At 71.0% G+C, this 47201-nt stretch carries 30 protein-coding genes, 3 tRNA genes and 1 riboswitch; of the genes, 14 read left to right on the forward strand and 19 right to left on the reverse strand.

Features of this window, described 5'->3' with window-relative positions; translation table 11 throughout:
- Nucleotides 1–319 precede the first annotated feature (319 nt).
- Nucleotides 320–868, reverse strand: coding sequence for a MarR family winged helix-turn-helix transcriptional regulator (locus ACIBLC_RS39655; RefSeq protein ID WP_399216354.1), 549 nt, complete (start codon nucleotides 866–868; stop codon nucleotides 320–322).
- A gap of 156 nt (nucleotides 869–1024) precedes the next feature.
- On the opposite strand from ACIBLC_RS39655, the gene ACIBLC_RS39660 reads away from it, so the two are divergent.
- The gene (locus tag ACIBLC_RS39660; protein ID WP_399216355.1) at nucleotides 1025–2296 is read left to right on the forward strand and encodes an MFS transporter; all 1272 of its coding nucleotides are present in this window, start codon (nucleotides 1025–1027) and stop codon (nucleotides 2294–2296) included.
- A gap of 58 nt (nucleotides 2297–2354) precedes the next feature.
- On the opposite strand, the gene ACIBLC_RS39665 is transcribed toward ACIBLC_RS39660, so the two are convergent.
- From ACIBLC_RS39665 to ACIBLC_RS39675, 3 genes are all read right to left on the reverse strand, one after another.
- Nucleotides 2355–3170: a class I SAM-dependent methyltransferase gene (locus ACIBLC_RS39665; protein ID WP_399216356.1), complete on the reverse strand. Its 816-nt coding sequence runs from the start codon at nucleotides 3168–3170 to the stop codon at nucleotides 2355–2357.
- 141 nt (nucleotides 3171–3311) lie between these two features.
- Nucleotides 3312–4964: a SpoIIE family protein phosphatase gene (locus ACIBLC_RS39670; RefSeq protein ID WP_399216357.1), complete on the reverse strand. Its 1653-nt coding sequence runs from the start codon at nucleotides 4962–4964 to the stop codon at nucleotides 3312–3314.
- Nucleotides 4965–5087: 123 nt separating this feature from the next.
- The gene (locus ACIBLC_RS39675) at nucleotides 5088–6464 is read right to left on the reverse strand and encodes an NAD(P)/FAD-dependent oxidoreductase (RefSeq protein WP_399216382.1); all 1377 of its coding nucleotides are present in this window, start codon (nucleotides 6462–6464) and stop codon (nucleotides 5088–5090) included.
- A gap of 375 nt (nucleotides 6465–6839) precedes the next feature.
- On the opposite strand from ACIBLC_RS39675, the gene ACIBLC_RS39680 reads away from it, so the two are divergent.
- Nucleotides 6840–7607 (forward strand): TetR/AcrR family transcriptional regulator, encoded by a 768-nt coding sequence (locus ACIBLC_RS39680; RefSeq protein ID WP_399216358.1) that lies wholly within the window; start codon nucleotides 6840–6842, stop codon nucleotides 7605–7607.
- Between the two features lie 314 nt (nucleotides 7608–7921).
- Nucleotides 7922–9970 (forward strand): sigma-70 family RNA polymerase sigma factor, encoded by a 2049-nt coding sequence (locus ACIBLC_RS39685; protein WP_399216359.1) that lies wholly within the window; start codon nucleotides 7922–7924, stop codon nucleotides 9968–9970.
- A 137-nt stretch (nucleotides 9971–10107) separates the two neighbouring features.
- Here the strand turns inward: ACIBLC_RS39685 and ACIBLC_RS39690 are convergent, their stop codons facing one another.
- On the reverse strand, nucleotides 10108–13710 hold the full coding sequence (locus ACIBLC_RS39690; RefSeq protein WP_399216360.1) for an AfsR/SARP family transcriptional regulator: 3603 nt from the start codon (nucleotides 13708–13710) through the stop codon (nucleotides 10108–10110).
- A gap of 500 nt (nucleotides 13711–14210) precedes the next feature.
- A complete protein-coding gene (locus ACIBLC_RS39695; protein WP_399216361.1) occupies nucleotides 14211–16307 on the reverse strand; it encodes an asparagine synthase-related protein in 2097 nt (698 codons plus the stop codon).
- A 724-nt stretch (nucleotides 16308–17031) separates the two neighbouring features.
- Between ACIBLC_RS39695 and ACIBLC_RS39700 the strand changes: the two genes are divergently transcribed.
- From ACIBLC_RS39700 to ACIBLC_RS39715, 4 genes are all read left to right on the forward strand, one after another.
- The gene (locus ACIBLC_RS39700; protein WP_399216362.1) at nucleotides 17032–18453 is read left to right on the forward strand and encodes an MFS transporter; all 1422 of its coding nucleotides are present in this window, start codon (nucleotides 17032–17034) and stop codon (nucleotides 18451–18453) included.
- A 178-nt stretch (nucleotides 18454–18631) separates the two neighbouring features.
- On the forward strand, nucleotides 18632–19837 hold the full coding sequence (gene lhgO, locus ACIBLC_RS39705) for an L-2-hydroxyglutarate oxidase (protein WP_399216363.1): 1206 nt from the start codon (nucleotides 18632–18634) through the stop codon (nucleotides 19835–19837).
- Nucleotides 19838–19962: 125 nt separating this feature from the next.
- Complete coding sequence (gene trmB, locus ACIBLC_RS39710) at nucleotides 19963–20832, forward strand: tRNA (guanosine(46)-N7)-methyltransferase TrmB (protein WP_399216364.1); 870 nt, start codon at nucleotides 19963–19965, stop codon at nucleotides 20830–20832.
- Nucleotides 20833–20899: 67 nt separating this feature from the next.
- Nucleotides 20900–22258: a PrsW family intramembrane metalloprotease gene (locus tag ACIBLC_RS39715; protein WP_399216365.1), complete on the forward strand. Its 1359-nt coding sequence runs from the start codon at nucleotides 20900–20902 to the stop codon at nucleotides 22256–22258.
- Nucleotides 22259–22291: 33 nt separating this feature from the next.
- Here ACIBLC_RS39715 and ACIBLC_RS39720 read toward each other — a convergent pair whose 3' ends face one another.
- The 6 genes from ACIBLC_RS39720 to ACIBLC_RS39745 form a co-directional block, all read right to left on the reverse strand.
- Nucleotides 22292–23236, reverse strand: a complete 945-nt coding sequence (locus ACIBLC_RS39720; protein WP_399216366.1) for an aldo/keto reductase — start codon at nucleotides 23234–23236, stop codon at nucleotides 22292–22294.
- 136 nt (nucleotides 23237–23372) lie between these two features.
- The gene (locus ACIBLC_RS39725; protein ID WP_399216367.1) at nucleotides 23373–24401 is read right to left on the reverse strand and encodes a M23 family metallopeptidase; all 1029 of its coding nucleotides are present in this window, start codon (nucleotides 24399–24401) and stop codon (nucleotides 23373–23375) included.
- Nucleotides 24402–24412: 11 nt separating this feature from the next.
- Nucleotides 24413–24570, reverse strand: a riboswitch (cyclic di-AMP (ydaO/yuaA leader).
- A gap of 213 nt (nucleotides 24571–24783) precedes the next feature.
- On the reverse strand, nucleotides 24784–25947 hold the full coding sequence (locus tag ACIBLC_RS39730; protein ID WP_399216368.1) for a PP2C family protein-serine/threonine phosphatase: 1164 nt from the start codon (nucleotides 25945–25947) through the stop codon (nucleotides 24784–24786).
- A 139-nt stretch (nucleotides 25948–26086) separates the two neighbouring features.
- A tRNA-Met gene (locus ACIBLC_RS39735) sits at nucleotides 26087–26160 on the reverse strand.
- Nucleotides 26161–26221: 61 nt separating this feature from the next.
- A complete protein-coding gene (locus ACIBLC_RS39740; protein WP_399216369.1) occupies nucleotides 26222–27436 on the reverse strand; it encodes an alginate lyase family protein in 1215 nt (404 codons plus the stop codon).
- A gap of 222 nt (nucleotides 27437–27658) precedes the next feature.
- The gene (locus tag ACIBLC_RS39745) at nucleotides 27659–28789 is read right to left on the reverse strand and encodes a dihydrofolate reductase family protein (RefSeq protein ID WP_399216370.1); all 1131 of its coding nucleotides are present in this window, start codon (nucleotides 28787–28789) and stop codon (nucleotides 27659–27661) included.
- Nucleotides 28790–28861: 72 nt separating this feature from the next.
- Between ACIBLC_RS39745 and ACIBLC_RS39750 the strand changes: the two genes are divergently transcribed.
- The 3 genes from ACIBLC_RS39750 to ACIBLC_RS39760 all read left to right on the forward strand — a co-directional run bounded on the left by ACIBLC_RS39750 (nucleotide 28862) and on the right by ACIBLC_RS39760 (nucleotide 30660).
- Nucleotides 28862–29371 (forward strand): MarR family winged helix-turn-helix transcriptional regulator, encoded by a 510-nt coding sequence (locus ACIBLC_RS39750; protein WP_399216371.1) that lies wholly within the window; start codon nucleotides 28862–28864, stop codon nucleotides 29369–29371.
- Nucleotides 29372–29515: 144 nt separating this feature from the next.
- Nucleotides 29516–30142: a GTP cyclohydrolase II gene (gene ribA / locus ACIBLC_RS39755; RefSeq protein WP_399216372.1), complete on the forward strand. Its 627-nt coding sequence runs from the start codon at nucleotides 29516–29518 to the stop codon at nucleotides 30140–30142.
- A 293-nt stretch (nucleotides 30143–30435) separates the two neighbouring features.
- Nucleotides 30436–30660 carry a hypothetical protein gene (locus ACIBLC_RS39760; protein ID WP_399216373.1) on the forward strand — a complete coding sequence of 75 codons (225 nt, stop codon included), beginning with the start codon at nucleotides 30436–30438 and terminating at the stop codon, nucleotides 30658–30660.
- Nucleotides 30661–30751: 91 nt separating this feature from the next.
- Here ACIBLC_RS39760 and ACIBLC_RS39765 read toward each other — a convergent pair.
- The 5 genes from ACIBLC_RS39765 to ACIBLC_RS39785 form a co-directional block, all read right to left on the reverse strand.
- Nucleotides 30752–30824, reverse strand: a tRNA-Lys gene (locus ACIBLC_RS39765).
- 121 nt (nucleotides 30825–30945) lie between these two features.
- Nucleotides 30946–32505 carry an amino acid permease gene (locus ACIBLC_RS39770; RefSeq protein WP_399216374.1) on the reverse strand — a complete coding sequence of 520 codons (1560 nt, stop codon included), beginning with the start codon at nucleotides 32503–32505 and terminating at the stop codon, nucleotides 30946–30948.
- Between the two features lie 61 nt (nucleotides 32506–32566).
- Nucleotides 32567–35644 (reverse strand): FG-GAP repeat domain-containing protein, encoded by a 3078-nt coding sequence (locus ACIBLC_RS39775; RefSeq protein ID WP_399216375.1) that lies wholly within the window; start codon nucleotides 35642–35644, stop codon nucleotides 32567–32569.
- Nucleotides 35645–35894: 250 nt separating this feature from the next.
- Nucleotides 35895–38240, reverse strand: coding sequence for a DEAD/DEAH box helicase (locus tag ACIBLC_RS39780; RefSeq protein WP_399216376.1), 2346 nt, complete (start codon nucleotides 38238–38240; stop codon nucleotides 35895–35897).
- Nucleotides 38241–38477: 237 nt separating this feature from the next.
- Entirely contained in the window at nucleotides 38478–39002 is a 525-nt protein-coding gene (locus ACIBLC_RS39785) for a hypothetical protein (protein WP_399216377.1), read from the reverse strand.
- Between the two features lie 334 nt (nucleotides 39003–39336).
- Here ACIBLC_RS39785 and ACIBLC_RS39790 point away from each other — a divergent pair, with 334 nt between their 5' ends.
- From ACIBLC_RS39790 to ACIBLC_RS39800, 3 genes are all read left to right on the forward strand, one after another.
- Nucleotides 39337–39687 (forward strand): metallopeptidase family protein, encoded by a 351-nt coding sequence (locus ACIBLC_RS39790; protein ID WP_399216378.1) that lies wholly within the window; start codon nucleotides 39337–39339, stop codon nucleotides 39685–39687.
- A 256-nt stretch (nucleotides 39688–39943) separates the two neighbouring features.
- The gene (locus tag ACIBLC_RS39795) at nucleotides 39944–41635 is read left to right on the forward strand and encodes a metallophosphoesterase (RefSeq protein ID WP_399216379.1); all 1692 of its coding nucleotides are present in this window, start codon (nucleotides 39944–39946) and stop codon (nucleotides 41633–41635) included.
- Between the two features lie 80 nt (nucleotides 41636–41715).
- Nucleotides 41716–41788 (forward strand) — tRNA-Glu (locus ACIBLC_RS39800).
- 108 nt (nucleotides 41789–41896) lie between these two features.
- Here the strand turns inward: ACIBLC_RS39800 and ACIBLC_RS39805 are convergent.
- Together ACIBLC_RS39805 and ACIBLC_RS39810 are read right to left on the reverse strand one after the other, a co-directional pair.
- Nucleotides 41897–43198: an RICIN domain-containing protein gene (locus tag ACIBLC_RS39805; protein WP_399216383.1), complete on the reverse strand. Its 1302-nt coding sequence runs from the start codon at nucleotides 43196–43198 to the stop codon at nucleotides 41897–41899.
- A gap of 99 nt (nucleotides 43199–43297) precedes the next feature.
- Nucleotides 43298–44728: an endo-1,4-beta-xylanase gene (locus ACIBLC_RS39810; RefSeq protein ID WP_399216380.1), complete on the reverse strand. Its 1431-nt coding sequence runs from the start codon at nucleotides 44726–44728 to the stop codon at nucleotides 43298–43300.
- An 880-nt stretch (nucleotides 44729–45608) separates the two neighbouring features.
- Here ACIBLC_RS39810 and ACIBLC_RS39815 point away from each other — a divergent pair.
- The gene (locus ACIBLC_RS39815; protein WP_399216381.1) at nucleotides 45609–47075 is read left to right on the forward strand and encodes a non-reducing end alpha-L-arabinofuranosidase family hydrolase; all 1467 of its coding nucleotides are present in this window, start codon (nucleotides 45609–45611) and stop codon (nucleotides 47073–47075) included.
- Nucleotides 47076–47201 lie beyond the last annotated feature (126 nt).

Below are 47201 nucleotides of genomic sequence, written 5' to 3' on the forward strand. Positions count from 1 at the left end.
TTTCCCTTTCCGGCGGTTCCGACTCTACCAGATCCTTTCGGGCCTGATTCCCAGTCAGCGGGGCTTGTCTTCCCGGCCCTTCGGCCGTTCCGACGTCCCAGACTTTAGCGGATCCTCTCGGCAGTTCCTAATCGGACCGCCAAGCCCAAATCGAATTGAATTCGAGCACGCCGAATTCAACCCCGATGGGAGATCGTGCTGATGGTTTGGGTGCCGCTTTTGCGGCGGAGGTGCTGTCGAAGAACCGTTACGGCTCCGTGGCAACTCGAAGAACCTTACGTGTCCGACAGGGGGGTGTCAACCCTCCCTGTCAAGATCTTTAATCGAGGTCGGTGAGCCGACCGCCGGCGTCCGGCTGGGCGTGCTCCACGCGACGGAGGAGACGGGTCAGGGCCTCGCCGAGGACCCCGCGCTCATCGGCGGAGAGGTCCTGGAGCAGGTCCTCCTCGAAGCCCGACGCCAGGCGCATGGCCTCCAGCCACTTCTCGCGGCCCTCGTCGGTGAGCTCCACGATCACGCGCACGCGGTTCGACTCGTCGCGGTCCCTGGTGACCAGCCCCTCGGCGACCATGCGGTCGATGCGGTGGGTCATCGCGGCCGGAGTCAGTCCCAGGCGCTTGGCGAGGTCGCTCGGGCCCATGCGGTAGGGGGTACCGGCGAGGACCAGGGCCTTGAGGACCTCCCAGTCGGCGTTGCTGATGCCGAGCGCGGCGGTCTGACGGCCGTAGGCGACGCTCATCCGCCGGTTGAGGCGGGAGAGGGCGGAGACGATCTTCTCGACCTGGGGGTCGAGATCCCGGAATTCGCGCTGGTAGGCAGCGATCTGTTCGTCGAGTGTCGGCTCGCTGACGCCGGGGGTGTCGCCCATGGCCGAAGTATCGCACGGGCCTGCTTGGCGTTGAAGTCCTTCGATGTGTATTGTTTAGATCCTAACTTTAGCTTCGAAGTCTTCAGTCTTGCACTCATGCACTGGCATGCGCTCTGGGGACCTCGCGACCAGGGCAGGTGAAAAGTGACCAGGGCGATGGGCGCAGCGATGCGCCGGATCCACGTGGGCAACGCACTCAGTGCGTTCGGGCTCGGCTTTACCGTCCCCTTCCTCTACGTCTATGTGGCGCAGGTGCGGGGACTCGGCTCCATGACGGCGGGCATCGTGCTCGCCGTCTTCGCCGTGGCCGCTCTCGTCGTACTGCCGTTCGCCGGGCGGGCCATCGTCCGGCGCGGCCCGCTGCCGGTCCTGCTGGTCGCCCTGGTCACGGCATCGCTCGGCGCGCTGAGCCTCGGTCTCGCGAACAGTGCGACGACCGTGGTGCTGTCGGCGGCCGCCCTCGGTGCCGGGCAGGCCGTGATGCAGCCGGCGCTGGCCACTATGATCGTGGACTGCTCGTCGGCGGAGACCCGGTCCCGCGCGTTCGCGACGCAGTTCTTCCTGCAGAACCTGGGACTCGGTGTCGGAGGGCTCATCGGCGGTCACATCGTCGACACTTCACGCGCCAGCTCGTTCACGCTGCTGTTCTCGATCGAGGCGGCGATGTTCCTGCTGCTGGTCGTGATCATGTCGACCGTCCGGCTGCCGCACGCGCCGCAGGTAGAGGGGGCGCCGCGGGCAAAGGGCGGCAGCTGGAAGCAGCTGCTCGGCAACCGGGCCATGGTGCAGCTGTCCGTGCTGGGCTTCGTGCTGTTCTTCGCCTGCTACGGGCAGTTCGAGTCGGGGCTGTCGGCGTACGGCGTGGAGGCGGCCGGGATCTCGACCTCGGCACTCGGCACGGCGATGGCGGCGAACACCGCGATGATCGTGGTCGCGCAGTTCGCGGTGCTCAAGTTCGTGGAGCGCCGGAAGCGGTCGCGGGTGATCGCCGCAGTGGGGCTCATCTGGGCCGTCGCGTGGCTGGCGGCCGGTTACGCGGGCCTCGGGCACGGCAGCCAGACCATGGCCACCGCCGCGTTCGTCTCGACGTACGCCCTCTTCGGGCTCGGTGAGGCGATGTTGTCGCCGACCGTCGCGCCGCTGGTCGCCGATCTGGCACCGGCCGGCCTGGCGGGGCAGTACAACTCGGCCTTCGCCCTGGTGAAGCAGCTCGCCCTGGCGATCGGTCCGGCGGTGGGCGGTCCGATGGGGGCCTCGCTGCACGGGCCGTACGTCGTGACGTTCCTGCTGTTCTCGCTGGGCATCACCTTCCTCGCGATACGGCTGGGACGGCAGCTCACGCCCGTACAGAACCAGCCGTCGCTCGCGCGGAGCCGGGTGGTCGCGCAGGGCGGGGCGACGGCGGCGCCGGTGGGTGCCGAGGCCTGACGGACGTACGACGGCCGCCACCACTTCTCTCAGTGGTGGCGGCCGTTTTCGCTTTTCGTCAGCGGACGCCTGTCACCAGGTTGGCCGTGAAGGGGAGGGTCGCACTGCCGTCGGGGGCGGTGTGGTCCTTGAGGTGGGCGTGGATCGCGCGGCCTGCCTGTGCGAGGGCTTCGTGGCCGCCGTTGTCGATGATCGCCTGGCCCCAGGGCACCGAGGAGAGCTGGGCCGCCCCGTAGTCGGCGAGGGGCGGGAGGGCGATGCCGAAGGTGACCTGGTGGACGGTGACCTCGTGGAAGCCGGCCTCGCCAAGGAGTGTGGTGAGGCGGTCGGGGGTGCCGGAGAAGGCGGCTTCGTAGCTCTGTTCGACTTCTGGGCCCACGTACTCCCTGACCGCGGCGTACTGGGCGACGAAGTACGGGTTGAGCTTCCGGTCCGCCCAGGCGGTGGCCGCGAAGCGGCCCTGGGGGCGGGTGACACGGGCCGTCTCCGCGAGGGCGGCGGGCAGGTCGGGGAAGAACTGGACTCCCTGTTGGCAGACGACGGCGTCGAAGCTGGCGTCCTGGTGCGGGAGTTCGTCCGCGGAGGCCGTCGTGAACTCGATGTCCGGGTACATGCCGGGCGCGCGTGCCTTGGCGACCCTGAGCATGCCCTCGTTGATGTCGGCGCCCGAGACGCGGCCGGTGGGGCCGACCCGGGCGGCTGCCGCGCGGGCCACGAAGCCGGTGCCGCAGGCGAGGTCGAGGACCGTGGCGCCGGGCGACAGGTCCGCGGCGTCCAGGATCGCCGTGACGAAGGGCGCCATGATCGGCGCGACGTACTGCTCGTAACGCTCCGGCGCGCTGCCGCTGAGCTGAAAGCCCGTTTCGTCTGCCATGGATGAGCTAATAGCACCGGGTGGGGCGCGGGGCTAGGTGGCGCGCGGGGGTGGACTCCCTGTGTTCCTGGGCCTCCACGTTCCTGGGTTCCGTGTTCGTGGGTTCCGTGCACCTGGGGTTCCGGCTCGGGAGGCCGGTCCTCAGGTCCGCGGCAGCGCGAACTCGCACCACACCGCCTTACCGCCGCCCGGGGTGCGGCGCGCCCCCCAGCCGGAGGCGATCGTGGCGACGATGGCGATGCCCCGTCCGGCCTCGTCGGCCGGGTCGGCGACGCGCCGGCGCGGCAGGTGGTCGTCGCCGTCCGTCACCTCGATGATCAGGCGGCGGTCGGTACGGCGCAGGCGCAGGCGCATCGGCGGGGTGCCGTGCTGGAGGGAGTTGGCGACGAGTTCGCTGGTCGCCAGGACGCCGAGGTCGTGCAGCTCGGCGGGGAAGCGCCAGCTCGTCAGGACCCCGGAGGCGAAGGCACGCGCGCGTGGAGCCGCTTCCACGCCGCCGAGCAGCTCCAGGGCGGCGTTGCGGAAGAGGTCGGCGTCCGGGCCCGTACGGGCGGGGTGCTGGAGGACCAGGACGGCGACGTCGTCGTCGTGGTCGGCGGTGACGCCCAACGAGCGGACCAGCCGGTCGCAGACGACCTGGGGGGTGCCGGTGGCACCGGAGAGGGCCCGCTCCAGGGAGGCGATTCCCTCGTCGAGGTCCTCGTCGCGGCGCTCCACGAGGCCGTCGGTGTAGAGGACCGCCGTCGAACCGGGGCCGAGCGGGACCGAGCCGGAGGTGTGCAGCCACCCGCCGGTGCCGAGCGGCGGGCCGGTGGGTTCGTCGGCGCGCACCACGGCGCCGCTCTCGTCCCGGACGAGGATCGGCAGATGGCCGGCGGAGGCGTAGATCAGCCGCCCCTCGTTGGGGTCGTGGACGGCGTACACGCAGGTGGCGATCTGGTTGGCGTCGATCTCCGTGGCGAGGCCGTCGAGAAGTTGCAGCACCTCGTGCGGGGGCAGGTCGAGGCGGGCGTACGCGCGTACGGCGGTGCGCAGCTGGCCCATGACCGCCGCGGCGCGGACACCGCGGCCCATGACGTCGCCGATGACGAGCGCGGTGCGGCCGCCGCCGAGGGTGATCACGTCGTACCAGTCGCCGCCGACCGCGGCCTCCGTGCCGCCGGGCTGGTAGGTGGCCGCGATGCGCAGGTCGTCGGGCTCCTCCAGCTCCTGCGGGAGCAGGGAGCGCTGGAGGGTGACGGCGGTCTCGCGCTGGCTGCGCTCGCTGGCGCGCAGCCGCTCGGCGGCCTCGGCGTGGTCGGTGACGTCGGTCGCGAAGATCAGTACGCCGCCGCCCTGGCCCTCCGGTGAGGTGTCCACGGGGGTGCAGGTGAAGGTGTACGAGCGGCCGTCGGACGTCTTGCGGGACTTGACCGTACGGGACTTGGCGCTGCGCAGGACCTGGTCCAGGAGCGGGAGCAGGCCGAGCTCGTCCAGCTCGGGGAGCGCGTCGCAGGCGGGCTCCCCGAGCGGTCGTACGCCGAAGGCCGCCGTGTAGGAGTCGTTGACGTACGCGAGGCGGTGTTCGGGGCCGTGGACGAGGGCGACGAGGGCCGGGACGCGGTCCAGGACGTCGCGTACGGGCAGTTCGTCGACGGCGGGCACGGGCGGCGCGTCGTCGGCCGGCCGCTCGGCGCGGGCCGCCGGCACGGGGGCGCCTTCCGCTCGCCGGTCCGGGGAGACCGTGTGCTCGGTCCGCGCCGCGGTGCGGCGTTGCGTTCCGGGGAGCCGGGCGCTCCAGCGCGTGAAGTTCACTGTGGGGAAGGCCTCGTGGGTTAGAAGGGCGAGCGGTGGGCCCGCCCAAGTCGTGGACCAGTCTGGCCGACCGGACCGACATCCGTCAGACGCGGGCCCGGCCGGTGGAGTTCCTGGGTCCGGTCAGGACGACCCCTTGGGGCCGAGGTTCGGGTCGAGAGGAGGCTTTCCACCGGCCGCGAGTTCGAACTCCGCGCGGGGATGTTCGAGCGAGCCGAGGGACACGATCTCCCTCTTGAAGAGCCCCGACAGAGTCCATTCGGCGAGCACACGGGCCTTGCGGTTGAAGGTGGGCACCCTGCTCAGGTGGTAGACGCGGTGCATGAACCAGGCAGGATAGCCCTTCAGCTTGCGCCCGTAGACGTGCGCGACACCTTTGTGCAGCCCCAGGGACGCGACCGAGCCGACGTACTTGTGGGAGTACGTCTCGAGCTCCTCGCCGCGCAGGGAGTGCGCGATGTTGTCGCCCAGGACCCTGGCCTGGCGTACCGCGTGCTGGGCGTTGGGGGCCGTCTCGGTGCCGGGTTTCCCGGTGACGTCGGGGACGGCGGCGGCGTCTCCCGCGGCCCACGCGTGCGTGACGCCGTCGACGGTCAGCCGGGGGGTGCACCTGAGGCGGCCGCGTTCGTTCAGGGGGAGGTCGCTCGCGGCGAGGATCGGGTGCGGTTTCACCCCTGCGGTCCACACGACCGTGCGGGTCGGGAAGCGGGCGCCGTCGCTGAGGACGGCGATCCGGTCGGTGCAGGAGTCGAGGCGGGTCTTGAGGCGTACGTCGATGTTGCGGCGGCGCAGCTCGGTGACCGTGTACTTGCCCATCTCCTCGCCGACCTCGGGGAGGATGCGGTCCGAGGCCTCCACGAGGATCCACTTCATGTCCTCGGGCTGGATGTTGTGGTAGTAGCGCGCGGTGTAGCGGGCCATGTCCTCCAGCTCGCCGAGTGCCTCCACTCCCGCGTAACCGCCTCCTACGAAGACGAAGGTCAGGGCCGCGTCGCGGATCGCGGGGTCGCGGGTGGAGGAGGCGATGTCCATCTGCTCGATGACGTGGTTGCGCAGGCCGATGGCCTCCTCGACGGTCTTGAAGCCGATGCCGTACTCGGCGAGACCGGGGATCGGGAGGGTGCGCGAGATCGAGCCGGGCGCGAGGACGAGTTCGTCGTACGAGAGGTGTTCGGCGCCCGCGCCCTCTTCCTGGGTGGCGAGGGTCGTGAGGGTCACGGTGCGCTTGGCGTGGTCGATCGACTGGGCCTCGCCGATGACGATCCTGCACCGGTCCAGGACCCGGCGGAGCGGGACGACCACATGGCGCGGCGAGATCGAGCCCGCGGCGGCCTCCGGAAGAAACGGCTGATAAGTCATATAGGGGTCCGGTGAGAGGACCGTGATCTCGACTTCCCCCCGTTTAAGTTCGGCCTTCAACTTCTGTTGGAGACGCAGAGCGGTGTACATCCCGACGTAGCCGCCGCCGACCATGAGAATGCGCGTACGTTCCTTCACCACCCCATGACGCACCGAGCTCTGGAGTTTGTCCACAGCCCCGACAATTTGTGTGACCAGCCGCCGTCAACGCACGGGGGCCGTCGAATTGCCGCAATTCAAGGAAGACGCGCAGGTCAGTCGGGGTGCAGGGGGTAGGGAGAGGGGACCTAACCGGGACGTATACGACCCGTACTCCGATCGGGGGGCGCTCCGTGCGGAACCTGCCCCTTCTGAATTGACCCCCTCTCAACTATGTTCGTGTGTCGACGGGGTGTAGGGGGATGCGCTAGACGAGTCCGTACGACGGGCTCGTGCACACAAGCCTGTTCCGCTCGCTCCGACTGCCGAAGGCGGGGAGAGTCTCCGGGGGGAGACGTCATTACCGGGGGAACGCTTATGCACATTCAGGAATCTCATTGGACCACCGCGTCCGGTGGCATGGCCGGGACTACAGCGGGCGGTGACGGCCGCGGTCCCAGCAAGGGATCGCGTACGACACCGCTACGCGTGGACGCACAGCGCAATCTGGAGCACGTACTGCGCGCGGCGCGCGAGGTCTTCGGCGAGCTGGGATACGGCGCGCCGATGGAGGACGTGGCGCGGCGCGCCCGGGTCGGTGTCGGCACGGTGTACCGGCGCTTTCCGAGCAAGGACGTCCTGGTCCGCCGGATAGCCGAGGAGGAGACCTCCCGGCTGACGGAGCAGGCACGCTCCGCGCTCGGGCAGGAGGACGAGCCGTGGTCGGCGCTCTCGCGCTTCCTGCGCACGTCGGTGGCCTCGGGCGCCGGGCGGCTGCTGCCGCCGCAGGTGCTGCGGGTCGGCGTCGCGGAGGACGGCACGGAGACCGACGACACACGGGTACCGCAGCAGCGGTCCCAACTCGCTCCCGAGCTCCGGCTCGTCGAGCAGCGGTCAGTACCCGCGGAGGAGGTACTGGTCGCGGCTGCGGACGACGCCGGGGCTGCACAACTGCTCGAGGTGGTCGGACGGCTGGTGGAGCGGGCGCGTGCGGCGGGCGAGCTGCGGGCGGACGTGACCGTGGCGGACGTACTGCTGGTGATCGCGACGGCGGCGCCCTCGCTGCCGGACGCGGCGCAGCAGGCAGCCGCTTCGGCCCGGCTGCTCGACATCCTGCTGGAGGGTCTGCGCTCACGCCCGTCGTGAGCTTCTCCACGCACACCGGGCCCTGACCGGAGAGCGGGTGCCGCGTCACCGCGGCACCCGCTCTCCGGCTCTCCGGCTCTCCGGCTCTCCGGCTCTCCGGCTCTCCGGTCACGCTCCGGGCATTTCAGGCGCGGCGCCAACTCCCCACCGGGAGAGGCACATTGACTATTCCCCAAACGAGTGACGACTAGTGCTGTCGTTTGGGAAGTCCCCACGGACGAGTGGTTGGTCCGTACGGGGACGTCGTGCCTCTGAAGCCTGTGGCAGTCTTGCCCGGTATTCGGGTCCAAGTGTGCAGGCGGGGGCTTTCCGCGATGAGCGTTGACGGGCGGGACGAGTCACCCGGTGAGGGTGGCGCGGACGGCGGCACGGAAACCGGCGGGCTGCCGTCCCCACAGGTACCCGGCCAGGCGGTACCCGGTCAGTCGACCTCGCAGGTACCCGATCAGCAGGTACCCGATCAGGCGTCCCCGCAGGTACCCAGCCAGGGCGGGCATCAGGGCGGCGCTCCTGGTGCCGCGCCTTCCGGCGCCGGGCCCTCCGGCGCCGGGCCCGACCCCAGCGTTCCGCCGCAGCGCGACCGGTTCGACCGGCGGGACAACGGCAGTGTCCTGCCTCCTCCGCTCGATTCCCCGCCGTCCGACGCCGATCTGATCGAGCGGATGCGCGCGGGCGACGACACGGCGTACGAGGGGCTGTACCGGCGCCATGCCGAGGCCGTGCGCCGGTACGCCCGCACCTGCTGCCGGGACGCGCACACCGCGGACGACCTCACGGCCGAGGTGTTCGCCCGCATGCTCCAGGCCGTACGCGGCGGCAGCGGTCCCGAGCACGCCGTACGCGCGTATCTGCTCACCACCGTCCGCCGGGTCGCCGCGGGCTGGACGAAGACGGCCAAGCGCGAGCAACTGGTCGACGACTTCGCGGTGTTCGCCGCGCAGGCCGCGCGCGGCTCCGAGGTGTCCGACGACGACACGCTCGACCTCGGCGCGGATGTGCGCGCGATGCACGAGGCCGAACAGTCCATGGCGATGCAGGCCTTCCGGTCGCTGCCGGAGCGCTGGCAGGCCGTGCTGTGGCACACGGAGGTCGAGGACGAGTCGCCGAGCGATGTCGCCACGCTCTTCGGTCTCGACGCCAACGGCACCCGGGTGCTTGCCAGTCGCGCCCGCGAGGGTCTCAAGCAGGCCTATCTCCAGGCGCATGTGAGCGCCACGCTCACCATGGACGAGGAGTGCGCGCGCTACGCCGACCGACTCGGCGCCTACGCCCGCGGCGGGCTGCGTACTCGCGCCGAACGCGGGCTGCGCAAGCACCTGGAGGAGTGCGTCAAGTGCCGCCTGGCGGCGGGCCAGATCAAGGAAGTCGCCAACGGGATCCCGGCGATCGTGCCGGTCGCGGTCATCGGCTGGTTCGGTGCCGCCGGGTACGCGAAGGCCGCCGCGCTCATCGCCGGCGGGACCGGCGTCGGCGCGGCCGGAGCGGCGGGTGCGGCCTCCGCCGCGGGCGGCGGCTCCGGCGGCGCGAGCGCGGGTGGCGGCGCGGCCGCCTCGGAGGGGCTCGGCGCACCGGTCAAGGCCGGTATCGCCGCGGGTGTCGTCGCGGTGGCCGCGGCGGCGTTGGCGCTCGCCCTGGCGGGCAACGAGGTCCCGCCCGAGAAGCCCGAGGCCAAGCCGGCCGCCTCGCCCGCCGCCGAGGTACCACTGCCGTCGCCCAAGCCGCCGAAGAAGGCCCGCGCGCCCAGGCCACCCGCGTTGGCACCCGACCCGGCTCCCACACCGACCCCCACCCCGACGAAGCCCGAGCCCACCCCGAAACCCACCCCCACGCCCAAGCCGACGCCCACCCCGGCGAAGCCGAAGCCCAAGCCCAGGCCGACCCCTACTCCGACACCGACTCCCACCCCGACACCGCCGCCTCCGCCAGCGCCGGTCGTCTACCAGTGGAGCGAGCTGAAATACGGCGTCACCGGCGACGGCACCGAGCCCGAGATGCGGCTCGGCGAGAGCAGTTGGGTGTGGCAGCGCTACGGAGTGTCGATCGCCGACAAGCGGTACACGCACGGAGTGACCGTCCACGGCAGGTCCTCCGTCACCATCGACCTCAACCGCAGCTGCTCGGCGTACGACGCGGTGGTCGGCGTCGACGACATGACGCTGGGCCTGGGGAAGGTGCGCTTCTCCGTGTACGCCGACGGCTCCCGCATGTGGCAGTCGCCACTGGTCGAGGGCGGCGACCAGGCCATCCCCGTCCACGTGAACCTCACCGGCCGCGAGACCATCCGCCTCGTCGTCGAACCCCACTCCGCCTTCGACTCGACGGCCCTGGCGGACTGGGCGGAGTCGAAGTTCCAGTGCGAGTGAGCACGTGAGCGCGTACGGCCCGCGCGCGAACGTGAGCCGGCGGGGCCCTCGCCCGAGTGGCGCGGCTACGCGTCGGCGGGGGTACTCGCCCGAGCGGCGCGTCCACGGGTTGGCCGACGCGCGCCCGAGCGATGCCACTACGCGTCGGCGGGGTGCTCCTTCAGTGCCTCGGCCATGTCCCCCAGGGCGTCGTCCCTGGTGAGGTCCGTGCCCGTGACGCGCTCGGACTCGTAGTCGACGAGGCCGAGGGCGGCGATCGCGGCGGCCTCCGTGCGCTCGGCCACGGCAAGCTCCTGCGCGGGGCGGGGATGGCCGCGACGCCACCGCGTACCGACGGCGAGCAGGCGGGCCGCGCGCCGGTGGTCGCCCAGCCCCGAGAGCAGGCCGGCGATGCCGTCGATGAGGCCCGCCAGCACCACATCGGCGCAGCGTCCGGCCACCGCCGCCAGCAGGGCGTCGGACAGCTTCCGCAGACCGTGCTCCGGGCCGGACTCGGCGGCCGTGATGAGCGCGTCGACCCAGTCAAGCGCCGCCACGAACTGCGGGGGCGGAGTACCGAGGGCACTCGCCACGACTGCCTGCCCGTGCAGCTCACGGGCGTGGGCGAACTCCCCGTCGTCCAGGGCCAACTGGGCACGCAGCAGATGGACGAACGCCCGGGCGTCCGGCACCCCGTACAGATCGGACGCGGCACTCGCCTCGTCCAGAGCCGCCAGCGCCCGGCCCCGCTCACCCACGCGGTACGCGATCTCACCGAGCCGCGCCAGGAGGAAGGGCGCCTCGGCATACGCGCCGACCTCGTAGGCGAGTCGCAGCGACTCCTCGAACTCCTCCTTCGCCTCGTCGAAGAGGCTGCGCGCCAGGGCCGCCTCACCGGCCGCACCGCACACCTGAGCCCGCATCCAGCGGTCCCCCACCCGGAGGCTGAGCACGCGCAGCTCCGCGAGGTCGTCGTCCACGCCCTGCATGCCGCCCGGGGCGTCGACGACCATGTGCGTACGGAACATCAGGAGCAGGCCGATCTCCCACTCGCCGCCGTACTCACGGCAGTTGGCGACCGCCGCGTCCATGGCGGGGCGCAGGTCCTCCGTGCTGCCCATGAAGTAGGCGGCCAGCGGCCAGATGACGCCCGGAATGGACGCGGCCTCCGGTCCACCCTTCTCGAAGACGGACCGAACGCGCCCGATGTACTCCCGCATCGGCCCGTCCTCCTGTCCGGCGAGCGGGTCGGTCTCCACCTTCATGAAGAGGTCCAGCATGCGCAGCCTCATCCGCATGCCGTACAGCGGATGCCGTTCGTCGCGGTCATCGGGGGACGCGGAGGTTTCGAGGTAGGCCGCGACCGGGTCGACGTCGGCCAGATAGGCCAGGGGGTCGCCCTGCCCCGGCTCGTGAGAGGCACCCGCCCAGCCGTCCTCCCCGACGGTGGACGGACCGGCGTCGGTGACCGCGCACAGCCGCAGCACCAGGCCCGTCCATTCCCCGCCCTCGTGGCGGAAGTTGCGCAGCCACCAGAACCAGCCCATGGCGAGGACGAGGGCGCCGGCCTCCTCCTCGTCACGGAGGACGACGGCGCGGTAGGTGGCCGCCCGGATGTTGTCCAGCTCGGTCTCCAGGCGCCGGATCCAGGGCAGTTGCTCGGCGGAACGCAGCCGCGGCTCGGCCTCCTCGACCAGCGCCCGCACCCACGCGCGATGCCGCCGCTCGGCCCCGGCCCGCAGCTCGGGCACCTCGGCGGCCCGCTCGGTGGCGTACTCGTGGATCGTCTCCAACATGCGATAGCGCATACCGCCGCCGACGCCGACGCGCCCGTGGCTCTCCCCACTCACCTCGCTTACCTGGCCTGCGTGACCTGCCTGGCCTGCCTGGCCCGCGCGAATGCCCTCGTCACTCTCGTCGCCGCAGCCCTCGTACGGTGTCGCGACGATCAGGGACTTGTCGACGAGTGCCCCGACGAGTTCGGCGGCGGGACCGGTGCACACGGCCTCGGCGGCCGCCAGGTCCCAGCCGCCCGCGAAGACGGACGCCTCGCGCAGCACGGTCCGCTCCCGTTCGTCGAGCAGGTCCCACGACCAGTCGACGACGGCGCGCAGGGTCTGCTGGCGGGGCAGCACCGTGCGGCTTCCGGAGGTGAGGAGCCGGAAGCGGTCGTCGAGGCGGTCGGCGATCTGCCGGGCCGTGAGCAGCCGCAGCCGCGCGGCGGCCAACTCGATGGCCAGGGGCAGACCGTCGAGCCGTCGGCAGATCTCGTCCACCGCCGCGGAGTCGTGGAGGGCGACATCCGCGTCGGGACGGACGACCGACGCCCGCTCCAGGAAGAGACGGCGCGCCGGGTCGGGCGGCAAGGGCTCGACCGGGCGCACCAACTCGCCGGGCACGCCCAGGGGTTCACGGCTGGTGGCGAGGATCGTGAGCCCGGGGCAGTGCGTCAGGAGGGTTTCGGCGAGTTCGGCCGCGGCGTCTATGACGTGTTCGCAGTTGTCAAAGATCAGGAGCTGGCTGCGCGAGGCGCAGTACTCGACGAGCAGGGCGACCGGGTCGTCCTGCGGTCCTGCCATCTCGTTGGTGATCAGCACGGTTTCGCGCAGACCGAGGGCACTGACCACGGCGCCGGGAACCGCCTCCGGCCGGTCGAGCGGAGCGAGCGCGACCAGCCACGCCTGGGGAAGCCCGGCGGCGGCTTCCTCGGCGAGGCGGGTCTTGCCCGAACCTCCCGGCCCGGTCAGAGTGACCAGTCGTGTCCTCTGCACATCCGAACGGATGGCACCGATTTCGGGTTCCCGCCCCACGAAAGAGTTCAGACGCGGACGAATATTGCCGTTCCGGGCACCACGGGAAAAGTCCGACCCGACGGCCGAATTCTGCCCCGCCCCGCGAACCGTCGCCCCACCAGGCGTCGCCCCCCGACCGGCACTAGCCATCGGCTCACGAGCGGTCAACTTCTGAGCAGCCGCCGCCCCCTGAGTCTTCGAACCCGCACCGACCCTGGACGGCCACCCCTCCCCATCCCTCTCCCCACCCCCCTCTCCACCCAACAACTCCTCGTACAGCGAGCGCAGTTCCGGGCCGGGGTCTGTGCCCAGCCCGTCCATCAGACCGCGCCTGGTTCTCTCGTAGGCGACAAGAGCGTCCGCACCACGACCGGCGTCGCGCAGGGCGCGGATGAGCAGGGCGTGCAGCGCCTCGTCGTACGGGTGGGCCTCGGTCAGCTCTCTCAGTTCCGGTACGACGTCGTCGGCGCGGCCGAGTCGCAGGTCGGCCTCGACACGGGTCCGGGTCGCCTCCACGCGCAGGGCTTCCGGGCGGATCGCGGCGCTGCGGTCGGGAAGGTCCGCGAGGGCCGGCCCGCGCCAGAGGGCGAGCGCGTCGCGCAGGTGGGTGGCGGCGCTCACGGCGTCGTCGCACGCGAGCGCGGACCTGCCCTCTCTCACGAGCCGCTCGAAGACGAACAGGTCCACGTCGTCCTTGGCGGCCCGCAGACGGTAGCCGCCCGCCTCCGAGGCAACCGTGTCCTTCCCGATCGCCCGGCGCAGGCGGCCGACCAAAGCCTGCAACGCGGCGGGGGCGTCCTGTGGGGGCTCGGCCGCCCACACCTCGTCGATCAGCGTCTCCGGCGCGACCGTACGGTCGGGGTGCTGGGCCAGTGCCGCGAGCAGCGCGCGTACCCGGGGGCCGCCCACAGCGATCAGGGCTCCCCGGTCGTCCTCCACCTGGGTGATCCCCAGAATCCCGTACCGCACCCACCCATTCTCACCGCCCCCGCCCCCGCGAGCACCGCCTTTCTCCGGCGAGCCCCACCCCACGCTGCACAGGCAGACTTTTCCTCGCCCCCTCCGCCCCTACCCATCCCGACCTTGAGGGCTCCGCCCCCAAACCCCCCAACACCCAAAGAGCTCGTCCTCAAACGCAGGACGGGTCACCTCCCCGAGTAGGTGGGTGAGCGCCAGCGCCTTGTGCTCAGGCGCCGGGCGGGTTGAAAGAGGCCGACGGCGATCCGGGCCAGCAACACCACTCCGACCCCAACCACCACACAGCCCGGTCGATGCCCACCTGCGGGAGGGGCCGGGGGCCGGTACATCACATGCCCGTCGCGTACGTTCGCGTCACCGGACGGTCCCCATGCTCGCCCGACGTCTGATCCGGCGGCGACGGGCGGATGTACCGGCCCCCGGCCCCGACCCACCCACAACCCGAACCCGGACACCGGCGGCAGCCACCCGGCCCGCCAGGGGACCCGCACCTACCCCCGCCGAGCCGCCCCCGCCCCCAACGCCCGCCCCTGAGGCACAATCCCCGCAGGCACCGCCCGCTGCCGAGCAGGCGTCCCCGTCCAGCACGTCCCGCGCCGGCCCAGCAACCGTCGCAACCACAGCTCTACGGAGACGAGATCGGCCAGCCCGTCCAGGGGCAGCGGTTCCCCCTCCGCCGCCGCCCGCAGGGCCTTGCGGACGACCCGCGCCTCCACCAGCCCCGCCTGCGCCAGCAGGGGCGTGTCGAAGAGGCCGATCAGGGAATCCGCGGCAACCCGCAGCCCCGTACGCGCGGCCGCCGTCGAGGACGCGTGCGACGGCGCCCCCCACCCGGCCGGCAGATCCGCCACCCCGGCCCCCTCGAGGACCGTACGGAGAATCGCCGCACGCGCACCGGGCTGCACCCGCAGCGCCTCCGGAAGGGCACGGCAGGCGCGGACGACCTGGTTGTCGAGGAACGGCGCGTGCAGCCGCTGGAAGCGGATCTCGGCGGCCTGCTCCAGGACGCGCAGATCCGCCGCGTGCCGCGCGAGAGCGGCACGCGCGCGGAAGTCACCGGGCCGCTGCCCGGGGCCGACACCGGGCCGCCCCGACGCGGCCTGCAGGCGAACCGATACTTCAGCGAGCGCCTCACCGGTCAGCCAGCGCGCTGCGGGCCCGGGCCTCGCCCAGGTGAGCGCCGCGAGTGACGCCCCCACCGCACCGCCCGGCTCCTCGAACCGCCGCTGCATCAGCCGGTCGGCGAGCACGTCGACTCCGCTGCGGTACGGCGTACGGGCGAGCTTGCGCGCCGCGCCGTACACGCGCGCGGGGACCATGACGGACCCGTCCGCCTTGGCCAGCGCCGCGACGGGCTTCACCAGGTGCCGGCGTTTGCGGTCCATCAGGAGGTCCGCGAGCCGGGCCGGGTGGGCGTCCAGGACCTGCCGGGCGCCGTACCCGGTGAAGTGGTCCGCGCTTCCCGAGGCCAGCCGCACCCGATGCCGGGCGGCGGTGACCAGCGACGGCCCCGGCTCGTCGGTGAGCGGCCCCTCCAGGTCGGCGTACGGAAGCGTCTCCTCGCCCCCGGTGACCACCACATGGTGGAGCCGGGGATTCGCGGCCAGGGAGCCCGCCCGCTCCAGCTCGGACTCCCGCCCGCCGACGGCGAGGTCGTTGAAAGTGACCGCCAGGAGACGCTCACCGGCGCCCGTGCCGTGCCCCAGGACGGTCCCGGGCGCCCCGGGAAGCCCCGCCGCGAGCAGTGCCAGCGTTCCGGAGGCGGGCCCTCCGGAGAGGTCGGCGCCGATCCCCGGGACGGGCATCCCGCGGGCGGCCCGCCGCTCGGCGGGCCCCATGCCGGGTACGGGCCCGGGGTCCGCGTCGGTCCCCGGCACGTGCCGGGGCGCGGCGAGACGGGTGCGTACGGCCTCCACGAGGGCGTCGCGCACGGCGTCCACCGCGCTGGCGGGATCGGCGGTGGGCGCGGCGACGGCGAGGGAGGCGACCTGCTCGTAGCCGGCGATCTCACGCGCCCCGGCGCGCAGGATCAGCGCATGTCCCGGCGGAATGCGCCGTACGCCGTCGTACGGGGTCGAGTCGTGCACCGCGGCAGGTACGTCGGGCGCGGCGAGCAGCGCCGCGAGGTGCCCGAAGTCGAGGTTGGCCTCGATGAGGTCGGCGAGGGGCAGGGCGGCGGTCGAGTACGCCGTACCGCCCGCCCAGGGGGTGTAGAAAACGGGCCGCGCGCCCGCGAGGTCGCCCGCGACCATGAGCCGGCGGCCGACCTGGACGACGGCGGTGTAGCTGCCGGGCCAGGCGGTGAGATGGCGAAGTGCCCCGCCGCGCGCGGCGAACAGTCCCACCCGCAGCTCTTCGTCGGAGGCTCCGCAGGTGCCCAGTACGGCCATCCGGTTCTGTTCGTCGGCCTTGACGACGCGCACCTCGTCGGGGCGCCAGTCGCCGACCGCCCAGAGCGGATCGGGGTCGCCCCAGAGGAGTTGGGAACCCACCGGGTGAACGGTCTCGCCGTCGCTGCCCGTGGCACCCGCCGAGCCGATCTCAGGCGCTCTGGCGACGGTGCTGCTCCACCCCACCAACCATCGCATCGCCGCCTCCACAGGCTGTGGACAACCAGTGCACCGCACGAACTGGGCACCATGCTGCCACGAAGGAGGCACACGGGAGGGCACCTGGGGCGCTATGCGCTCCCTGAAGTGCGCCCCCGTAGGCACATATGGAGATCATCCGGAGACGGAAGAGCCACGGACCGGCGACAGACGGGCCGCCGACCGGCGAGGGACCGATAACGAACCACCAACAAATCCGCGACCTGAATGCGCCCCCGATACACTCCCCAAAAACACCCCGCGCGCCCTCAAGTGACGTGGTAGGAGCGGTATTTGCCCGCAAAGACCACCGTCGGTTTTCGGCCAAATCGGCTTTTGCCGGTCAGGTCCGCACACGCTCCGTACATGCCTTCCGCACTGCTCGGCCAACGCACAGTCCGGGAGGCGGAGTTCGCCTCCCGGACCGGTCCGCCGCCCGCGGGGATGTAGGCGGCGGTGTCCCCCAGCCCACTGGATCCAGTACAGCGGGCCGACCCACGCATCATCCATCGAAGCGCTCCCCAAGTGGCCGGAGAAGAGCGCACGGACGGGCGCACGGCCACACAACGGGAGCACACCGCAACCGTCCGTACTGTCGTACGGACCACAATCCCGCCATCCGGAACTACGCCCCTTAACGCTTGGGATGCGGCGAACTACGCTGGGTTTACGAATGCCGGGTGGTTATGCCAGCGCGGCAGCCGTCTGTGTCGAGGGGTGGCGCATGTCCAGGGAGCAACGCGGGCCGAACGAAAAACTCGGCACCGTTCTCGCCCTCGCGGGAATCAGCAACGCAGGACTCGCGCGTCGCGTCAACGATCTTGGCGCTCAACGCGGGTTGACTCTTCGCTACGACAAGACGTCGGTGGCGCGCTGGGTGTCGAAGGGAATGGTGCCCCAGGGTGCGGCGCCGCACCTCATCGCGGCCGCGATCGGCCAGAAACTCGGCCGCCCCGTGCCGCTCCACGAGATCGGCCTGGCGGACGCGGATCCCGCGCCGGAGGTCGGCCTGGCGTTCCCGCGTGACGTCGGACAGGCGGTGCGGTCGGCCACGGAGCTGTACCGGCTCGACCTGGCCGGGCGCCGGGCCGGCGGCGGTATCTGGCAGTCACTGGCCGGATCGTTCGCAGTGAGCGCTTACGCGACACCCGCCTCGCGGTGGCTGATAACCCCGGCCGACAGTTCGGTGGCGCGCGAGGTGAGCCCCGGCGAGGGCTCCGGAGCACCGCAGAAAGTCGGCCACAGTGATGTGCTGAAGCTGCGCGAGGCAGCCGAGGACGCCAGGCGCTGGGACTCCAAGTACGGAGGCGGCGACTGGCGTTCGTCCATGGTGCCCGAGTGCCTGCGGGTGGAGGCGGCGCCGCTGCTGCTCGGCTCGTACTCCGACGAGGTCGGGAGGGCCCTCTTCGGGGCCTCGGCCGAACTCACCCGCCTCGCCGGGTGGATGGCCTTCGACACCGGCCAGCAGGAAGCCGCCCAGCGCTACTACATCCAGGCCCTGCGCCTGGCCCGGGCGGCCGCCGACGTCCCCCTCGGGGGCTACGTGCTGGCCTCCATGTCCCTCCAGGCGACCTACCGCGGCTTCGGCGACGAGGGCGTGGACCTCGCCCAGGCCGCCCTGGAGCGCAACCGCGGCCTCGCCACGGCCCGCAACATGAGCTTCTTCCGGCTCGTCGAGGCACGCGCGCACGCGCGCGCCGGTGACGCCCATGCCGCGGGGGCCGCCCTGCGGGCCGCGGAGGGCTGGCTGGAGCGGGCCCGCGACGGTGACAACGATCCCTCCTGGCTCGGCTTCTACTCGTACGACCGTTTCGCCGCCGACGCCGCCGAGTGCTACCGCGACCTGAAGGCGCCGCGCCAGGTGCGCCGCTTCACCGAGCAGGCGCTGTCGCAGCCGACCGAGGAGTTCGTACGTTCCCACGGTCTGCGGCTGGTGGTGTCGGCCGTCGCCGAGCTGGAGTCGGGCAACCTGGACGCGGCCTGCGAGCAGGGCGTCCGGGCGGTGGAGGTCGCCGGGCGGATCTCCTCCGCGCGCACCACGGAGTACGTGAAGGACCTCCTGCACCGGCTGGAGCCGTACGGCGACGAACCGCGCGTGGTGGAACTGCGGGAGCGCGCAAGGCCGCTGCTGATGGCTCCCGCCTAGCCCCGGGTCCCTCCGCGTCGGCCTGACCGGTCCTGCCCGGCCGGTCCTGCCTTCCGGGTACGGGTGACCTGTGGCCGGTCGCGCAGTTCCCCGCGCCCCTACGGGGCACAGCCCGCTTCCGGGGTTTGAAGGCATTGTCAGTGGCGCAGTGCACTCTTGAAGCCGGGAGGTGGTGCGGGTGCGGACCGGGTACGACTGCGATGTGCTGGTGATCGGCGGCGGGATCGTCGGGCTGTCGACGGCGTACGCGATCACGCGCGCCGCGCCGGGCACCCGGGTGACGGTGCTGGAGAAGGAGCGGGCGCCGGCCCGCCATCAGACGGGGCGCAACAGCGGGGTGATCCACAGCGGGATCTACTACCGCCCGGGTTCCCTCAAGGCGAGGTACGCGGTGCGGGGCGCCGCCGAGATGGTCAAGTTCTGCTCGGAGTACGACATCGCGCACGCCGTCACCGGCAAGCTGATCGTCGCCACCGAGAAGTCCGAGCTGCCCCGGTTGCACGGCCTGGTCCAGCGCGGCCGGGAGAACGGCATTCCGGTCCGGGAGCTGGGACCCGCCCAGATAGCGGAGGTCGAGCCCGAGGTGCGCGGTCTCGCCGCGATCCAGGTCGGCACGACCGGCGTCTGCGACTTCGTCGCGGTGGCCCGGCAACTCGCGGAGTCCTCCGGGGCGGAGATCCGCTACGGGGCGGAGGTGGTCCGCGTCGACCGCCGCCCCGCGCTCGGCGCCGCCGTCCGCACGGCCGACGGGACGGTCGTCCGCGGGCGTGTGCTGGTCAACTGCGCGGGGCTGCGCTGCGACGAGATCGCCCGGCTCGCGGGGGACGATCCGGGGATGCGGATCGTGCCCTTCCGCGGCGAGTACTACACGCTGGCGCGGCCCGAGCTCGTCCACGGACTGGTCTATCCCGTGCCCGACCCGGCGTTCCCCTTCCTCGGGGTGCATCTCACCCGGGGCATCGACGGAGGCGTGCACGTCGGGCCGAACGCGGTGCCGGCGCTCGCCCGTGAGGGGTACGGGTGGGGTGTCGTACGTCCGCTGGAGCTGGCCGCGACGCTGGCGTGGCCCGGCAGCTGGCGGACAGCGCGGCGGCACTGGCGGTACGGGGCGGGTGAGCTGCGGCGGTCGGTGTCCAAGCGGGCGTTCACGGCGGCGGTGCGGCGGCTGCTGCCCGCGGTGACTCCGGAGGACCTGGTGCCCGCCCGCGCGGGGGTTCGGGCGCAGGCGGTTCTCCGGGACGGGACCCTGGTGGACGACTTCCTCATCCGGGAGGCGCCGCGGACGGTGCATGTGCTGAACGCGCCTTCGCCTGCGGCGACGGCTTCGCTGCCGATCGGGCGGGAGGTTGCCCGGAGGGCGTTGGCGGCGCTGGCGGGGGCGTGAGGTTTTTCGCCCCCTCCGCCCCTTCCCGTCCCGTACCTGGGGGCTGCGCCCCCAGACCCCCCTTCGCGCTTCGCGCTCGTCCTCAAACGCCGGACGGGCTGGAAGACTCTAAAATCGGCCCCACTGTGTCTGACTTCCATGACTCCCCCGCACCCGAAGCCCGCCGGTCCGGCTCCGTCCCCGCGCTCCGCGCCAAGGGCGAGCCCCGTTTCCCCGACGGGCCGAAACCCGATCCCGCCGGGTCGCACTTCGAGCGGCGGATCCGGAGTTTCCAGCCGCGGCGGAGCCGGGTGACGGCCGGGCAGGCGGACGCCTTGGAGCGGTTGTGGCCCAAGTGGGGGCTGGACATCGACGGACAGCGCACGCTGGACCTCGCGGAACTGTTCGGCGGCGAGCGTCCCGTCGTGCTGGAGATCGGGTTCGGGATGGGTGAGGCGACCGCGCAGATGGCGGCGGAGGACCCGGAGACCGGGATTCTGGCCGTGGACGTGCACACACCCGGCCAGGGCAACCTGCTCAATCTCGCGGACCGGGACGGGCTGTCCAACATCCGGGTGGCCAACGGCGACGCGATCATCCTGCTCAGGGAGATGCTCACGCCGGACTCGCTGAGTGGCCTGCGCGTGTACTTCCCGGACCCCTGGCCCAAGAAGCGGCACCACAAGCGTCGGCTGATCCAGCCGGAGTTCCTCGGCCTCGCCGCGGCCCGTCTCGCGCCGGGCGCCCTCCTGCACTGCGCGACCGACTGGGAACCGTACGCCGAACAGATGCTCGAAGTGCTGAGCGCGCACCCGGACTTCGAGAACACCCGGGCCGACGGCGGTTACGCGCCACGTCCGGACTTCCGGCCGCTGACTCGTTTCGAGGGCCAGGGACTGGACAAGGGTCATGTCGTGAACGACCTGCTGTTCCGGCGCGTACCCCCACACGGAGAACACCAGCACCGGGACCAGAAGCGACAGGACCAGCAGGACCAGCAACCCGTCGGCGACTGACGTCCGAGGACGGCACCTGACAGCACACCGTCGCGGGCGGCGCCCCTCCCTCGTTAGGGTCGATGCCGTGGCCACCAGCCCCCCGTACCCGAAGCACCCCGTCGGCCCCGCCGACGGTGCTCCGCGGCGGCGCGCGCACTGGTGGCGGCGAAAGTGGGTGGGATACGGCGCGCTGGTCACCCTGCTCGCGATCTCCGGGCTGGTGATCCTGGCCCTCGTCCGCGAACAGACCGGCACCGAGGGCTTCCTGGTCGGCCTCGGCCTCGCCGTGCTCCCCGTCCCGCTGCTCGTCGCCGTGTTCCGCTGGCTGGACCGCGTCGATCCCGGCCCCTGGCGGAATCTGCTGTTCGCCTTCGCCTGGGGCGCGTGCGCGGCCGCGCTCATCGCGATCGTCGCCAACAGTTTCGCGACGAGATGGATAGCCACCGCGACCGCCGACCCCACCAACGCCGACACCCTCGGCGCGACCGTCATAGCGCCCGTCGTGGAGGAGTCGGCGAAAGCGGCGGCCGTGCTGCTGGTCTTCCTCTTCCGCAGGCGGGACTTCACCGGGATCGTCGACGGGGTCGTGATAGCCGGGGTCACCGCCACCGGCTTCGCCTTCACCGAGAACATCCTCTACCTGGGCACCGCCTTCGGCACCGACCAGCTCAACGGCGACCACGGGTTCCTGTCCGTCACCGCCGCCACCTTCTTCGTCCGCGTGGTGATGTCACCCTTCGCGCACCCGCTGTTCACGGTCCTGACCGGCATCGGCTTCGGCATCGCGGCCCTGTCCGCCGAACGCCACCACATACGCCGCGTCCTGCTGCCGCTGGCCGGGCTCCTCCTCGCCATGGGCATGCACGCCATGTGGAACGGCTCGTCGACCTTCGGGGAGTTCGGCTTCTTCGCGGTGTACGCGACCCTCATGGTCCCCGCGTTCGCACTGCTGACCTGGCTGGCCGTCCGGACCCGGCAGCGGGAACTGCGCACCGTGCGCGCGGAGTTGCCCGCGTACGCCGCCGCGGGCTGGCTGTCCCTGCCCGAGCCGTATGTGCTCGGCTCGATGCGGGCCCGCCGGATCGCCCGCCAGTACGCCGCCCGCCGCTTCGGCAGGCCCGCCGCCCGCTCCGTCGCCGAGTACGAGGCGTACGCGACCTCGCTGGCGTTCCTGCGGCACCGAGGGCGCGACGGCCGCGCGGGCGCCGACTTCGCCGTACGGGAGCGGGAGTTGCTCCACGAGCTGTGGAGCCGCCGGGAGGTCGCCCGCCCGGCCCTGGGGTACGCGGCGCAGGCTACGGCGCCGGTCCCGGTGGTGCCCGTGGTCCCGGCGCCGTGGCCCGCGTACCCCGCGTACGGATACGCGCAGCCGTACGGCGAGCCCTACCGACAGCCCTACGGAGCCACGGCGCCGTACCCCACGTACAACCCGTACCGCCCGTAGCTTCCGTAGCTTCCGTAGCGCCTCAGCGAGTGGTCAGGCCGACGCCTCCGTCAGCCGCCGCAGCTCCGCGTCCGTGAGGACGAGGTCCGCCACGCCCAGCAGCGCCGGGAGCTGTTCCACGGTCCGCGCCGAGGAGATCGGGGCGGCGACCGTCGGCTGGGCGGCGAGCCAGGCCAGGGCGACCGTGGCGACCGGGACGTCGTGGGCCTGCGCGGCCTCGTCGAGGGCGGCCAGCACGCGCGGGCCCCGCTCGGTCTCCAGGTGCTTCGCGGCGCCCGCCGCACGCGGGGAGTCGACCGTCCTGCCCGGGCGGTACTTGCCGGTGAGGAAACCGGAGGCCAGGGCGTAGTACGGGACGGCCGCCAGGCCCGAGCGGGAGGCGATGTCGTACAGCGGGCCCTCGTAGGTGTCGCGCGAGACCAGGTTGTAGTGCGGCTGGAGGGCGACGTAGCGGGCGAGCCCCTCGCGGTCGGAGAGGTCCAGGGACTCCTGGAGCCGCTCGGGTGTGATGTTGGACGCGGCGATGTAGCGCACCTTGCCCGCCGTCACCAGTTCGTCGAGCGCGCCGATGATCTCCTCGACCGGCACCTCGGTCTTGTCGTAGTGCGTGAAGTACAGGTCGATGTAGTCGGTGCCCAGGCGGCGCAGGGACGCGTCGGCGGCGGCCCTGATGTTGGCGGCTGACAGCCCCGGGTACTCGGGGTGCTGGCTGACCTTGGTGGCGATCACGAGGTCGGAGCGGTTGCCGCGCGCCTTCAGCCACCTGCCGATGATGGTCTCGGACTCGCCGCCGTGGTTGCCCTCGATCCACGCGGAGTACGAGTCGGCGGTGTCGAGGAAGTTGCCGCCCGCGGCCGTGTACGCGTCGAGCACGGCGAAGGACTGGGCCTCGTCGGCGGTCCAGCCGAACACGTTGCCGCCGAGGGCGAGCGGGAAGACCTCGAGGTCGGACGAGCCGAGCTTGCGAAGAGAAGTCATGCCCGACTTCAACATCCCCGGCGGACAGCCGTATTCCAGACACGCCTGACCGGCAGCCCTGACGTCGGGGGGTTGCCGTCGAAGCCGCCGGGGATCGGAGAACGTACGCCTCAGGGAGTGAGCCCCTGGCTCCGCCTCAGGGGGTGAGCCCCTTGCTCTGCAGCCACGCCAGCGGGTCGATGCCGGTCCCGGCGCCGCCGGGGTGCACCTCGAGGTGCAGATGCGCGCCGGTGACGTTGCCGGTCGCGCCCACGCGCCCGATGACATCGCCGGTGGCGACCTTCTGCCCGACGCTGACACTGATCGACGACTGGTGGGCGAACCAGAGCTCGGTTCCGTCGTCGAGCGTGAGCACCGTCTTGTAGCCGTACGACCCGTCCCAGCCGGCCGCGGTGATGGTGCCGCTGTGGACCGCCTTGATCAGCGTGCCCGTGGGCGCCGCGAAGTCCAGGCCGGTGTGGTAGCCGGAGGACCACAGCGCGCCGGCCTGACCGAAGGTCGAGGTGAGGGTGTACGAGGAGGTCGGCAGCGTGTAGCTCTTGGCGAGCTCGGCGAGACGCGCGGCCTCGGCCTTCGCCTCCGCCTCTTCCTCCGCCTTCTTCTTCGCCGCGGCGGCCTTGGCCTTCGCCGCGTCCTCCGCCTTCTTGGCGGCGTCGGAGGCCTTCTTCACGGCGGCGACCTGGGCGGCCTGCTGGGCCGCGGTGTCGGCCTGGTCCTGCTGGACCTCGGCCTGCTGCATGATGCGGGCGCGCAGCACCTCGCCGGCGTCCGTGGCGCCCTGCTCGGTGTCGGCCGTGGTCAGACCGGCGCTGGTGAGCGGGGTGATGGAGCCCGTGGGCTCGGGGGAACTGTCGTCGGAGAGGATCGTGCCCACGGACGGCAGGTCGGGCAGCGAGATCGAGACCGGCGGCTTGCCGGGCGCCGCGGTGGCCATGCCGCCCGCGCCGACGGCGGCTATGACACCGACGCCCAGAACGGTGGAACTGCGCGCGAGTCCGCCGCCTCCACGCTGCTTGGAGACGCGGTGCCGGCCGCGGATGGGAAGGAGGGATTCCGCGGTGGGATTCCATTCCTCCCGGGGGCCCTCGTCCTCTGCGCCGAAACCGAAGGTGTGCGTTCCGCTCGGCGGATACGAGGGTGCCTGGGCAGGCCCGTTGGACGCCACGTGGGCGTGCTCCTTTCCTTCCTTCTCGCCTACCGGGTTAGCTGACGGGTTCGGAGCAGGAAGGTCTCCTACGCGCGTCAACCCGCGGTGTCTCCACCGCGAAAGACGCTCGATTCACCCCAAGTTGGTGGTTCCCCGGCTCCCTTTCGGGATTAGGCGCGTGCGCACGGAGCCGTCTCTCGTGACGGCTGGGACGACCGCGCTGCGTTATCGAACGTTAATAGACGCGGGCCCCGGATTCCAAGCTGTTCTGATTGATCGTTAACGCTTCCGGCCAGGACTTTCAGGTCATCACCGGAGTTAAACGGGCGAGTTGGTCACATCTCTTCGTCACACCGGCCCTGACGGCATGTCAGTTGATGCGCGGAGGGGCGTCACTTGATCACCCCTGGTGACCGAGGGGGTCGTCGGCTCCTCGGCGCCGTACGGCGAGCAGCGCCATGTCGTCCGTCGTGCCGCCGCCGGAGTGCCGGCGGACGTCCTCGGCGAGGGTGGTCAGCAGCGCTTCGGGCGCGGGGAAGGTCCGTCCCGCGAGGCGCGCCGCGGGGTCGTAGAAGCGCCCGCGTTCGTCGCGGGCCTCGGACAGCCCGTCGGTGTGGACGAGCAGCGTGGCCTCCAGCGGGAACACCGTCTCCCGTGCGCGGTCGGTCCGGACGCCCAACTCGCCCATTCCCAGCGGCAGTGCGGGCTCCCCGGCGTCGAGCGCGACGAGCGTGCCGTCGGCGTGCAGGAGCAGCGGCGGGGGATGGCCCCGGTTGACGATCCGCACGGTCTCCTCGCCGTGCGGGATCTCCGCCAGCACGGCCGTGGTGAACCCCTCGAGGATCTCGAGGCCGTCACGCCGGACGCTCTCGCGCGCCAGCGCCCGCTCCAGACGCCCCGCGACCGCTTCCAGCGTCGCCTCCTGCTCGGCGGCCTCCCGGAACGCCCCGATGACGACGGCGACGACGGCCACCGCGCCCATGCCCTTCCCCCGTACGTCGCCCACGACCAGGCGTACCCCGTACGGGGAGTCCTGCACCGCGTACAGGTCACCGCCGATGAACGCGTCCTCCTGCGCCGCCTCGTACCGCGCCGCGATGTCGAGCCCGCCGATCCGGCGTTCGGGCTGCGGCAGGACGGCTCGCTGGGCGGCCTCGGCGATCTCGCGGACGGAGGCGAGCCGTGCGTTGCCGCGGCGGACCACGACGTTGATGAGGGCGGCCAGAACGGCGGCCGTGGCCACCGTGATCGTCTCGGTGACCGCCTCCGCGAGCAGGGCGACGCCGAGCCTGATGTGGAACGCGACCAGCACGACGACGGCGCCGACACCGGTGAGCACGGTGCCGCGCAGCGTGTAGAGGGCCGCCGCCACGAGCGGGGCCGCCGTGAGGAGAGGGCCGCCGGTGAAGTCCCTCGGCGTGAAGTACTCGTACACGGCCCCGGCGACGATGAGCAGCGCGGGGAGCACCCGGACGAACCTTCGCGTGCCGGAGATCCCGCGCCGGTCCTCTCCCGCCGGTCCGGGCGGGTCCCCCGGCCGCCGCGCACCTGCTTGCTGCCGCACCCGTCCAGATTTCCCGGAGCGGGGCCGGGGGGCGACCGGTGTGGGCCGACCGGGCGACGCGCGGTTCGGGCCGGCCAGAACCGCCGGAAACACCAAGGGCCGGAACTCGTGAATCCGAGTTCCGGCCCTTGGCCATAAGTAGCGGGGACAGGATTTGAACCTGCGACCTCTGGGTTATGAGCCCAGCGAGCTACCGAGCTGCTCCACCCCGCGTCGTTAAACCCAACTATACGCCACTCGCGGGACGCCCGGCACCACCATTGATGTCCACCCCTCAGCCGGCCGGATTCCCGGTGTGCGTGAGCGTCTCCCAGGACACGAACAGATCGTCCGTGCCGGCCGGCCGCGTCTGCTCGGCCAGCCGGTGGGCGGCCGGGACGTGCACGTCGAGCCGGTCCTCCAGGTGGTTGAGCGCGACCTCCAGGTCGGGCCCCATGTTCCGGTCGACCCGCCCGCCGCACAGCCACCCCGGCGCCGTCTCCCCCAGCTGGTACCTGGAGTGGAAGTCGAGCGCGGCCTTCAGCCGGTCCTTGACGTCGCGGTAGAGGTCGACGCCCTGGTGCCAGGCGGTCTCGGCGATGTGCGCGGTGGCGGCGAGCGAGTACCCGACGTGCTTGAAGTTGCGGCAGGTCTCCTGCGAGACCCCGTCCGTGTACCGCCGCTGCCCGAACCAGTACGTGGTCAGCTTCTGCGGGGTGTCGACGGTGCTGCCGGCGGGCGTCAGCGGCACCTTCCCGTCCTTGGCGAGGTAGAAGTACGCGGGCACCCGCTGCCGGAACCGCTCGACGGCGTCGTCGAACGCCTTGTGGTCGTCGAGGAACACGGCGATGCCGATGGCGGCGTCGGTCATGACGAGGTCCCAGTTCCCGTTGTAGTCCGGGACCTTCTCGCTGACCACGGGGAGGTAGGCGGTCCGCAGCATGCCCTGGAACCGCGTCATGCTCGCCGCCGGCCAGTCGGCTCCGGTGTGCCGCACGATCTCCCCGGCCCGCGCCCACGTCGACCCGGCCCACGCGGTCTGCAGGCCGGCGTTCCCCGCCGTGTGCTTCTTCACCTTCGCCGACCAGGCGTCCATGATCTGCACGGCCTTGTCGGCGTGCTCCCGCTTGCCCGTGATGCTCCACAGCAACGCCTGCGTGTACGCCGCGATCGCGTCCTCGCGCTCCTCGACGCAGCCGTGCCCGGCCCGGTCGCCGGGCGGACAGTCGACGGTGGCGTACGGCTTCGCCTCGTACCTGTACGACCCGTACTTGCTGTCCCGCATGTCCAGGAACGCCTGGAGCCAAGGCTGTTTCCCGGCCTCCACGTGTTCGCGTACGGCGGTCAGCTGGTCCTTGCTGACGAGCACGCCGGGGTGCGCGAACGCCGCGTTCCCGGATCGCGCCCGCGCCGTCCGCGGCTGCGACGACGACATCCCGCACGACGCCACCAGCCCGACCAGCACCGGCGCCAACAGCACCGCCGTCACACGCCGCCCCACTGCACCCATCGCTGCTCCTGCCTCCGAGTCGGCTCACGAGCAGCCTGACGGCTGGCGGGAGCGGGCGCAGATTCTCTTAGGCCGCACGTGAGATTCAGCCCGTCCGGCGCTTGAGGACGGGCGACGAGCGCGAAGCGCGAAAGGGGGTCTGGGGGCGCAGCCCTCAGGAACGGGACGGGAAGGGGCGGAGGGGGCGAACCCCTCGGGGCCCGCACCGACTCCCCACGCGAGCTACCCCAGCAGATGCCGGTTGGGCGCCATCGCCCGCTCCTCGTACTCCGGGAGTACGAGGACATCGGCGCCCGCGGCCACCAGCATCCCGTTCCCGTCGGCCCCCGCCACGAACGTGTCCGGCTCCCGCCACGCGGTGACCACCCTGCGCACCCCGGCGTCGAGGATGAGCCGGGCGCACGGGGCGGGCCGGGACGCCCGCCGGGCACACGGCTCGAGGCTGCTGTAGACCGTGGCGGACCCGAGCCGCGGGTCGGCGGGGTCGACCTTGGCGAGCGCCGCCTCCTCGGCGTGCACCAGGGGATCGCCGCCCTCCCGGGAGTAGCCGCGCGCCAGCTCGGTCCCGTCCTCGGCCACCACGACCGCCCCCACGCTGAACGCGGTCTCCGACGCCGGGCACAGCGCCGCCAGCTCGCAGGCGGCCTCCAGCCAGCGCCGGTCCGCGGCGGCGGCGAGCCGGCCGGAGCCGGGCGCGGTGGGGACGTACCGCATGAGGACGACGTCTCCGACGGCCCGCGTCTCCACCAGCCGCAGCCGCCCCGGCGGATACGGTCCCGGCCCGAAGAGCCGGGGCGCGTCCGTCTCGCCGACGAAGAGCGGTGCGACGGCGAGCTGGATCTCGTCCGCGAGGCCCTCCCGCGACAACTGCGTGTGCACCCGGCCGCCGCCCTCGACCATGAGGCGCCGCACACCCCGTACGTCATGAAGGTGTTCGAGGACGGCCCGCCAGTCCAGCTCGGGGCCGACCGGGACGACGTCCGCGGCCAGGCCGAGGCCGCGCAGGCGCTCGGCGCCCTTGTCCGTCGTGTAGACGGCCTTCTCGCCGCCGGTGTGCCAGAACCGTGCGGCGGGATCGAGGTCGCCGGACCCGCTGACCGTCACCTTCAGCGGGTACTCCGGGCGTCCCGCCGCGACCCTGGCGGCGCGCCGCTCGGGGGAGTTGACCAGCAGGCGGGGGTTGTCCGTGCGGAGGGTGCCGGCGCCGACCAGGATCGCGTCGCTGGACGCCCGTACCTCGTCGACGCGGTCGAAGTCGGCCGCGCCGGAGAGGAGCAGACGTTCGGGGCCGGTGTCGTCGAGGAAGCCGTCTAGGGAGACGGCGGCGGACAGCAGGACGTAGGGGTGGGGCATGGGGTGCCGCCTCCAGCTCCGAGCTCTCGGCTCTCAGTGGTTCAATTTTTAAACAATACCTAGACTGGGGGCATGACGACCCGCTGGCTCTCCCCCGCCCAACAGCGCGCCTGGCGCGCGTACGTCTCCGCGTCCTCACTCCTGGAGGACGCGATCGACCGGCAGCTCCAGGCGCGGGCGGGAATGCCCCACCTTTACTACTCCATCCTCGCCATGCTCTCCGAAGCGCCGGACCGGCGGCTGCGGATGACCGAGCTCGCCGAGAGCCTGAAGATCACCCGGAGCCGCCTGACGTACGCCGTGACGCGGCTGGAGAAGGACGGCACGGTACGCCGGGAGGGCTGTCCCACCGACAGGCGCGGGCACGTCGCCGTCCTCACGGACGAGGGCATGGCCGTACTGGAGCGGACAGCGCCTGGGCATGTGGAGACGGTACGGAGCGCGCTCTTCGACCAGTTGACCGCCGAGGAGGTCGGGCAGTTGGAGGCGATCTGCCGGAAGGTCACGCAGGCGATCGAGGGCGAGAATCCCAGGGCTTCGGGGGAAGATCTGCCGTGGCGGCGGCGTTCATCCACACCATGAGGCGCGAGACGCCTGGGACGTAGGGCCATGCAACCCATTGCTTGAACATTAAAGCACCATGTACTGTGCGTCTCCGAGGATGTGTTTCAAATCTTAAGCAGTACGCGGATGCACGAACCCGCTGGACCCGACCGGAGAGACAACATGCGCGACTTCCCCACCGCCACGGTGCGCACCCGCGTCGCCGTGCCCCTGCGCTTCGGCGACGGCTACTCGGTCGACGCGGAGCTGGTCACCTTCCACGGACTCGCCGACGGCCTGGAACACCTGGCCGTGGTCCTGGGCGACCCCGGGGCGAACCCGCTGGTGCGGCTGCACTCCGAGTGCCTGACCGGAGACGTCTTCGGCTCGGCCCGCTGCGACTGCGGCCCACAGCTGCGCGAGGCGGTGGAACGGATCGCGGACCGGGGCGGCGTCCTGCTCTACCTCCGCCAGGAGGGCCGCGGGATCGGCCTCTACAACAAGCTCGACGCGTACGCCCTCCAGGACCAGGGCCTCGACACCTACGCCGCGAACGCCGCGCTCGGGCTGCCCGAGGACGGTCGCGACTACACGGCCGCCGCGCAGATGCTCCAGGCCCTCGGCATCGACTCCCTGGACCTGCTCTCCAACAACCCCGACAAGGCCGACCAGCTCCGCGACCTCGGCGTCACCGTCTCCCACCGCGTCCCGACAGGCGTCTTCACCACGGCCCACAACGTCCGCTACCTGCGCGCCAAGGTCCTCCAGACCCACCACACGCTGCCCCTGACGGAACTCACGGCGGGCTGACGCACCCGCCCGCTCCGGGCCCGGTCGGTTCGGCGGCGAATATTTCCGCGCCCAAGTGCATCTGTCCGGGGCCTGCTTCGAGAAGCGTTGTCAGAACGCGGCGGACCGTTGTCCGCGCGATACCGGACTCACCCGGGATCGCGAGGACGCGAGAACGACAGAGCCCTCTCGGCCGACGGCAGGCTTCGAGGGCGTGGGCGACCGACTGGAGTCGACATGGCAGACGACGGGCGGCCCGTGGGGGCCACGGATATCCGACAGGCCTTCGACCTGACCCCGCTCGTCGACCAGCCATGACCTGGCAGCCGATACCGCCGCACGTCGACCACCTGACGCACGCCCAGTACTCCGGCTGGAGCTGCTGCTGGTGCGCCACCCCGCTGCTCCGCGGCGCGAGATCGGCCGGGCGGGCGCCCGGCATGAACGGCGCACACGATCTGAGCATCGAGGTGTACGAGTGCGGACCGCGCTGCCCGGAACGTCCCCGGCGTCCTTCGCAGAGCGGAGAGATCCCGTGAGCGGGGTCACCCTGCCCCGTCCGAGCGGCCCCGGCCCCGGAAACGACAGCGGACCCCAGGTCGGATTGCCTCTGACCTGGGGTCCGTTCGGTAGACCCTGTGGGACTCGAACCCACAACCAATGGATTAAAAGTCCACTGCTCTGCCAATTGAGCTAAGGGTCCACGCATCGGGGTACGGCGATCCCGTTGAGGATGCTGTGGCGATGCATCCCCGAGCATAGCCGGACGTGGCCGGGTCTCCGATCGGGTATCGGGGACCCGGCCACGTCACACGCGCACAAGGTTACGGATCGACCGGTTCGGGAGCGCCCTTGCGGGCGGCTTCGCGGGCCAGGGTGCGTTCGTGGTCGGGGTTGAGGAACCAGTGGCGGGCCGAGGCCAGCCACCAGGTCGCGGCGAAGCCGAGGACCACGAGGACCGCGATCGGGGCGTAGTTGAAGGTCTCCCAGGTGACCGGGGAGACCTGCGGGAGCATGAAGAGGACCGTGATGACCGCCACCCAGGCCACGGAGACGATGCCGATCGGGCGGGACCAGCGGCCCAGGTGCCAGGGCCCGCGTTCGAAGGCCTCGCCCTTGCGAATCCGCAGCAGGGTCGGGATGACGTACGCGATGTAGAGGCCGATGACGGCGATGGAGGTCACCGCCGCGTACGCCGTGACGTTGATCAGGTACGGGAGACCGAGGACCAGCGCCGACAGCGCGGCCAGCCAGACCGCCGCCACCGGCGTCCGCGTGCGCGGGTTCACCGTGTGCCAGACGTTCGAGAAGGGCAGCGCGCCGTCGCGCGAGAAGGCGTAGATCATGCGGGAGTTGGCCGTGACCGACGCCATACCGCAGAACAGCTGCGCGCCGATCACCACGAGCAGCAGCAGTTTGCCGGTGGTCGCGCCCAGCGCGTCGAGCAGGATCTGGGCCGGCGGCACCCCGGTCGGCGACCCGAGGGCACCGTCGTAGGACTGGATCGCGAAGGTGAAGCCGAGGAGGAGGACCAGGCCCGCTATCCACGAGGTCCAGATCGAGCGGACGATGCCCTTGGGGCCCGCCGTCGACGCGTCGTGCGTCTCCTCCGTCATGTGGGCGGAGGCGTCGTACCCGGTGAAGGTGTACTGCGCCATCAGCAGGCCGAGGGCGACGACGTACACGCCGCTGCCCCAGCCCGTGTTGTTCACGAACTCCGTGAACACGAAGGAGGCGGACTGGTGTTCGTCCGGTACGAAGGTCAGCGCGCCGACGATGACCGCCACGCCCACCACGTGCCACCACACGCTGACGCTGTTGAGCAGGCCGACGATGCGGACGCCGAAGGTGTTCAACAGCCCGTGCAGGACCAGGATCCCGGCGAACAGCAGCACGGTGCGGCCCGGTGTGACCTCGAAGTCGAACTGGAGGTTCAGGTAGGCGCCCAGGAAGGACGCCGCGCCGAAGTCGATGCCGGCGGTCACCGCGACCTGGCCCAGGACGTTGAACCAGCCCGTGAACCAGGCCCAGGCGGCGGCCGTACGGGGCGGGGCCAGCCGGTGGGCCCAGAAGTAGAGGCCCGCGGAGGTCGGATACGCCGAACAGATCTCGGCCATCGCGAGGCCGACGAACAGCGTCATCAGACCGACGGCGACCCAGCCCCAGGTGATCACGGCGGGGCCGCCGGTGTTCATGCCGAACAGGTACAGCGTCAGGCAGCCCGACAGGACCGAGATGATCGTGAAGGAGACCGCGTAGTTGGAGAACGCCGACATGCGGCGGGCGAGAACCTGCGTGTAGCCGAGCTGGGCGAGCCGTTCCTCGTCGGAGAGGTTTCCTTCCGGCAGCCCACTGGCTCTCGCATCAGGCGTGGAGTTTGTCATGCCCCCAGCGATTCCCTTGCCGGGGGCCCGACATGCGTCACACCATGGCCGAAAACCGCGCCTAGAAGATTCCCTTGTACCTCTGCCAGCCGGTCCCGATCTTCACGCGCGTCCCGAACGACCCCGTGCCGGTGCCGTTCTGGCGGTACAGATTGCCCGCCGTGTCGCGTGCGACCAGGTCGGCCCTGCCGTCTCCGGTGATGTCCCCCGGGCCGACGACCACGTCGTAGTTGATCCCCCAGGTCACCGACAGCTTCACGCGGGAGGTGAAGGTGCCCTTGCCCGTGCCGTAGTAGCGGTACAGCGCGTTGGTCCTGTCCTGCGCGATCAGATCGCCGATACCGTCGCCGTTCAGGTCACCGGCGCCCACGACCTTCTTGTACGTCTTCCAGTTGTCGTACAGCTTCACGCGCGTGGCGAACTTGCCGGTGCTGGTGCCCTTGTAGAGGTAGACGGCGCCGGTGGAGGTGTTGCGGGCGAGCAGGTCGGGGCGGCCGTCCTTGGTCATGTCACCGGGGGTGGTCAGGACGTCGTACTGGTTCCAGCCGGTGCCCAGTGACGTGTACGGCGTCGTCGACTGCAGAACCGAGTCGCAGTCCGGCTTGTACAGCCTGAGGGTGCCGTCGGTCAGCTGTACCAGGACGTCGTTGCAGTGGTCGCCGTTCAGATCTCCGACGGGCACCGCTTTACGCGCCGTGGGCCAGTAGGCGCCGATCGCCGAGATCTGGAACGTTCCGTTCCCCACACTTCGATGGAAGGTCAGCTCGCCGTAGCCATTGAGGGTGAGCAGGTCGCCCCTGCCGTCAGAACCTCCGGCGTAGTCGTGGTGCGCCGGGCTGCCGTGCAGCAGTCGGACCGCTCCCTGGAGCGAGAGCGGAGCGCCCTCTCCGTCCGCGGGCGTGATCGACAACGTCCAGTCGTACGGGCCACTGGGGAGAAGCTTCGTGCCGCCCACCCCGTACCAGCCGACCTTCAGGTCGCCGCGCGCCGCCCCGCCGGTCGTGGTGTCGACGACCTTCCCGGTCGCCTTGTCGCGAACGGTCAGCGTCCAGCTCGCTGCCGGTTTCGACAACAGCACCCGGGTGAGCGAGTACAGGGCCGGATCGGTCTGGCGCGATTCAAGATCCGTCGCGCGGTACACCGCGGCCAGCGGACGCAACGGCTGCTGTGCAACACCGGACGGCACCAGGTGCACCTGCTCCTTGGCATCCACGTAGGCCGCGTTCGCGCCGGACTCGTCCACCGTCCAGCGCACGTCCCGCTGGGAAACCCCGGTGTCCGGCAGGTCGCCGACGACCCGGCTCGCGGCTTTGCCGTCGACGACCGTCGTCAGCGTCAGCTTTCCGACCGTCCTGTCGTGTGTGACGACGTATCCGTCGCCGAGCTTCGCCTCGTCAGCGGGCACAGACACGGACTTCTTCGCCGTACGGTCGTACACGCCGGCCCTGTCGCCACAGTTCCAGTACAACCAACGGCCCAGCGCCTGGAGTTCGGTGGGGGCACAGCCGGCGTCGGTGACGAGGGTCTCGGTGGTCTTCTTCTGCGTCAGGTCGTAGGCGGTGACGGTGCCCGAGGTCGCGCCCGCGGTCCAGAGGACGTCTCCGGAGAGAGCGGCGGGGCCTGGGGTGCGGTTGACGACCGGGAGGAGGTTGTCGCCAATCTCGTAGACGGATTGCCGGTCGGACGTCGTGTGGATCAGATACTTGCCGGAGGCGTCGGTGATCCGTCCGCCGCCCGGGACCTCGCTCTCCCAGTTGTTGCCGGCCACGGCGACCCGGATCAGGTCGTGCCCGTCCGAGCCTCGCTGCAGCCACGCGGCCCGCCCGTCGGGCATGCCGAACACCTGGGAGCACCCGAGGTCGGTCACCGGGCAGGAACCCAGCCGTGTGGTGATCCCGTCGACCGTCGTGCGCGCTCCGTAATTCGGTGTCCCTGCCGCGGCGACGGTCCGAACGTAAGCGTCGCGGACGTCAGCGACACTCGCGTCGGCGACGACGAGCTTCCCCTGATCCAGCGCCAGCCCCTGGATCTTGTACGGCGGCTTCGGCAGCGCCTTGAGCATGGTGACCGTGGGGCTGCCGTCGGCGCCGGGGACGATGCGCTGGATGCCGTGGTCGTCCGCTCCGGTGCGTCCGACGACGACCGCGGTGCCGTCGGAGACGGCGGAGGCACCGGGGCCCGACGAGGTCAGCAGGGTCACCTCGGGACCACCGGCGATGGGCTTGGCCAATATCGCCGTACCGCCGCTGGGCCGGTGGATCAGCCAGTCGCCGACGACGGCGAGATCCTGGGCGGGATTCACCCCGCTGCCGTTCAGGGTGACCTCGACCGGGGTGGCGGACAGGTCGGAGCGCGGGAAGACCAGAACGGTCGCGTCGTTGAGGTTGAACAGCACCACGTGATCGGTGGTGACCTGAGCCTTGAGGTAGACCTTGGAACGCGGCGGGGTCATGCTCCGCACCTGGCCCGTCCTCCGGTCGACCATCACCGCCAGGTTCCGCCCGTCCTGGGCGGCCTGGAAGAGCAGCCCGGTGGCGTCACCGCCCAACGCCGCCCCGAGGTTCACCCCCGCGGGCAGCCCGGTGACCGGCACATCGCGGGTGGTTCCGTCGGTCTCCGGGAACAGCAGGTGCATCTCCCGCCAGGCGGTCCCGTTCTCGTCCTGTACGGAGCGCCAGCCGACCGCCAGGTCGCTGTACGTGGTGAGGCGCGACAGACCCGTGGGCACATCGATCGTGCGGGTGGTGCCGTCGACCACGTTCCACAGGTCGACACGGCCCCCGGTGTAGTAGTACGACAGAACGTCAGCGCCGGTCCCGCTCCGGACGGCCCCCGCCGGCGGCGTCACGGGTACGGATTTCCCGTCCGCGTACCGCGTCCAGACCGCCCCGGTGCCTTCCAGAGTGTGGAAGACACCCTGTGTCCCGGCGCCGTCGTGGCCGCTGTACGAAGACGGGGTCTGCAGCGATGCATAGGCGTAGCTCCCGCGGAGCGTCGCCGGCACCACCGTCTCCTGCGGAACGTCCGCGACGGGCACGTCCGCGAGCGCCGTCGAGGACGGCAGCAGCGGGGTCAGGCCGGCCGCCAGTACCGCGGAGGCGGCGAGCAGGCGCAGACGTACGAAGGAACGACGAGCCACGAAGACCCTCCCCGGGAATCGAGACGGGATACGCACCGCTTTTCGATGCCCCAGCCCCCCGGCCGTCACATCCGTCTCAGAAGTCGGTTGATCTTACAGGGAGTTCACAGCTGTCGGGAAAGTGCTTTCGAGTGGCACGCGGGTGGCGCGGGCATGAAAAACGCCGTGGCCCCCACCGGATCGGTGGGGGCCACGGCGGCGTTCGGTCCTCGCGGACGTTACGTCAGGCGTCAGGCGTCAGGCGCGGACGTCAGCCGTTGCGCTTCCAGCGGGGCTTGTCGTCGCGGCGGCCGAAGGAACCCGTGGCGGTGCCGGTGCCGGTGCCGCCTCGGTGGTCGTCGCGGCGGCCGGTCGGGCGGTCGTGGCCGCCGGCGCGGAAGCCGCCGGTGGGGCGGTCGCCCTGACGGTCACGGTTGAAGGGACGGTCGCTGCCACGGTGGGTGGACGGACGCTCGTCACGACGGTCACGGTTGAAGCCGGCCGAGCCGCCCGAGGGACGCTCGTCACGGTTGAAGCCGCCCGAACCGCCCGAGGGACGCTCGTCACGGCGGAAGCCGCCGGAGTTGCCCGAGGGACGCTCGTCACGACGCTCGAAAGAACGGCCACCGCGGTCGTCACGACGGTCACGGTTGAAGCCACCCGAGTTGCCCGAGGGACGCTCGTCACGACGCTCGAAAGAACGGCCGCCACGGTCGTCACGACGGTCACGGTTGAAGCCACCGGAAGCACCCGAGCCACCCGACGGGCGGTCGTCACGACGGAAGCCGCCGGAGGGACGGTCGTCACGACGGTCTTCGCGACGGAAACCGCCCGAGTTGCCCGAAGGACGCTCGAAGGAACGGCCACCGCGGTCGCCCTGACGGTCACGGTTGAAGCCGCCCGAGCCGCCCGAGGGACGCTCGTCACGACGGTCACGGCGCTCGAAGTTGCCCCGGTCGTCACGGCGCGGACGCTCCTCGCGGACCGGCGCCGCGGCGACCGCCGCCTGCTCCACCGCGGCGGCCGCGGCCGCGGCCTCCACGACGAGAGCGGCCTCGGCCAGCGCGGCCTCGGGGTCGTCGCCACGCTCACGCGCGGCACGGGCGACCAGGCGGTCGGCCTCGCCACGCAGCTCGACGGCGCGACGCTGCGCGCGCTCCAGCTCCTTCGTGAGGTGCGAGACCTCACGCTCGGCCTGCTGCGCCGCGTTGCCCGCGGACTCGGCCTGGACCTCGGTCATCGACCGGGCGCCGGTGATCTCGGCGACCTCGGGCTCGAAGGCCGTACCGGAGTTGATGATGTGGCGCGAGGCGTCGACGCCCGCGTCCTCCATCAGCCGGAAGATCTGGCGGCGCTGGTGCGGCAGCGAGAGGGATACGACGGTGCCGCTGCGGCCCGCGCGGGCCGTACGGCCGGAGCGGTGCAGGTAGTCCTTGTGGTCACCGGCCGGGTCCACGTTCAGGACCAGGTCGATGCCGTCGACGTGGATACCGCGGGCGGCGACGTCGGTCGCGACGAGCGCGTTGACGTGGCCCTTCTTGAAGTCCTCGAGGACGCGGGTGCGCGCGCCCTGCGTCATGCCGCCGTGCAGCGCGTCGGCCTTCACGCCGGACTCGCAGAGCTGCTCGGCGATGCGGTCGGCGCCGAGCTGGGTGCGGACGAAGATGATCGTGCGGCCCTTGCGGGAGGCGATCGCGGAGGTGACCGGCGCCTTGTCCTTGGGCTTCACGATGAGGATGTGGTGCGTCATGGTCGTGACGTTGCCCTGGGCGCTGTCGACCTCGTGCGTGACCGGGTTGGTCAGGTAGCGCTTGACCAGCGTGGAGATCTCGTTCTCCATCGTGGCCGAGAACAGCATGCGCTGGCCGCCGCCGGGGATCTGGTCGAGCAGCTCGGTGACCTCGGGCAGGAAGCCCAGGTCGGACATCTGGTCGGCCTCGTCGAGGACGGCGACCTGGACGTTCTCCAGCGAGCAGGCGCCGCGGTTGATGAGGTCGCGCAGCCGGCCCGGGGTGGCGACGAGGACGTCGACACCGCGCTCCAGGGCGTACATCTGGTTGCTCATGGACGTACCGCCGCAGACGACCTTCATCTTCATGCCGAGTACGTCGCCGTACGGCTGGAGCGCGTCCGCGACCTGCATCGCGAGCTCACGCGTCGGCGTGAGGATGATGCCGCGGGGCTTCTTCTTGTCGGTGTGGCCGCCGGACAGCGCCGCCAGCAGCGGCAGACCGAACGCGAGGGTCTTGCCGGAGCCGGTGCGGCCGCGGCCGAGGATGTCCTTGCCGGCCAGGGCGTCCGGGATGGTCGCGGCCTGGATCGGGAAGGGGGCGGTCACGCCGTTCTGCGCGAGCTTGCGGACGATTCCGTCGGGGAGGCCGAGGGAGCCGAAGGTGATCTCCGGGGTCTCGGACGCCTCGGACTTCTCGGACGCTTCGGGAGCGGACACAACCGCATCAGGAGCGGAGACGACCGCTTCGGGAGCGGACTCGACGGTCGGCTCAACGGTCGTCCCGACCGTCTCGACGATCTGGGGGCTCTCGGTGCCGACGGTCTCGACGGTGTCGTTCTCGTTGTTCTCGGGCACGACGACGTGATCAGTACTGGAAACAGACATGCGAAATGCAAACCTTCCGGAGTTCTACGGCACGCGCCCAAACTCCGTGAAGTCGCAATCGACCGCCTCTATGCGGTCCGGCCACGGCAAGGGAGAGTACGCGCCACGCGGCGCTCTCTTCATCGGCGCCAGGCAATTGGTATCAAACGATCTACTACCATACGCACCGCTGCCCCCTGAAGGCAAACCGCCCTCATAAGCGCAGGTCAGGGGTGTGTGCGGGCTACTCGGGACGGGCTACACCGGCGCCCCCGCCCGCGGCGCCGGCTCCCGGTTCATGAGCTGCGTGGCCTGCTCGTGAGCCGAGGACGACGGCTCCGCCGTACTCGGCTCGACCACCGGCGGCGTCGACACCGTGGAAGCCGGCGGCTCGGGCGTCGGCTCCTCCGTCGTACGGGTGGCACTCGGCTCGCCCTTGGTCGGCGCCGCGGGGTCCACCGGCCGGCCCTGGCCGCCCTTCGCCGTGGGCTTCGTGGAGGGCTTCGCGCCCGCGGACGACGAAGCGGACGGAGACGCGGACCCGGACACCGACTCACCGGGCTTCGGCGAACCGCCGCCCCCCTTGGCCCCCTTCGCCCCGTGGAACCCGGTGCCGCCTCCACTGTCGGCGGTCCCGCCGTCGGGGGCCTCGCCGCCGCGCTGCCCCGCCGAATGCGAGGGCGCGGACCGGCCCCCGTCGTCACCCACGCTCATACAGCCGGCTGCCGCGGCGACGGCCAGGGCGGTGGCGGCCAGACGGACAGGTACGTACAAGGCGCGCACGGGCAGCCACCTCCGAGGGCGGTTGGGGAGTCCCCCTGCCCAACTCCCGCCGCCCGCAAGAAGACACGCGCGCCGGGGGTGCGAACCGCGATAACCGGACGAACGTCACCCGTACCCGCCGGCCCATGATCGTCCGGGCGGCGTCGGGACGGTGGAATTCACGCACCGCGAGCGGAGACGCGGTCGTCAAGCGCCGACGACGGGTACCACCTGGAGGGAATGGGGGTCGCACCATGGCTCCCGGCGGCGACCGGGGCCGTGGAACCTCCCGCCGTACACGTCCGGAGCCTCCGGATGTCTCCGCCACGAGCACACCGTCCCTGACAATGGCCTTGTGCTGGAGATGACGCGCGAAGACTTCGAAGAGCTCGTGAGCCAGGCCCTCGACCAGATCCCGCCCGAGCTGACGCGGGTCATGGACAACGTCGCCGTGTTCGTCGAGGACGAGCCCCCGGCCGACGACCCGGAGCTGCTGGGCCTCTACGAGGGCACCCCGCTCACGGACCGGGGCGAGTGGTACGCGGGCGTACTCCCCGACCGCATCTCGATCTACATGGGCCCCACCCTGCGGATGTGCGAGACCCCGGACGAGGTCGTGCACGAGGTCGCCGTGACCGTCATCCACGAGATCGCCCACCATTTCGGCATCGACGACGAACGACTGCACGAACTGGGCTGGGGCTGAGTCCGGGACCGCACAGGGGTCGGTCCCGGGCCGCACGGGGGTCGGTCCCGGGCCGCACGGGGGTCGGTCCCGGGCCGCACGGGGGTCGGTCCCGGGCCGCACGGGGGTCGGGCCGGGGCCGCACGGGGGTCGGCACCGGCCCGGACGAACGGCATCGGCGTGCGGGTACAAGCGCCGATGCCGGGCCGCGGGTGTCCCGACGTGACAGTCGGGACACCCCGGCATACCCGTCCCCACACTTGGGCATACGCGACCAATGGCCCGCGTCCCCGCTGCCGTCTCCACCGCCCTGCACCGCATACGTCACCTACGCCACATACGACTCACCCGATCCGCACCACCCGCGCCATGCGCATCATCCGCATCGCGCGTCCGCGCACTCGTCGTCCTGGCCCGCCGTTACCGCGCCCGCCGCCCCCACCCGGTGACCGAACTCGTCCCGCAGCCACACCCGTACGCCCGGATCCTGAGCCTGATGACCGTCGTGCTGCTCGGCGCCTGGCTGGGGCTGCTGATCGTCGGGAACGTGCGCGTGCCGGTCGGGCCGATGGACACCACCATGACCCTGCGGCCCTCCCTCACCGGCGGCACGAAGATCAACGTCGCCCCGCTCGGCGCCCTGGAACTGAGCAGTCACCAGGCGCCGCTACGCCTGGACGTGGACGTGGACCGGCTCGACCCGGAGCGCTCGCAGGCGCTGGTCGACCACCCCGAGCGGATTTCCGGGCTCCAGGACGAGGTCGCGCGGGATGTGGAGCACGGCACGCTCGACCTGGCCGTACGGTCCTGCGTGGCCGTCGTGTCCGGGGCCACCGCGCTCGGCCTCGCGGTCTACCGCCGGCCGCGCCGTGCCCTCGCGGCGGGCGGCCTGGCCCTCACCCTCCTCGCGGCCTCCGGCGGGACGGCCTTCGCCACCTGGAACCCCAACTCGGTCCTGGAGCCCAAGTTCTCCGGACTCCTCTCCTCCGCGCCCTCCCTCGTCGGCAACGCCCGCAACATCGTCAGCGAATTCGACGTCTACCAGAAGGAGTTGGCGCGCCTGGTGACGAACGTGACGAAGCTGTACGACGTCACGTCCACGCTCCCAGGCTATGAGCCGGACCCGACCACGATCCGGGTCCTGCACGTCTCCGACATCCACCTCAACCCGGCGAGCTGGAAGATCATCGCGTCGCTGGTGGAGCAGTACGACATCAACGTGATCGTCGACTCCGGCGACACGATGGATCACGGCACGGCGGCCGAGAACGGCTTCCTGGACCCGATCGCGGACCTGGGAGCGCCGTACGTCTGGGTCCGGGGCAACCACGACTCCCTCATCACCCAGAGCTACCTCGAGAAGATCAAGAACGTGCGCGTCCTGGACAAGGGCCGGGCCGTCACGGTCGCCGGCCTGCGTTTCGCCGGCATCGGCGACCCGCAGTTCACTCCTGACCGCACCGTCGTCCAGGGCGGTGCCAAGGCCCAGGAGCTGGCCGGCGCGCGGCTCGCGTCGGCGCTGCGGGACCAGCGGACGGCGGGCACACCCGTCGATATCGCCGTCGCCCACGAACCGGACGCGGCCCGCGAGACCGACAGCGAGGTGCCGCTGGTACTGGCGGGCCATCTGCACCACCAGGAGATGGAGGTCATGAAGGGCGGAACGCGGCTGCGTATCGAAGGCTCGACGGGCGGCAGCGGGCTGCGCGCCCTGGAGGGCCGGTACCCCGACCCCATCGAGGCCTCCGTCCTCTACCTCGACCGGGACACCCGCCGACTCCAGGCCTGGGACGAGATCAGACTGGGCGGCCTGGGCCTGACAACGGCCGAGGTCAGCCGCCACCTCCCCGAGGAGAACAAACCCGGCGGCGCGCTCCGGTCACCCACGCCGTCCTCCGGCCCGCCCTCGACGTCGCCCGGGAGCCCGTCCACGAACCCGTCCGCGCAGCCGTCCGAGAGCGCCCCCTAAACCGTTTTGGCGATACCTCCCGCCATCCCATATGCTTCTCAAGTCCCCGACGCGCCGTGAGGCGCCCAGGCGGGCCGATAGCCCTCATCGTCTAGCGGCCTAGGACGCCGCCCTTTCAAGGCGGTAGCACGGGTTCGAATCCCGTTGGGGGCACAGTTCTTACAGTCCCCCTGACCTGCGGAAACGCTGGTCAGGGGGACTTTTTGCGTCTAGAGCGGCGGAGCCAGGACTGTCCTGGCTCCACTCCGTGGTGCGAGCGTGTCACTGGAACTGTGCGAAGAACCTCCAGATCTCTGCTTTGGTCCAGGTGGCGACGCCGCTTTCGTCGGGGGAGCCGTCGACCGGACCGGGTATGTGGCCTCCGTCGAACGCGGCCCATTGGACCGGGTATCCGGCACGGCAGCCCGAGTAGGCGGTGGTGATGTGCGTCCGGCTGCCCGGCGCCGGCTCGCGCGGGCTCTGGGGGGTGCAGCCGTTGTTGCTGACGAATCTGTCGCGCAGGGACCGTCCTTGCGCGATGTCGAGGACGGAGTCGCTGATGCCGTGGATTCCGAAGTAGGCGATGGGCTGTGCGCCGCCGTTGCACCCGCTGATCTGAGCGCCGGAAATGACCGCGACGGCCCGGAAGACGTTCGCCCGGCTGCACGCGAGTGCGTAGCTCATACCGCCGCCCCAGCTGAATCCCGTGGCGAAACGCTGTGCCGGGTTGACACAGAGGCCGCCCTCGATTCGCCGGATCATGTCGTCGACGAAGGTGATGTCCTCACCGCCCGAGTCGGCCCAGCCGTTGCCGAGGCCCTGGGGGGCGACGAGGATCGCGCCGTTGTTCGACTGTTCCTGTTGGCCGTAGTAGGACCAGGCGTTCCCGCTCGTACCGCCCGAGGCGACGTCGCCGGCGGTTCCGCCCCGCCAGTGGAACGCGAGGATCAGCCGGTAGGGGCGGCTGTTGTCGTAGTTGGCGGGAACCCTGAGGATGAAGCTGCGGCTCTTGCCGCCGCTCTGGATCGTGTGCGTACCGCTCGCCAGAGTTGGGGCGCTGCCGCATCCTCCGCCGCCACCGGACGACAGCTTGACCATCTGCCATTGCTGGTTGGCGCCGCCCCAGTCGGTGTACTGGACGACGTTGCCGCCGTCGGCGGTCGAGGCGCCCTGCACCTCCACCGCCTTGCCGCTGCTGCGGTTGATCAGCCGGACGTGGCCCGCGTCCGAATCGGCCAGGCGGAACTGCTGGTTGGCCCCGTTGTGGTCGGCCCACTGCTGGATCGCGGCACCGTCCGCGGTCGAGGCGCCGGCCACGTCGAGGACCTTGTCCGAATGCCGGGCCTCGATGCGGTAGAAGCCGCCGCCGGAGTCCACGAACTGCCACTGCTGGTTCGTTCCGTCGTTGCGCGTCCACTGGCTGACCCGCGCGCCGTCGGCGGTGGACGCGCTGGAGACGTCCAGCGCCTTGCCGCTGTTGCGATTGACCAGGACGTACCAGGCATTGGTGTCCACCGTCGCCGCCTCGGCGGGCGCCGGGTCCACCGCGGCGAGCATGCCGATCGCGAGGGTCGTCGCCACCACAGCGGCGATCCGGGACCACCAGCGGTGTCTGCGTGGCGGGGCGAGGGAAGCCGCACCGTAGGTCTTCATCGATTCACCCTTCGTCGGTGGCAGGTGCCATCAGGTGCGGGTCCAGCGTTGGTTGCCGCCGTTCGAGCAGGAGTAGAGCTGGATCAGGGTGCCGTTGGCGGTGCCGCCGGCGACGGCGTCGAGGCAGAGGCCGGACTGGACGCCGACGACGGATCCGTCGGAGTTGAGGCGCCATTTCTGGTTGTCGGCGCCCCAGCAGCTGTAGATCTGGACTTTGGCGCCGTTGCCGGTGCCGGCGGCGTCCAGGCACTTGTTGCCGTAGACCCTGAGTTCGCCGGCGGCGGTGTACGTCCACTGCTGGTTGGTTCCGTTGTGGCAGTCCCACAGGTTGAGCTGGGTGCCGTCGGTGGTACTGGTGCCGGGCACGTCCAGGCAGCGGCCCGAGCCGACGCCCTTGATCGTTCCGGAATCCGAAGGGGGCGTGGAGGTGCCGCCGTTGAGTGCGTTGAGGACGGCGGTGTAGGCGGGCTTCTTGCTGCCGTCGCCGTTGAACAGCAGCGGCGTTTGCTCCGACCGCCAGGAGTCGGTGTCGCGCACACCCCAGACGGTGATGCCGAGGCAGCGCGGGACGGCCAGGCAGTCGTTGGTCACGTTGGCGTAGGTCGTGGACGGGGCGCCCTGGATGTCGAGTTCGGTGATGGCCACGTCGACGCCGAGGGCGGCGAAGCTCTGCAGGGTGGTGCGGAAGTTGCTGTTGTAGGGGCTGCCGCTGTTGAAGTGCGACTGGAAGCCGACGCAGTCGATCGGCACGCCGCGCTGCTTGAAGTCTCGGACCATGGCGTACATGGCCTGGGTCTTGGCCCAGGTCCAGTCCTCGACGTTGTAGTCGTTGTAGCAGAGCTTGGCGGCCGGGTCGGCGGCGCGCGCGGTGCGGAAGGCGACCTCGATCCAGTCGTTGCCGGTGCGTTGCAGGTTGGAGTCGCGCCGGGCTCCCGAACTGCCGTCGGCGAAGGCCTCGTTCACGACGTCCCACTGGGCGATCTTGCCCTTGTAGTGGGCCATCACGCCGTTGATGTGGTCGATCATCGCCTGGCGCAGCGTGCTGCCGCTGAGGCTCTGCATCCAGCTGGGCTGCTGGGAGTGCCAGGCCAGGGTGTGGCCGCGCACCTGCTTGCCGTTCTGCACCGCCCAGTTGTAGACGCGGTCACCGGCGGTGAAGTTGAACTGGCCCCGCTGCGGTTCGGTGGCGTCGATCTTCATCTCGTTCTCGGCCGTCACCGAGTTGAACTCACGGCCCGCGATCGTCGTGTACGCCGAGTCGCCCAGTCTGCCCGAGGCGATGGCGGTGCCGAAGTAGCGGCCGCTCTGCGCCGCCGCGGCGCCGAGCGTGTTCTCGGCGGCGTGTGCGGTCGGCGGCGCGACCAGTGCGGCGACCGTACCGAGGACGCCGACGACCAGCGCCAACAGCAGGCCGCGGATCTTCCGGCGGATAACGGGTCTGGGAAGGACGTACGAGCCCATGGCTGTGCCTCCAAGGTAGAAATCACGGAAGGACTGAAGCGCGGGGGAATGCGTCGTCCGCTCCCACCAGGCAGACGGACGGGACGGGCCGGAACCCGGGCGGAACGGAATCACCGGACACCGCGGTCCTGGGACCGGGACGATCTCAACACCGGCACGGAGGGAACCCGGTCGGCCGTCGGGTGACGTACGGCGGGCGGCGGCGGTGTCTCGGCACAGGCATGGCGTACTCCATCGCGGCTCAGCCGGGAGACCGCCACGCGGCGTCGCGCACCTCTCCGACTGCGCGAAGAGCCAGGATGCGCTGGTGCGGACCTCACCGGAACGAAACGGGGTGGCGCAGGTGCTCTGGTGCGCGGATCTGCTGTGCAGCACGGACTTGCCCAGGACCGACGTGATTCGATATCTCGAACTGTGGCCGGTTTCTCAGACAGGGATGATTGAGGAATTGACGATGGATCGTCAATACTCCCCGCAGAAAACTTTTCGGCTCCCCGCCCGAAACTTATCGGCCCGGCAAGCCGGAAGGCGCACACCCGCCGTCGCCGTCGGCGGGTGTCGCGGGGCCGGGTCCGGTACGAGTGCGCAAACGCCGCTCATTCGGCGTCTCTCCTGCGCGCGGGCGCCTTGGACTGGCGAGCTGCATCCGCGAACTCCGGGCTGCCTCCGGTCGGCGCGACAGCCGGTCGAGCCCGAAGGGGAAGCGCTGTTTGTGGACAGATCGGCGACAGGCCTTGACCCGAGGGCGCCCCATTCCTAGCTTGTGGCGTCGAAGCATCCGGGAATTCTTCGAAACATTCGAGATTGCCCTGTCCCCCCGCACGTCCGCTCCGCGGTTCATCGAGGTCACCTCACCCCCGCCCCCAAAGGAGACCCTCTGATGTGGTTACGCCACCCGTCCCCGGTCCGTATAAGACGCCTGCTCGCCGTACTCGCGCCCTTGCTGCTCGTGGCTACCTTCCTCGGCGCCCAGCCCGCCGGCGCGGCGACCGTTGACCCCAACGCCTCGTATGTGCTGGTCAACCGCAACAGCGGCAAGGCTCTGGATGTCTACAACATGGCGACCGACGACGGCGCCCGCATCACCCAGTGGACCAGGAACGACCAGAACCAGCAGCAGTGGCAGTTCGTCGATTCCGGGGGCGGCTACTACCGCATCAAGTCCCGCCACTCGGGCAAGGTGCTTGACGTCTACAACTGGTCCACAGCGAACGGCGGCTCGATCGTCCAGTGGGCCGACGCGAACGGCGCCAACCAGCAGTGGCGGCTGGCCGACAGCTCGGACGGCTACGTACGGTTCATCTCGCGCCACAGCAACAAGGCTCTCGAGGTACAAGGCGCCTCCACCGCCGACAACGCGAACACCGTCCAGTACGACGACTGGGGCGGCACCAACCAGCAGTGGCAGCTCGTCAAGGTCGGCGGCGACAACTCCGGCCCGTGCGAGCTTCCGTCGGCATACCGCTGGACATCAACGGGCGCGCTGGCGCAGCCCAAGCCGGGGTGGGCCTCGCTCAAGGACTTCACCGTCGTCCCCTACAACGGCAGGCAACTCGTCTACGCGACGACGCACGACACGGGGACGAGTTGGGGTTCGATGAACTTCGGCCTGTTCACCAATTGGCCGGAGATGGCCTCGGCCGGCCAGAACACGATGTCGGCTTCCACCGTCGCGCCCACGCTCTTCTACTTCGCGCCGAAGAACATCTGGGTGCTCGCCTACCAGTGGGGCGGGACCGCCTTCTCCTACCGGACGTCGAGCGACCCCAGCAACCCGAATGGCTGGTCGTCCCAGCAGGTGCTCTTCTCCGGAAGCATCTCCGACTCCGGAACAGGACCCATCGACCAGACGCTCATCGGTGACGGGACGAACATGTACCTGTTCTTCGCCGGTGACAACGGCAAGATCTACCGGGCCGGTATGCCGATCGGGAACTTCCCGGGCAGCTTCGGCACGACCTCGACAGTGGTCATGAGCGATACGACGAACAACCTGTTCGAAGCCCCGCAGGTCTACAAGCTTCAGGGCCAGAACCGCTACCTCATGATCGTCGAGGCGATCGGCTCGCAGGGCCGCTACTTCCGCTCGTTCACGGCCACCAGTCTGAACGGCTCATGGACACCCCAGGCCGCGACCGAGAGCAATCCCTTCGCCGGCAAGGCCAACAGTGGCGCCACCTGGACCAACGACATCAGCCATGGCGAACTGATCCGCACCGGCGCCGATCAGACCATGACCGTCGATCCCTGCAATCTGCAGTTGCTCTACCAGGGACGCAGCCCCAACTCCGGCGGTGACTACGGCCTCCTGCCCTACCGTCCGGGTCTGCTGACACTGCAGCGCTGACAGCGTGACACGAGTCCGGCTCCGGTATGGAGCCGGGCGTGGGGGGGGGGGGGGGGGGCCCGCCCCCCCCCGGGGCCCGCCCCCCCCCGGGGCGCCCGGCGGGGCCCCACCCCGAACCAACCCGGG

The sequence above is a fragment of the Streptomyces sp. NPDC050535 genome, assembly GCF_044457665.1.
Lineage (GTDB): Bacteria > Actinomycetota > Actinomycetes > Streptomycetales > Streptomycetaceae > Streptomyces.

What these genes read in the sequence shown, in the direction of transcription:
- ACIBLC_RS39665 (WP_399216356.1), bottom strand. Translation starts at nt 3,170, where the DNA reads ATGGCAGACGAAACGGGCTTTCAGCTCAGCGGCAGCGCGCCGGAGCGT.
- ACIBLC_RS39685 (WP_399216359.1), top strand. Translation starts at nt 7,922, where the DNA reads ATGAGCGTTGACGGGCGGGACGAGTCACCCGGTGAGGGTGGCGCGGAC.
- ACIBLC_RS39815 (WP_399216381.1), top strand. Translation starts at nt 45,609, where the DNA reads ATGTGGTTACGCCACCCGTCCCCGGTCCGTATAAGACGCCTGCTCGCC.
- ACIBLC_RS39810 (WP_399216380.1), bottom strand. Translation starts at nt 44,728, where the DNA reads ATGGGCTCGTACGTCCTTCCCAGACCCGTTATCCGCCGGAAGATCCGC.
- ACIBLC_RS39770 (WP_399216374.1), bottom strand. Translation starts at nt 32,505, where the DNA reads ATGACAAACTCCACGCCTGATGCGAGAGCCAGTGGGCTGCCGGAAGGA.
- ACIBLC_RS39680 (WP_399216358.1), top strand. Translation starts at nt 6,840, where the DNA reads ATGCACATTCAGGAATCTCATTGGACCACCGCGTCCGGTGGCATGGCC.
- ACIBLC_RS39745 (WP_399216370.1), bottom strand. Translation starts at nt 28,789, where the DNA reads ATGCCCCACCCCTACGTCCTGCTGTCCGCCGCCGTCTCCCTAGACGGC.
- ACIBLC_RS39740 (WP_399216369.1), bottom strand. Translation starts at nt 27,436, where the DNA reads ATGGGTGCAGTGGGGCGGCGTGTGACGGCGGTGCTGTTGGCGCCGGTG.
- ACIBLC_RS39780 (WP_399216376.1), bottom strand. Translation starts at nt 38,240, where the DNA reads ATGTCTGTTTCCAGTACTGATCACGTCGTCGTGCCCGAGAACAACGAG.
- ACIBLC_RS39660 (WP_399216355.1), top strand. Translation starts at nt 1,025, where the DNA reads ATGGGCGCAGCGATGCGCCGGATCCACGTGGGCAACGCACTCAGTGCG.
- ACIBLC_RS39795 (WP_399216379.1), top strand. Translation starts at nt 39,944, where the DNA reads ATGGCCCGCGTCCCCGCTGCCGTCTCCACCGCCCTGCACCGCATACGT.
- ACIBLC_RS39760 (WP_399216373.1), top strand. Translation starts at nt 30,436, where the DNA reads ATGACCTGGCAGCCGATACCGCCGCACGTCGACCACCTGACGCACGCC.
- ribA (WP_399216372.1), top strand. Translation starts at nt 29,516, where the DNA reads ATGCGCGACTTCCCCACCGCCACGGTGCGCACCCGCGTCGCCGTGCCC.
- ACIBLC_RS39655 (WP_399216354.1), bottom strand. Translation starts at nt 868, where the DNA reads ATGGGCGACACCCCCGGCGTCAGCGAGCCGACACTCGACGAACAGATC.
- ACIBLC_RS39700 (WP_399216362.1), top strand. Translation starts at nt 17,032, where the DNA reads ATGTCCAGGGAGCAACGCGGGCCGAACGAAAAACTCGGCACCGTTCTC.
- ACIBLC_RS39720 (WP_399216366.1), bottom strand. Translation starts at nt 23,236, where the DNA reads ATGACTTCTCTTCGCAAGCTCGGCTCGTCCGACCTCGAGGTCTTCCCG.
- ACIBLC_RS39695 (WP_399216361.1), bottom strand. Translation starts at nt 16,307, where the DNA reads ATGCGATGGTTGGTGGGGTGGAGCAGCACCGTCGCCAGAGCGCCTGAG.
- ACIBLC_RS39750 (WP_399216371.1), top strand. Translation starts at nt 28,862, where the DNA reads ATGACGACCCGCTGGCTCTCCCCCGCCCAACAGCGCGCCTGGCGCGCG.